We start from the raw sequence: 56,386 nt of genomic DNA on the forward strand, positions 1-56,386 counted from the left end.
CACGAAGGGCCAACGATACCGAAATTGTCCCGCCCCTGAACGTATTTCAATTGATCGAGCGCCGGTGTTGCGTGTTTGGCGTTTGCCACATGCCCGGCCAGATTCGCCAGCGTCTTGCCGCGCGCGTAGGTCGTCTGCTGCTCGTCGCCCCGCTGGAGCAGACGATCCATGAACTCCTCGCTCAGGCTGTAGGGCGAGTCGATCAGAACCAGCGTATCGGCGGGACGATCGGCCGGGCCCGGGCTACAGCCGCCGGGATCCAATCCCCCGACGAGGTAAGCCTGGGCAAGCAGCGATATCAGCGTACCCTGGCTGTGGGCGATGATGTTGACCGTCCCGTCCGGATCGATCAACCGGATCTGCCGGACGAGTGCAGCGAGCCGCCGGGCTGCCAGCACCATGTAGTGTCGACTTTCCGTCTCGCGCAGCGGGTGCGTCGGGTCGTTCTGCTTCCAGTCGAGAAGTTTCGTCCCCAAGCCGCCCTTGAAATGCGAGTCGAACATGTCCGGAATATTGTTGGTCGCATTGGCGAAGAACCCCCCGTTGCGAGCCCGGTGCTCGTCGAGGCGGTTGCCGAACCTGTCGACGTACTGACCATTGATGGTCTGCTGATTCGGATCCTTGGGCAAATCTTCCTTCCCGACACGCAGCCCCCAATAGAACGGAATCAACGGGCTCTTGGTGTCCTCGCTTTCCTGTCGACGATAGATCACGTCGTCCATGCCCTTCATCATCTCGCCGACATTCACCTTGCGCGGTTCGTTCGCCATGCGGCCATGCGAATACTCCGCCCCCTTGAAATCGGTGCGACCGAGGCGATCGTTCAATCCTTCACAGAGGCCGCCTTCGACGGAACCGAAATCGGTACCCAGGTCGTTGACGCCATGGATCAGGATCGTCGTACAGGGAAAGCGATTCTGGACGTCGGTATTGACGAAGGCATCCTGCGGCCGATTGGAATTGAGAATCGCCTTGCGTTCACCGACGACACAGGAGGGTGAGGTTGAGGTACCGGACATGATCCTTGCCTTAGACGTCAAAAACCTGAATATGGGCGATGTGCATCGCGTCGCTGGATGCCAGCTCCGTCAGACCGTGTGCATCGGAGATGCCGTTGATGACCTGGCCGTTGCACAGCGTGATCTTGTACGGGCGATTCGGGACCGGATGCGAGCCGTCGTCGCCGTCGGTGCCCGGGTACCTCAAGCGGAACTTCTGATCGGCGCCAGCGCGATTGAAAGCTGGAGGGGCAACGTGATCGGTGTTCGGGCCGACGAAGTCATGTCCGGCCGTATGGGCAGTAAATGCCCCGTCGGAGCCAACCTCGATGCCGCCGCCGACCTTCACGTAGCTTCCGTCTTCGGCAACGAGTCGGATCGACTTGCCGGAGATCAGAACCTCGTCGCCAATCGACATGATCTGTATCCCCTTCTGGGCTGTCGCCGACAGCGTGTCCTGCTGCGCTTGCAATACCACCGGACCATCGCCGGCAATCGCATGAACGCCTTCCCCGCGACCGAACACGTGTACGCCCTGTCCGGCCGTCGCGATCATGCGCTGCCCGCTCACGAGTTGCAGGTGTTGCTGCGCGATCTGATCGACATTCTCGCCGGCGTATGTCACGTGGGTCTTCGGCGTGATGTTGACCGATCCGGCCTTCGCGCCAAATGCCATCAGGGCCTGGGAGTCGCTTGCGCCGGCATCCGGCGTGCCGCCACCCGGTGTCCACCCCTTGAAGGCAGTGGCGACAGCTTGCTGGCCCGTCGCGTCCGTCGCCTGTCCGCCGTGCTGCCCCGCGTAATCGCCCAATGCCTTGAATAGCTCGGTGCATTCACCAAGCAACTGGACGAGTTCGTCCCGATCGAGCTGGCCGCCGCTCGCCTGCGTGCGTGCATAAGTCGTCAGCAGGATGCCCTGGGCCGCGCGCAACGCCGCTGCCGCATCCGTGCGCAACTCGGCCCCTTCCCCGCGATTGGAGCCCTGCCCGTTGTCGCGCGGCTGCGTCAGGTAGCCGAGATTCAATTGGGTATGCGCATGCTCCGACGCGAGCTGCGCGCTGATTTGCTGCGGCGTGTCGTCAAGGCGAAGCTGGTTGTAGCGCTGCCCCTTGATTTCCTTCGTTTTGATCCCGGAAAGATAGCGGTTGCCCGGCAGACTTCCCGTATGGGTGAAGGTCGCCGGCATGTTCGCGCCGTTCGCGAGGACCCCGATTATGACCAGGCGATCCGGATCCCCACCGAGACTGCCCAGCAGAACTTCGGTGCCCACCCGCGGCAAGAACGTCTCGCCGAAATTCGGCCCCGCCAGACTCGACGCCACCCGGATCGGCGCACTATCGCTCCGGGTTTCGTTGGTTCCGACACCCTGCGCATGCGCGTGATCCGCCGGGTCCTGTCCCAGAATCTGCACAAAGACGCAGCCGTTCTCGTCACAGCTGACCTCCTCTCCCTCGTCCCCTACCACGCGCCCCGTGATCAACGGCGTCGGCGGGAAATCGATCTTCGGATCGTACAGCGGCGTGAGCGGCGTGCCGCGCGGCACGCATGAAAACTCGTTTTCGTAGCGCGTATCCTGACCGGACTGATCGCCGGCGATCAGCGCCGGCGGCTGGTGAAGCGTGTGACTGGCCGCGAAGAGCGCCTGCGCGCGCTCGTCCAGCCCTTTCGGCAAGTTGTTCCAGACGTTGTGATGCAGCGACGTGACCACGAATTGCCGTTGATCGGCCGGGAGCATGTCCCACTCGCCGTCGCCCGTGATCGTGATCCACGAGCCGACCGCCAGATCCCGAATGCCGCTCACTCCGTCGTAACGAACCGCCTGTGCTTCGTGAGCCAGAATGCGGTCTTCCGTCATCCGGTCGTGATCTGCCCACGAATCCGCCATGTGCGGGACATCGATCACGGTATCCGTCAGCAATTTCGCCAGGTCGTTTCCGGCATTGCCCTGGTCGATCCTTGTCGAACAATTCGCGTGGTCTACCCGGGCGTACCGGTAATCCCAAGACGGCCGGCCTGATTCGCCCGAAATCAGTTGCTGGCGCATCGTCAGTGCGGTAATGGTGTCGCGCTGTTCCGTTCCCGCATCCCGCGGATGGACGCGCACCGTGCCCGCCACGCCCTCGTTCAGCTTCTTCGGGTCGTCACAGAACACTAACGTGTGCACTGGCGGATCACCTTCCTTCGCCTCGCCGTTCGCGGACCCTGAACGGACGAACATCGTGATGCCGTCGCGACGCACGAGCCGGGAGATGAAGCGCGCATCCGGTTCGTTGACCTGGCGCACGTAAGATCGGCTCGGATAGCGCGACCTGTCGAGCTCGGACAGATCGAACTCGAACGCCTGCGCAAGCGCGGCACTGCGCTGTCGCCATTCGTTGAGGATGACGCCGAGCACGTCGATCACGTTGACGTTGCGGAAGATGCGGGAATTGGTGCGCTTGTGCAGCAGGTTCACGGCGTCGGTCACCGTAAACTGGTAGACGGTGAGCTCCCCGTCCGTTTGTCCGATCCGAACGGCGCTGACGATCGCGTTGATCGTGTGCAACTGGCCGCGATCCGTGACCATCCCGACCGAAACCGGCGCGCCGATGAAGAGCTTCGGAGAAAGCTGCCCCTGCTGCGAGATGCAGGTCAGATGCCCGGTGACGCCGGTCATCATGCTTTCGCGGATGCTCGCGTGCTGCAACGCGATTTTCGATTCCAGCGTCTGTTGGGCCTTGCCCCAATTCAGCACGACGGGCCGTCGACTCGTGTCGATCCCGGACACGAAGTTGCGGAACGATTCTCGGATATTCACGGCGGTCTCTCAGTTTGATTCGTTATGTCCAGCCGAGGATATGGGACATGCACAGCCGGAGATTCGTGCGATTTTATCAAACTGTCACACAAAAATAACAATGCTGGCCGCGAGCAATTAACAGTTTTTCAATTTATTCGAACGAAAGCACTAATATCGGCGCGAGCTATCTCGTTCGGCATTTTCCGGAAGACGCCAATTATTACGATTGCCTTTCGCGTTGGCCGTCACGATCGGATAAGCACACATTCGGCGGCCTGACGTTCACATTCGTATAAATGCTCGAAAGACGACGACTACCGCACGCCCTCGCCAGACGCTGAGTAGCGTATCGATTGTCCTGATTCGGGGATTTCAGACGCCCGGCCCCGGCTTCATGAAAGAGACAGACCGGTCCCAGCGCATCTGCGCTTACCGATCCAGCGCCTGTTTGAGATATTCCTCGAGAACCTTTGTCCGCTGCTCCGTCAATTCAGCAAGGCATTGCGAGTGATTGACCATCAGCCATTGCCGCGCACCGCCGCTCAGGCTGTTTCTAAAATCGCACTCTGCGTCTCGAAACGCGATCCAGGTTCGCTGAGCGGAGACAATCTGCGTCTTCGGAATCGTTCCGCTGTCGGAGTCGTCCTTGACCGCGTTCAGGAGTTTCTTGTAGACCTGGTTCAACCTGACATCCGCGGCATGCCGCTCTGTTTCGGCGCACTGATAGTTCGCCTTCGCGCTTGCGAAGTCCGTCCCTCCCGGTGGATTGTCGCAATCCACCGCAAACGCATCGGCCGCGAACACCAGCGACGCTACCGCACCAAAAAATACCAAAGGCTTCATCGCTTCCTCATTCGTGACGTGCCGTATTCTCCGGCACGAACGAATCATCGTCCAACAGAGATCGCCGAAGAGATACCGCGTCGAATTGTGCCGAGTAGCCATTGAGCATGGGTCCCGCCTGTCCTTCCGCCGAAACGCGCCACGGATCCTGTCCGCACTACGCCGCCACCGATCTCCGGCTCGCATCGCGCGCCCGCAGCCCGCTGCGCCAGTCCTCCCCACCCTCCATCGCCGGCGTCGACTCGAACAGTTCCGCGATCCAATCGGCGAACACGCGCACCTTCGCAGACAAATGCCGGTTGTGCGGATAGACGATCGAAATCGGCTTCGGCTTCGGGTTGAGGCCCGGCAGCACCTCCAGCAGCGAACCGTCGAGCAGATGCGGCAGCACCATGAACAGCGTCGGCTGGATCATCCCGAACCCTTCAAGGCCGCAAGTCACGTAGGCATCCGAATCATTGACCGTGACGGTCGACTTCATTCTGACCTCGACCGGCTTGCCGTCGATCACGAACACCCACGGTATCGGCCGCGCACCATGGCTCGAGCGGAAATTCACCGCGTAGTGTCCGGCGAGTTCCGCGATCTCGTGCGGATCGCCGTGACGCTTCAGGTAATCGGGGGAAGCGCAGGTCACGCGCTTGAGCATCCCGATCCGCCGCGCGACCATCGACGAATCCTCGAGCGGCCCGACCCGGATCATGCAGTCGATGCCCTCCTCGACCGGATCGACCGGCCGGTCGGAGAGCCCGAGATCGAGCGTGATGTCCGGATAGCGCTGGCGAAACACCGGCAACGCCGGGATCACGAGCCGCCGCCCGAGCGCATTCGGCATGTGGACGCGCAGCACGCCGCTCGGCTTGCGGTTGCCGGTCTGGAAGCTCGCGTCGGTTTCCGCGATCTCCGCCATGATCTTCACGCAATGCTCGTAGTACGCGGCGCCTTCCGGCGTCAGCGACAAGCGCCGCGTCGTCCGGTGCATCAGCCGCACGCCGAGCAGCGCCTCGAGATTCTGGATGACGGTCGTCACCGATGCGCGCGGCATCCCGAGCGTGTCCGCGGCGCGCGTGAAGCTGTTCGCGTCCACCACGCGGGTGAAAACTTCCATTGCCTGGATACGGTCCATGCTATCCCCCTTCGAATCGCCAACAGGACAGCATAGAGCGCGCGGAAGGGGCCGCACAAGCCCTGCCCCATTGTTCGATCCTACTGAACAGTCGAACACTTCGCAGTCGAAAACGACGCCGATTCGTCCAGCCGGCGAGCATCCGCTTTGCGACCGGCTTGCGCGGCGCCACGACGCGCACCGATTTGATGCAGGCGCAGTGCTGCACGACCGGATTCGATGCTCGCGTCGCAGGCAACCGGGCTCGCCGCAGCACCGCACCGTAGCAGATCGCCCACGTCACACGGCGCGCCCCTCAGCCCGCAAACCGCTCCCGGTACGCCTGCGGCGTTACGCCCAGCACCCGCACGAAACTGCGCCGCAGCGTCTCCTCGGAACCGAACCCGCAACGGGCGGCGATCCGCTTGAGCGGCCACGACGTCTCGCCGAGCAGGCGCTGCGCGGATTCGATGCGGATCTGCTCGACGGCGCGCGCGGGCGTGCGCCCTGTTTCGGCGCGATAGTGGCGCACGAAGCTGCGCTCGCTCATCCGCACGCGCTCGGCGAGCGCCAGCACCGACAGATCCGCGTCCGGATGCTCGGCGATCCACGCATGCAGTTCGCCGAAGCGGTCGTCCGTGCACTGCATCGACAGCGCCGCGCTGAATTGCGCCTGGCCGCCCGGACGCTTCAGGAACACGACGAGTTCGCGCGCGGCGTCGAGCGCGACCGCACGCCCGAGATCCTCCTCGACGAGCGCAAGTGCGAGGTCGATGCCCGCCGTCACGCCGGCCGACGTCCACAGCGCCCCCTCGCGGATGAAGATCGGATCGGCCTCCACGCGGACATTCGGATAGCGCGACGCGAGTTCGTCGCAGCGCGTCCAGTGCGTGACCGCGCGGCGGCCGTCGAGCAGGCCGGCTTCGGCCAGCAGGAACGCGCCGGTGCAGACCGACGCGACACGCCGCGCCCGTTCGGCCTGCAGCCTGACCCAGCGGATCAGCCGCGGATCCCTCGACGCTGCATGCACGCCCTTGCCGCCGGCGACGATCACCGTATCGGGATGCCGCCCGGCCGAGCGCAGCGAACCGGCCATCACGACGAGTCCCGACGACGTCGCGACCGGGCCCGCGTCGGCAGCGACGACACGCGGCGCATACGGCGCAGCCCGCCCGCGCTCGCGCGCGAGTTCGTTGACGGACGCGAACACCTGCAGCGGCCCGGATACGTCGAGCAGTTGCGCGCCGGGAAACGCCAGCACCAGGATCGAACGCGGTTCGTCGGACATGTCGATTGGCTGAAAACGTGGGTGATATGGCAATTTCGCCAAACACTACCTGCCTAGAATCGATCTGTCCATCGTGCGCCGGCGACGGCGCGTCACCATCGTTTCGGGGATTTCACATGACTTTGCATATCGGCTTTCTCGTGTTTCCGGGCGTCCAGCAACTCGACCTGACGGGCCCCCACGACGTGCTCGCGTCGCTGCCGGACGCGGCCGTGCACCTGGTCTGGAAGACGCGCGAGCCGGTCGCGTCGAGCAGCGGGCTCCTGCTGACGCCGACCAGCACGTACGCCGATTGCCCGCCGCTCGACGTCATCTGCATTCCGGGCGGCAGCGGGATCACGGACCTGCTGCTCGATCCGGACACGATCGCGTTCGTGCGGGAGCGCTCGGCCGCCGCCCGCTACGTGACGTCGGTCTGCACCGGCGCGCTGCTGCTCGGCGCGGCGGGCCTGCTGCGCGGCCGACGCGCAACGACCCACTGGGCGTTCCATGCGCTGCTCGAGCCGCTCGGCGCCGTGCCCGTTCACGCGCGCGTGGTGCGCGACGGCAACCTGATCACCGGCGGCGGCGTGACGGCCGGCATCGACTTCGCGCTGACGATCGCCGCCGAGCTGGCCGGAGACGACGAAGCCCAGGCGATCCAGCTCGGGCTCGAATACGCGCCCGCGCCGCCGTTCGATTCGGGCTCCCCCGACACCGCGCCGGAACAGATCGTGAAGCGGGTCACGGAACAATCGGCAGCCGGCTTCGCGAGACGCCGGCACGCGATCGAGCAGGTGGTCGCTGCCGCGAATTGGTAGGCGGCACGTCCGGTTCGTGAAGTGCGGCAGCGAATGCTTGCTGCCGCGAAACGGTCCGCAAAACGTCCCGATGCCTGCGCGGAACGACGCGGGCCATATTCCGGTTGCGGCCCGCGTCGGCGAACGCGCCGTGCACAACCGCTGCCGCAGTCAAATCCCTTTCATCGAAACCCGACCATGAAGATCATCCGCAGCACCGCGTTCACCGCGGATCGCGCGTGGGGCGCGCTGGACATCGCCAACCTGCACGGCATCACGGTCCGCCTGCACTGGACCGACCAGCCCTACCGATGGCACGTGAACGACGGCGACGAAGTGTTCGCCGTGCTCGACGGCTGTGTCGACATGCACTACCGCGAAGCGGGCGTCGAGCGATCGGTGCTGCTCGCTGCCGGCGACGTGTTCCATGCGCCGGCAGGCACCGAGCACGTCGCGCACCCGATCGGCGAAGCGCGCATTCTCGTCGTCGAAACCGAAGGCAGCGTCTAGCGCGCGGCAATGCCGGGGCGGCGGAGGCCACCACCGCTTCTTGCGCACGGCCGTGCCGCCACCTTGCGCCGAAGCAGCTGGCGCAGCCGGGCGCCAGGTGTCCGCCAAACACGGAACAACTTGGCGAATTCGGACAGTATCGCGTTCCCGCGGTCTTGCTAGACTGTCGCGCATCCGATCACACGGGACACACCCATGAATCTCACACGAAGGCAGGCAAGCCGCTCCAGGTTGGCGGCCAGATCGTATTCAGCACGTCCGGCCAGGTCGTGGGGCGCATCAGCGGACGCAAGGTCTTCGGCCGCGATGGCCGGTACGTCGGCACCATCGACGGCGATCGCCTCGTCTATCGCTCGACCGACAGCGTGTCGGTCGGCTCGCCGTTCTCGGTCGCCAACCGCGCGGGCGTCGCGAAGCCGCATCGCGTCGCGTCCGTCGTATGGGGCAGCGAGCCCAGCATTCCGGCCTGACGCACGCGCGCGAGCGCATCGCCGTTCGGCGCAGCCCGCGCCGGATGCGCGGCGCACCGCGCACGTGCCGGCGACGCGCGCCGGCACACATTCACCCCGAGATGGTCCCCGTGCCCTGCGACGGGATGAGCTTCGGTAGCGGCGTGCACTGGCATTGACACAGGTCGTGCTCGAGTGCGACGACCTTGCCCATCACGGTCATCGTGCGCTCGCCGCCATCGGAAACGATCACGCCCTGCGTCTTGCATGCGGCGCAGAATACGGGCGCGCCGAGATAGGCGAGCTCCCGTCCGTCGAACGACGAATTGGCGATGCCTTCGAGCACGATGCCGCCATGATCGGTGGTGTCGCCTTTCAGAATGAATTTGCGGCTCATGATGTCGGTTCTTCCCTCGGAGGCGCCCGTCCGCGGCTGCAAAGGCCGCCGTCGGGCGTTCGGTGTCGGCTCGTCGGTCGCGAGCGTCCCGCGAGGATATCACCGCCACGCCGGCCCGGGCACGCAAAGCTGTCGTGGCGCTGACGCCGGTCGCGCTTCAACGCGATGCGTGCGAGCGCCGCGCGACGGTCGCTGCGCAGCCGCGCACCGGCACGATGCACGCCGCGTGACACACGCCGCTCACGTGACGAGCGCAACGCACAGCGCGGCGCCGCACAGGTACGTGCCGAGCGCGCCGACGAAGCGCGCGGGGTTCGGATTGGCCATCGTCGGCCACGCGAGCAGGCCGATCACGAGCAGGCACCGGCAGACGGTCGCGGCGATGATCAGCGACACAATCGCGCTCGACGGCTCGTGCGCGCCATGGTAGAGAAACAGCAGCGCGAGGAACGGCGCGTATTCGGCCGTGTTGCCGTGCGCGCGCACGATCTTGTGCAGCAGGTTCGTCGGATCCGTCGCGCAGCCGGACCCGGTGGTTTCACGAAAACGCGTGACCGAGACGGCAAGCCCGAGCCCGAACAGCAGCAGCCCGAGAATCGCGGCGCAAACGAGTGCGATGTGGTTCATGTGCATGGGACACCGGGCAAGAGTGAAAGGCGCTGCAACAATTAGCGATCCGATCCTACTCGCGGCCGCTCCGTTGCGCCAGCCACGCGGCACCGCGATCGTGCGGCGTTCGCCGCGTTTCTTTCGCATGACGATTCGCGATACCCGGCGCGGGCGTCCACGATGACCGAAGCGTTGCGCCCTTCGGCGTCCTTGCGCGTCGCGCCGGCTCGTCCGGATCGCCGCCACCGCCTGCCGGTGCGCTGCATCCGATCCGGCACGATTTGCCGGACCACCTCGACAAACGACGGGAACGCAGCCGACCCAACCGATTCGGCCCCATCCGCCGCCATGCATATCGCACATGCAAGCGGCCCGACACGCGCATCGCGGGTACGGAATGTGCGGTGCATGCGCCACGCCGGTGCGCGCTTGCCGCACGCGCTTGCGAACCGGGCGCGACACGGGCAAACGCGCGTTGCGTAGGCGCATCTTCGTGTCGAAGCGGCCTTGGCAGCACGCGGTTGAGGACTACACTAATCCTTAATGGGGTGCGGCCGGAGCCCGCCCCCTGCAGGGAGACGCCGCCATGAATCGGCCGCTGAATCGAAATCTGCAGCGTGTAACCGGTCCCGCATCGGTCTGGACGTGGATCAAATGGTCGCTGGTCGCCGCGTTGCTGATCGCGCTCGCGATCTTCGCGCGGCTCGTGCAGGTCGAAATCGAGACCTCGCGGCTGCAGGCCCGCTATTTGTCGGAGCTGACCCGCGATATCGGCTATGCGGTCGACGCCGGCGCGAGCGACCACATCCGCTTTCCCGCCGACGGCCCGTACGACGCACGGCTCGGCTACGCGATGATTCCGGCGTTCCAGCAGCGGCTGCTCGCGCGCGGCTTCGTCGTCAGCAAGCAGGCGCGCGATTCCGAGCGGATGCTGTCGCTCGCCGATCGCGGGCTGTTCCTGCCTTACGAAGAGAAAGACCAGGCGGGCCTGATGCTGTTCGATTCGACGGGTGCGCCGCTCTTTGCCACCACGTTCCCGCAGCGCGTCTACCGCGACTTCGACGCGATTCCGCCCGTCGTCGTGGATTCCCTGCTGTTCATCGAGGACCGCTACCTGCTCGACGCGAACCAGCCGAACCGCAACCCGGCGATCGACTGGGGCCGCTTCAGCCGTGCGATCGCCGACCAGGGCCTGCACGTGATCAACCGCCACCAGGCGCGGCCCGGCGGCAGTACGCTCGCGACGCAGATCGAGAAATTCCGCCACTCTCCCGACGGCCGCACGGCGACGCCGCCCGAGAAGCTGCGGCAGATCGCGTCGGCATCCGTGCGCGCGTACCTGAACGGCCCGCAGACGATGCCCGCGCGCCGCGAGATCGTCGTCCACTACCTGAACTCGGTGCCGCTCGCGGCACGGCCGCACATCGGCGAAATCACCGGCATCGGCGACGGGCTCGCCGCATGGTACGGCCGCGACTTCAACGACGTGAATCGCATCCTCTCCGCGCCGCCGACGGCCGAGAACATCGACGAACAGGGCGTTGCGTTCCGCGAGGTGCTGTCGCTGACGATCGCGCAGCGCGCGCCGTCGTATTTCCTGAACAGCGGCTACCCTGCGCTGCAGCGGCTGACCGACAGCTACCTGCGGCTGCTCGCGACCGGCGGCGTGATCTCGCCCGCGCTGCGCGATGCGTCGCTTGCCGCGCACATCGACCGCGCGAAACCGCCCGAAGTCACGCACGTGCAGTCGTTCGTCTCGCGCAAGGCCGTGTCGTCCGCGCGCGCATCGCTGCTCGCCGCGCTCGGCATCACCGATCTGTACCAGCTCGACCAGTTCGACCTGCAGGCGACGAGCACGCTCGACAACGGCGTGCAGCAGGCGGTCGCCGAACGGCTTGCCGAGGCGTCGACGCGTGCCGGCGCGCAGGCCGCGGGCCTGTACGGCTTCGAGATGCTCGCGCCGAAGGACGACCCGTCGCACCTGACCTACAGCTTCACGCTGTACGAACGGCGCAACGGCGCGAACGTGCTGCGCGTGCAGACCGACAGCGTGAACGAGCCGTTCGACATCAACCGCGGCGGGCGCATCAACCTCGGTTCGACCGCGAAGCTGCGCACGCTCGTCACGTACCTGCAGATCGTGTCCGACCTGCATGCGCGCTACGGCGGGCTGTCGAAGGCCGAGCTCGCACGCGTGAAGCCCGACCCGATGGACGGGCTGTCGCTGTGGGCGCTCGACTACCTGTCGCATACGCAGGACCGCTCGCTGCAGGCGATGCTCGACGCGGCCGTCGAGCGCAAGTATTCGGCGAGCCCCGACGTGTTCTACACGGGTGGCGGCGCGCAGGTGTTCAGCAACTTCGAGAAGTCTGACAACCACCGCATCCTGACGCTGCACCAGGCGTTCGCGCACTCGGTCAACCTCGTGTTCGTGCGGCTGATGCGCGACATCGTCCACTACGAGATGATCGAGACGTCCGGCCCGTCGACGTCGTGGCTCGACGATCCCGAGCAGCGCAGCCATTACCTGCAGCAATTCGTCGACGGCGAAAGCAAGGTCTACGTGAAGCGCTTCTACACGCGCTACGCCGGCAAGCCCGCGGATGACGCGCTCGCGCTGATGCTGAAGGACGTGCGAAAGTCGCCGCCGAAGATCGCGACCGTGCTGCGCAGCGTCGCGCCGCACGAATCGCTCGCGTGGTTCGACGCGCAGATGCGCGTGCAACTGAAGGGCACGCCGGCCGCGACGCTGTCCGACGACGATCTCGCGGCTCTCTATGCGAAGTACGCAATCGACCGCTTCAACCTGAACGATCGCGGCTACATCGCGAGCGTACATCCGCTGGCGCTGTGGACGCTCAACTACCTGCGCGCGCATCCGGACGCGCCGCTCGACGAGGTTGAACGGGCCAGCCACGACGCGCGCTTCTACACGTACTCGTGGCTGTACAAGACGCGCTATCACGGCACGCAGGACCGGCGGATCCGCCGCATGGTCGAACTGCGCGCGTATGCGGCGATCAGCAAGTCGTGGCGTGCGCTCGGCTATCCGTTCGCGGAAGTCACGCCGTCGTATGCAGCCGCGATCGGCGCATCGGGCGACCAGCCCGACGCGCTCGCGAAGCTGATCGGCCTGATCGCGAACGGCGGCGACAAGGCGCCGACCGAGACGATCACGCGGCTCGACTTCGCGAAGGGCACGCCGTACGAGACGCGCTTCGTGCGCGCGCCCGCGCAGCCGCAGCCGACGCTGTCGCCGGAGGTCGTCAGCGTCGCGCACCGGCTGCTGCGCGACGTCGTGCTGACCGGCACCGGCAAGCGGCTCGCCGACGGGATGACGCTGCCCGACGGCAAGACGCTCGAGGTGTACGGCAAGACCGGCACCGGCGACCAGCGCTTCAACGTGTATGCGCGCGGCGCGCGGCTGATCGAGTCGCGCAAGGTGAACCGCAGCGGCACGTTCGTGTTCGTGCTCGGCGACCGCTTCTTCGGCGTCCTGACGGCCACCGCACACGAGCCGTATGCGGCGCGCTACGACTTCACGAGCGCGATGGCCGTGCAGCTGCTGAAATCGATGGCACCAGCGCTCGCGCCGCTGATCGAGCGGCCGGCCGCGATCGGCCCGCATGCCGAGGCGGCCGCGCCGGCCGCCGGCGAGTCCCATCCGTCGTGATCCGGGCGGCACGCCCGCAAGCGTGCCGCGTTGCATGCGGGGCGCTTGCGTGTCTTCACCCCTTCGCGCCGCCGCGCGCTGCCTGCCGGCGTTCGGCGGTCAGTGCGAACGCCCGTCGTAATGCGTGACCGGCAACGCGTCGATATCGACATCCTCGAGGCACCGCACGTTGATCGCGGCCATCCTGTTGCCCTTCGGATCGGTGCCCTCGCCGAACGTATGGATCCCGCAGCGCTTGCAGAAGCGATGCTGGATCACGTGCTTGTTGAACGTGTAGGTCGCGAGATTGTCTTCGGGCGTCATCAGGTACAGGTTCGCGCGCGGCACGAACCACATCAGCGCGCCCTTGCGCTGGCAAATCGAGCAATTGCACGCCATCACGCCGGTCAGTTCGCCGTCCACCTCGAACTGCACGTCACCGCAATGACAGCTTCCTCGGTAAAGCATGGTCGTCTCCTGGTCTGGCCCGCTCGCTGCGGCACCGCATCGACGGGCGTGCGCGTAGCGGTTACGATGCTGCGCTTACAGTAGCGTGCCGACGGCGCGCCCGCAACGTCCGCCCCGATACCCACAATCAAGGAGACTGCAATGCTCGAACTTCGCCCCGGCTGCGAATGCTGCGACAAGGACCTGCCGCCCGACTCCGCCGACGCGCGAATTTGCACATTCGAGTGCACGTTTTGCGCGGCCTGCGCGGACGACGTGCTGAAAGGCCAGTGCCCGAACTGCGGCGGCGAACTCGTCACGCGCCCGCGCCGGCCGGCAAAGCTGCTCGCGAAGTACCCGGCGTCGACCCGGCGCGTCGTCAAGCCGGGCGGCTGCGCGACCGCATGATCGTCGTGGCGGGCGTCCTGCCCGGCGCCCTTCCTGACATCCGCTCAGACCACGCGCTCGCGCCGCGCCTTCGATGCGCTGCGCCGGGTTGCCCCGTCAGCCCGACTCGATCCGCGCGCGCGTGACGGCAAGCAGCGCCGCCATCGCGCGGCGCGCGCCGTCCGCGTCGCGCACGCGGATCGCATCGCACACGGCCAGATGCTCGGCCAGCGACGCGTTGAACACGTCCGCGCGCCGCGCATTCAGATGCAGCTGCGCCTCGAGCGTGCGATCGATCAGCGCGCCGAGCGGCACCAGCAGCTCGTTGCCGCCCGCCTCCAGCACGCTCAGGTGGAACCGCAGGTCGGCACGCACCCATTCCTCGACGTTGCGCGCGCCGGCCATCGCGCGCGCGGCCGCGTCGATCCCGTCGAACGTCTGCGGCGTATGCGCGTGGGCGGCGAGCGCCGCCGCGTGCGGCTCGACCATCTCGCGCATCTCCTGCAGCTTCAGCGCGAACGCGAGCGGCGGCGCGACGCGTGCGTACCAGTCGAGCAGGTCCGCGTCGAGCAGGTTCCACGCGCGCCGCGGCCGCACCCGCGTGCCGACCTTCGGCCGCGATTCGACGAGCCCCTTCGACGTCAGCGTGCGCAGCGCCTCGCGCAGCACCGTGCGGCTCACGCCGAACATCTCCATCAGATCGGGCTCCCTCGGCAGCAGCGATTCGGGCGGATAGTCGCCACGCAGGATCGCCGTCGCGAGCCGGAACGCCGTTTGTCCATGCAGGTCGTGTTGAATGGTGGTTCTCCCGGAACGCGGGCCGCCCGGGCCCCGCATCGAGGCCCGACTGCCCACTATCTGCACAATAGTGCTATTAATACTATTTTTTGATCGCATCCGCTAGGATAGCCGCAAAGCCTTTCCCTGGAGACACGCGTCATGAAGATCACCCGCCTCGAAACCTTCGTCGTCCCGCCGCGCTGGCTGTTCCTCAAGATCGAGACCGACGAGGGCATCGTCGGCTGGGGCGAGCCGGTCGTCGAGGGCCGTGCGCACACGGTCGAGGCCGCCGTGCACGAGCTCGCCGACTACCTCGTCGGCAAGGATCCGCTGCTGATCGAGGACCACTGGCAGGTGATGTACCGCGCGGGCTTCTATCGCGGCGGCCCGATCACGATGAGCGCGATCGCGGGCGTCGACCAGGCACTGTGGGACATCAAGGGCAAGCATCACGGCGTGCCCGTCCATGCGCTGCTCGGCGGCCAGGTGCGCGATCGCATCAAGGTGTATTCGTGGATCGGCGGCGACCGGCCGAGCGACGTCGCGAACAACGCGCGCGCGGTCGTCGAGCGCGGCTTCAAGGCCGTCAAGATGAACGGCTCCGAGGAGCTGCAGATCGTCGATACCTACGACAAGGTCGAGCAGGTGATCGCGAACGTCGCGGCGGTGCGCGACGCGGTCGGGCCGCACGTCGGCATCGGCGTCGATTTCCACGGCCGCGTGCACAAGCCGATGGCGAAGGTGCTCGCGAAGGAGCTCGACCCGTACAAGCTGATGTTCATCGAGGAGCCCGTGCTGTCGGAAAACGCCGAGGCGCTGCGCGACATCGTCAACCAGACCAATACGCCGATCGCGCTCGGCGAGCGGCTCTACTCGCGCTGGGACTTCAAGCACATCCTCGCGGGCGGCTACGTCGACATCATCCAGCCGGACGCGTCGCACGCGGGCGGCATCACCGAATGCCGGAAGATCGCGACGCTCGCGGAGAGCTACGACGTCGCGCTCGCGCTGCACTGCCCGCTCGGGCCGATCGCGCTCGCCGCATGCCTGCAGCTCGACGCGGTCAGCTACAACGCGTTCATCCAGGAACAGAGCCTCGGGATCCACTACAACCAGGGCAACGACCTGCTCGACTACCTGCGCAACCCCGAGGTGTTCCGCTACGAGGACGGATTCGTGGCGATCCCGCAAGGCCCGGGCCTCGGCATCGACGTCAACGAGGAGAAGGTGCGCGAGATGGCGAAGACCGGCCACCGCTGGCGCAACCCGGTGTGGCGTCACTCGGACGGCAGCGTCGCCGAGTGGTGATGGCCGGACGCGTCGTGCGCGGCATTCGCCCGCGCGACGCGCTCATGTGCGACGCCCGGGCAAGCCGGCAGCAACGCGACGTCGGGCATCGCACGCCAGGCGCCATCGCCGGCATTGCCCCCGATGGAAAAACACCCGGCCGGCGTCAGGAACTCGCCTCCCGATGCTTCACATCTGACCGAGCGCGACGAAGCCCGGTACGCTGAACGACAGCACCGCCGCCGCGACGAACACGCCGATCATCGTCAGCGCTTCGAGATGCAGGATGTTGCGGAACGTGTGCGCATCCTCGGTCGACGCGGTGCGGCGCAGACGCGGCAGCGCGGAGAACCGGTTGAGCCCGCCGAGCACCAGCGCGAGCGCGACGAGCATCAGCTTCAGCAGCAACACGCGGCCCCAGGTGCTGCCGTCGAGCGGCGCGAGCGCGCCGCCGAGCCCGCGCACCGCGTTGAGCGCGCCGGTCGCGAGCACGAACACGACCGCGACGATCGACAGCTGCGACAGCCGTTGCCCGACGCGGATCAGCGCGCCGCGCGCGACCGACGAGCCGAGCGCCGGCAGCACCGCGAGCCCGCCCGCCAGCACGAGGCCGCCCCACACGGCGGTGACGAGCACGTGCACCGTCTGCACGCCGACTGCCGCCGACAGCGGCCCCGTGTCGGCCGCGTGCCCGAGTGACGCCTTGCCGGCCGCGACGACGATCACCGCGAGCCACAGCAGCGCATAGGCGAGCGGGCCGTCCGGCCGCAGCAGCGCGACGATCGCGAGCAGCACCGCGCCGCCGAACGCGACGCACCATGCGAACCCGACGTGAGTCTGCGCCAGCACGGTCGGGATCGCGCCGAATGCGCCCCCGAGCCCCGCGCCGCTCATCGTCGCGGCCTCGTAGACGAGCCAGCCGAGATCCGCGAGCACGAGCGCCGCGGCCGCCGTCGCGAGCGAATGTTGCGCGCGCAGCCATGCCGGATGCGACGGTGCGATCACCGGCCGCGCGCCGTCCTTCGCAAGCCAGCCCTTGAGCAGCGCCGAGCCGACCGCCATCGCGAACGCGGCATCCATCAACGCGGCGAGCGCCACCTGCCCGATCCACAAGCTGTCGATCCTCATCGCGCGCCCCCTCCGCAACGGCCGCCGCGAGACGGCAGGCCGGCGGCACGGCGGTGGATCGGACAGGAAGAATCGGGCAACGGCACGGTAAAAAACGTCATCGATGAATCCGGAAACAGGAGAAATGACACGATCTGCGGCGGAGGCGGCGCCGCGCGACCCGCGAGTGTACGGTCTTCGATGGGCAAAGCGCACGTGGGTTCACGGCGGCCTTGTCCGGCGCGCGTCAAATTGTCGCAAGTCGGATACAGGCATGAACCTATGTCCATTTGTCAAATAGCCGTCATTACCCATCGATGATAGAATGCCGCGTCGCAGCAGCCCGGCTGTCCTGCCGTCATGCCGAGCCGATCGTAGCCCGGACAGGTCCCCGACGAATAAACATGGAGTCTCGTGTGTCTTCAAGACGCCTCTTCCGTCCGTTGCTCGCCGTTCTGATGATCGGTGGCGCGGGCCTCATGAGCACTGCCCAAGCGCAGACCAAGCCCACGGAGCAAGCCCAGGCCCAACAGGCGCCGCTCAAGGCACCCGATACCATGGCCGAGCGCGTGCGCGGCTGTACGGCCTGCCATGGCGTCCACGGCCAGGGCACGGACAACGATTACTTCCCGCGTCTCGCAGGCAAGCCGGCCGAGTACCTGTACAACCAGCTCGTCAACTTCCGTGACGGCCGGCGCAAGTACCCGCCGATGAACTATCTGCTGACGTACCTGAACGACGACTACCTGCACGAGATCGCCGAGCACTTCTCGGCCGAGCGTCCGCCGTACCCGACGCCGGCCAAGCCGTCGCTGCCGGCCGCAACGCTCGCGCGCGGCAAGCAGCTCGTCACGCAGGGCGATCCGTCGCGCAAGCTGCCGGCCTGCGTGGCCTGCCACGGCGCGACGCTGACCGGCATGCAGCCGGCGATCCCGGGTCTCGTCGGCCTGCACGCCGACTACCTGAGCGCGCAGCTCGGCGCATGGCGCTCCGGCAACCGCCACGCGAAGGCGCCGGACTGCATGCACGACATCGCCGCGAAGCTTTCCGACGAAGACGTGACCGCCGTGACGGCATGGCTCGCCGCCCAACCGGCGCCCGCCAACCCCGTGCCGGCTCCGGCCCGCTCGATGAAGACTCCGCTCGCCTGCGGCAGCGAACCGCAATAAGGCAAGGGAGACACACGACATGAAACGCAAGTCCCTGTTTGCACTCTCGGCTGTCGCGATCGTCGCGGCAGCGGCTCTCGTGCCGGTCCTGTGGCCGGGCAACGACACGCTGCACGGCAACGCCGCCGTCGCGGCCACGCCGGCCGACCAGGCCGCGCTGATCAAGAAGGGCGAATACCTCGCGCGCGTCGGCGACTGTATCGCGTGCCACACCGTGCGCGGCGGCAAGCCGTTCGCGGGCGGCCTGCCGATGGCGACGCCGTTCGGCACGATGTACACGCCGAACATCACGCCGGACGACCAGGCCGGCATCGGCAAGTGGACGTCGGACGACTTCTATCGCGCGATGCACACGGGTCGCTCGAAGGACGGCAGCCTGCTCTACCCGGGCTTCCCGTTCGCGAGCTACACGAAGGTCACGCGCTCGGATTCGGACGCGATCTACGCGTACCTGCGCTCGGTTGCGCCGGTATCGGTGCCGAGCCGTCCGCACGAGCTGAAGTTCCCGTTCAACAACCGCAACCTGCTGATCGGCTGGCGCACGCTGTTCTTCAAGGAAGGCGAGTACAAGCCGGATCCGACCAAGTCGGTCGAGTGGAACCGCGGCGCGTATCTGGTCGAAGGTCTCGGCCACTGCTCGATGTGCCACACGTCGATCAACATGATGGGCGGCCCGGTGAGCTCGTCGGCGTTCGCAGGCGGCCTGATCCCGCTGCAGAACTGGTATGCGCCGTCGCTGACGAACGACAAGGAACTCGGCCTCGGCGACTGGCACGTGCAGGAACTGTCCGACCTGCTGCAGGCCGGCGTGTCGCACAAGGGCGCGGTGTTCGGCCCGATGGCGGACGTGGTGCACAACAGCCTTCAGTACATGTCCGACGAGGATACGCGCGCGATGTCGACGTACCTGAAGTCGATCCCGCAGAAGGCTGAAGCGCCGAAGAACATGCAGTACGAGCCGTCGAAGCAGTTCGGCAACGCGCTGCTCGACCAGGGCAAGAAGATCTACGCGGACAACTGCGCGACCTGCCACGCCGCCAACGGCGAAGGCAAGCCGCCGGCGTATCCGCCGCTCGCGCAGAACCGTTCGATCATGATGGAATCGGCCGTGAACCCGATCCGCATGGTGCTGAACGGCGGCTATCCGCCGAGCACGTTCAAGAATCCGCGTCCGTACGGGATGCCGCCGTTCGCGCAGTCGCTGTCGAACCAGGAAGTCGCGGCGGTCGTCACGTACATCCGCGCGTCGTGGGGTAACAACGGTTCGCCGATCTCGCCGCAACAGGTGAGCGACCTGCGTTCCGCACCGCTTGACTAAATAGCGCGTGACGCAAACGGGGCGCGGCTGCGGGAAACCGCGGCCGCGCCCTTTTGTCTTTTTGCGATGCCATCCCCGCGCGGGCCGCGCGAGGCGTCGCCGATCATAAAACTCTAGAGTGGTATCTATGTCTTTCGAATCTCTCGGCCTGGCCGAACCGCTCGTCAAGGCGGTCAACGAGCTTGGCTACACGTCGCCCACCCCGATCCAGCAACAGGCGATTCCCGCCGTGCTCGGCGGCGGCGACCTGCTCGCCGGCGCACAGACCGGCACCGGCAAGACCGCCGGCTTTACGCTGCCGATCCTGCAGCGCCTGCATACGTTCTACGCGGAGCACCACAACGCGAAGCGCGCGGTGCGTGCGCTGATCCTGACGCCGACGCGCGAACTCGCCGCCCAGGTCGAGGAAAGCGTGCGCGCGTACAGCAAGTACCTGAAGCTGCGCTCGACCGTGATGTTCGGCGGCGTCAGCATCAATCCGCAGATCGATGCGCTCAAGCGCGGCGTCGACATCGTCGTCGCGACGCCCGGCCGCCTGCTCGATCACATGCAGCAGAAGACGATCGACCTGTCGCAACTCGACATCCTCGTGCTCGACGAAGCCGACCGGATGCTCGACATGGGCTTCATCCACGACATCAAGCGCGTGCTTGCGAAGCTGCCGCCGCGCCGCCAGAACCTGCTGTTCTCGGCGACCTTCTCCGACGAGATCAAGGCGCTCGCCGACAACCTGCTCGACTCGCCCGCGCTGATCGAGGTCGCGCGCCGCAACACGACCGCCGAGACCGTCGCGCAGAAGATCCATCCGGTCGACCGCGACCGCAAGCGCGAGCTGCTCACGCACCTGGTCCGCGAGCACAACTGGTTCCAGGTGCTCGTGTTCACGCGCACGAAGCACGGCGCGAACCGGCTCGCCGAGCAGCTGACGAAGGACGGCATCAGCGCGATGGCGATCCATGGCAACAAGAGCCAGTCGGCACGCACGCGCGCGCTGTCGGAGTTCAAGAACAACACGCTGCAGGTGCTCGTCGCGACCGACATCGCCGCGCGCGGCATCGACATCGACCAGCTGCCGCACGTCGTCAACTTCGACCTGCCGAACGTGCCGGAAGACTACGTGCACCGGATCGGCCGCACGGGCCGTGCGGGTGCGACGGGCGAAGCGGTGTCGCTCGTGTGCGTGGACGAAAAGCAGTTGCTGCGCGACATCGAGCGGCTGATCAAGCGCGAGATTCCGCAGGAAGTGATTCCGGGCTTCGAGCCCGATCCGAATGCAAAGCCGGAGCCGATCCAGCAGCGCCGCGGCCAGCAGCCGCGCGGCGGTGGCGGCGGTGGCGGCGGTGGCGGCGGTGGCGGCGGCAATCGCGCACCGCGCGCCGGTGGCTCAGGCCAGCCGGCCGCGAAGCGCGACGGTGGCGCGCCGAAAGCGGCCCAGCCCAAGGCGGCCCAGCCGAAGGCCGCGAAACCCGCGAAGCCGCGCACCCCGGGCGCGGGTGGCGGCAACGCGGCACGTCCGGCCAGCGGCAACGCCGCACACGCGAACCGCAACCGCTCGTCGCGCAGCGGCCAGCGCGGTCACTGAAGCCGCGCGGCTGCGTGCCGCAGGTGCTCGACCTGGCGCTGCCAGCGTGCGAGCACTGCGGCGCGCGCCGCTTCCCCTTCTCCATCCAGCGCGAACGTGACGCCCGTCGCCAGTCGCGCATAGCCGACGCGCTGCGCATCGCCGTGCGCGATCGTCGCCGCGAATCCTGCCAGCCCGCCGAAGTCGCCTTCGAGCGGCTCGATCTCCAGTTGAGCCTGATGGAACGCACCGTCGGCGACGAGCGTCAGCGCGGCTGCGCGCCGCTGCGCGAGCGCGCGCGCCGCGCGCGATTGCGGCCACAACGCGAGCAGCAGTACGCGAGCATCGCGCGCGTAGATTTCACCGACGCTCAACAGCGTCGTGCGCAGTTGGCCGTCATCGGTCGCGACGATCAGCGACACCGCGACATCGGCCTTGCGGTCGAGCGCGGTGCCGTCGAACAGCGATACGACGGCAGGCGGCCACGCGTCGAACGTCCATTGCTCGAGTGCGTGGCGATGCGAATCGGTCATGATGGTGCGGCCTCGTGGAACGGCGGATGATGCGCAGCCTGCTGGCGACGGGCCGCGGTGCGGCGGCGCGATCAGAGGACGAGCTCAGCGGCGGAACATCAGCGCAAGAACACGTGCTGCGTGATCTTCACGAGCGGATAGTGGACGCCCGGCTGGATCTTCGCAGGCAGGTCGAGCGGCTTCAGCAGCATCTTCACGCACATGTCCGCGGACAGGTTGTGCCGCACGAGCGCGTTGATGCGCGCGGCGCGCGCGCGATTGTATTCGGTGTCGCCGATGCGGCCCGGGTAGCGCATCGCGAACACGTGGCGCAGCGCGATTTCCGAATCCTCGTTCTTGATCTCCATCACGCGGCGCATCAGCGCGCCGAGCACCGCGAGCCGGCCGTTGCCTTCGAGCTGGTTGTACTTCTTGAAATATTTGAAGAAGTGCTTGTAGTGGCGCACTTCGTCCGTGCGGATGTTGTCGGTGATTTCCTTCAGCACGGGCTCGTCCGAGCACTCGTTGATCGCACGATAGAGCGTGGCCGTGCCCGTCTCGACGACGCAGCGCGCGACCATCTCGAGCGCGCGGGTCTTCTCGAACGCATCGACCGAGCAGGTCTTCGAATATTCGTCGAAGAAGTTCGCGAACGCGGTGTCCCAATCGAACTCGGGCCACACGTGTCCGATGTAGGCCTTCAGCGCGCGGCCGTGCTGCAACTCTTCGTGCTCCCATGCATTGTTGAGCCACGCCGACACTTCCGGGTCGTCGTTGAAGAACTCGCTCAGGTTGCTCGTGTAGAGGTCCGAACCGCTTTCGATGAACGACGCCGCGCACAGCAGCAGCAGCAAATCCTCGTTCGCGGCGGCGCGCTGACGATCGATCCGGGTCAGGTCGATGTCCTCGATTCGCCACGGCATGACATGCGTCGTTTCAGTCTGCATGGTGTTGCGCTCCCAGGCGCCCCATCCGGCAACCGCCCCACGCAAGCGGCGTGGGCAGCGGCCGTCTCGAATGCGGCTTGTTGCTTGACGTTGTAAGAATCGGTCCGGCCGAACCATTCTGGCATCTTAGCCGGACTTTGGTGTTCGTGCTTCAGAGCACTGACCATCCCCGACAGGCGCAGTTCCGCGACGCATATTGCCGTTCGTTAGACGAGTCGTTCGAACGCGGACGGCACAGACAAAACGGGCGGCCGTGCGGCCGCCCGTCGGGCATCCGGCTGGAAGCGATCCGTCAGAAACCGGCTGCCAGACCGTCGCGGCGGCTGTCGCTCGCGGCCACGTAGCCGCGCTCGGGATCGTTGCGATCGAGCCGCCACACGAACTGGCCGGAGCCGAAATCCATGTAAGGATCGTCGATCGACTTGATCGTATGGCCGCGCGCCGCGAGCGCATCGACCGTCGCGCGGCTCATGCTCGATTCGACGTCGAGCGTGAAGTCGCGGTTGACCTTCCAGCGCGGCGCATCGCACGCGGCCTGCGGCTGCTGGCCATGACCGAGCATCCGCACGATGGTCTGCAGATGGCCTTGCGGCTGCATGTCGCCGCCCATCACGCCGAAGCTCATCACGGCATCGGTGCGGCCGTCGACCTCCTCGGTGACGAACGCCGGAATGATCGTGTGGAACGGCCGCTTGCCGCCCGCGACGACGTTCGGCGACGCCGGGTCCATCGAGAAGCCGTGCCCGCGGTTCTGCAGCGCGATCCCCGCGCCCGGCACGACGAGGCCGGAGCCGAAGCCCATGTAGTTCGACTGGATGAAGCTCACCATCATCCCGCGCTCGTCGGCCGCCGACAGATAGATCGTGCCGCCCGAATGCGGCCGGCCGGCGGCGAAGTGCGTCGCGCGCGCGGGGTCGATCAGCTTCGCGCGCGCGGCGAGGTAGCCGTCGTCGAGCATCTGCGCGGGCGTCACGTCCATCGCGCGCGGGTCGGCGACGTAACGGTAGACGTCCGCGAACGCGAGCTTCATCGCCTCGATCTGCAGGTGCTGCGATTCCGGCGAATCGACCGGCCATTCGGCTGCACCCGCGTGCTCGGCGATCCCGAGCGCGATCAGCGCGGCGATGCCCTGCCCGTTCGGCGGGATCTCGTGGATCGTGCGGCCGCGAAAGCGTTTGCCGATCGGCTCGACCCATTCCGGCCGGTACGCGCGCAGGTCCGCTTCGGTCAGCGCGCCGCCGCCGTCGCGCGCGAACGCGGCGATCCGCTCGGCGAGCGCACCCTCGTAGAATGCGCGCGCGCCGTCCTTCGCGAGCGTGCGCAGCGTCTGCGCATGGCCGGGCAGGCACACGCGCTCGCCGACCGCCGGCGCGCGGCCGCGCGGCATGAACGTGTCCGCGAAGCCCGGCAGTCCTTGCAGCGCGGGGACCGCGGCCGCCCACTTGTGCGCGACGATCGGCGGCACCGCATAGCCGCGCTCGGCGATCTCGATCGCGGGCTCGAGCAGGTCGGCGAACGGCAGCGAGCCGAACTTCGCGTGCAGCGCCTCCCAGCCTGCGACGACGCCCGGCACGGTGACGGTGTCCCAGCCGCGCGTCGGCTTGCGCGCGAAGCCCTGCGCATCCTCGCCGTGACGCTTGCGGAAGTAGTCGACGTTCCACGCGGCCGGCGCGACGCCCGACGCGTTCAGCCCGTGCAGCGTCGCGCCGTCCCAGACGAGCGCGAATGCATCGCCGCCGAGCCCGCACGACACGGGCTCGACAACGGTGATCGCGGCCGCGGCGGCCAGTGCCGCGTCGACCGCGTTGCCGCCTTTCCACAGCATCCGCAAGCCTGCCTGCGCGGCCAGCGGATGCGACGTCGACACGACATTGCGCGCGAACACCGGGATGCGCGTCGTCGGATACGGGTTGTGCCAGTTGAAGCCGGTCATCGATTGCACCTCGTCGGAAACGGGTTGAGTGCGGGGTTGAGCGCGGGGTTGAGCGCTGGGTTGAGCGCACTAATGCGGACAATCCGCCATTGCAGCGCGATCGGCGCGATCACGCAAATTCATTTGTCACATGAATCCATGCGCAAGCCGCATGAATTCCGCGACTGCCACGACCGCCCACGTCCCCGCCACGCCGGGCGCGCCGGCCGAACGCCCTTACAATACCCGCTCCGTCTTCACGACTTCGCCGCCGACATGACCCGAGACCCCCGCCTCACCCTCAACGCGCGCCAGCAGGAACTGCTCGAATGGGTGCAGCGCGACGGCTTCGTGACCGTCGACGATCTCGCCGCGCACTTCGCAGTGACGCCGCAGACGATCCGCCGCGACGTCAACTGGCTCGCCGACCTGAACCTGCTGCGGCGCTATCACGGCGGCGCGAGCCTGCCGACGAGTTCGGAGAACGTGTCGTACACCGCGCGGCAGCGGATGTTCCACGACGAGAAGCGGCGCATCGGGGCGCTCGCCGCGTCGCATATCCCCGACCAGGCGTCGCTCTTCATCAACCTCGGAACGACGACAGAGGAGGTCGCGCGCGCGCTGAACCGTCATCACGGGCTGCATGTGATCACGAACAACCTGAACGTCGCGTCGATGATGAGCGGCTACCCGGACTGCGAGGTGCTGATCACGGGCGGCATCGTGCGTCCGTGGGACAAGGGGATCGTCGGCGAGCTCGCGATCGACTTCATCCGCCAGTTCAAGGTCGACTACGCGATCATCGGCACGTCGGCGATCGAGACCGACGGCACGCTGCGCGACTTCGACACGCGCGAGGTGCGGGTGGCCGAGGCGATCATGCAGCACGCGCGCACCGTCTACCTCGTGGCCGACCACTCGAAGGTCGGCCGGCCCGCGCTCGTGCGCCAGGGCCACCTGAGCCAGGTGCACGCGCTCTTCACCGACAAGCCGCTGCCGCCCGAAATGGCGGAAACGGTTGCCGCCGCAGGCACCCAGGTGTACGTCGCCGAATGAAGGGTCTGTTTGCGCGATGCTGCGCCGCACCCAAAACTTCAAGTGAAATCAAGAAGTTGGCAGCACAACCGGACCGCTTGCCGCGGACCGGCCTGTCAAACGGAAAATTAATGGGGCACGATTTGGCGTTGTCCCACGCGCTCGACTAGACTCCAGTTCCCCGGCCCGTATGCCCGTCCCGCTTGTGCCAGCGCGTGGACGTGACCAGGACCGGCGAATACAGCTTTTCCCCCCAAGCCATACCCCGCGGGGTATCACGCACCGGCCGCTCTGCCGGACGCGTGGGCAGTCCGCTTGCCATGGAGAGAACGATGCTGAGTCCGCATGAATTCGCCACGCTACTGCTTGTGAAGGATGCTCCCGATCAGGCCGACATGGAACGCGATGAACTCGACGCGCTGCTCGAACAGCAGCTCGTCCGCCTGGAAGGGCTCGGATCGGGGCGCAAATACTGCGTGACCGAGACGGGCGACGCGGCGTTGCGCTCCATCAAATACCGCTTTTCCTGACCTGACCGCGCCGGCCGTCTCCCGGCCGCGCGCTGTTCCCCGCCTCGTTCGGTAGTCGACGCTCAGCCGCCGCGCAGCGTCGGGTCGACGGCTGCGCGCCAGCTGACCGCTTTCGCGCGCGCGTCGTTGAAATACGCGACCCAGCCGGCCCGCGCCGGCGCGTCCGGCGCCGCATAGCGCGCCGAAAGTTCGTTTACGAACGCGCAGTAGTTCGGCTCCGACAGCCCACGGTATCGTTTCGCGACATACGCGTCGTACATCGCCGAATAGACCGGCTGCGCATCCGCGCCCCAGTCGCGCGCCGTGCCGCCGCACGACGCCTGCAGATCCGAGAGCGACGGCCTGCCCCCGAGCGGCGGCATGCCGACGCACCCCGCCAGCATGACGGCCAGCGCGCCGGCCCATATCCCAATACGCATCATTCACCTCGCGAAACGGTCGATGCGACAAGTATCGTCCGGGATCGCGCGGCGCGCCACCCGCCCCTCTATTTCGAACTTTACTTTTTCGAATCTGTTCGCTAAATTTCGAATTCGAACATTTTGTGTTCGCTCTTTTCCATCAGACGATAAGGACAGCAGTGACCCAACCGAATCGCTACGATCTGCTCGTCGTCGGCGGCGGCATCAACGGCGCGGGCATCGCGCGCGATGCGGCCGGCCGCGGCCTGTCGGTCCTCCTGTGCGAGCAGGACGACCTCGCGTCGCACACGTCGTCGGCCAGCACGAAGCTGATTCACGGCGGCCTGCGCTATCTCGAGTACAACGAATTCGGGCTCGTGCGCAAGGCGCTGCAGGAGCGCGAGACGCTGCTGCGCGCGGCGCCGCACATCATGTGGCCGCTGCGCTTCGTGATGCCGCACATGCCGAACCTGCGGCCGGCGTGGCTGATCCGCATCGGCCTGTTCCTTTACGATCACCTCGCGAAGCGCGAGCTGCTGCCCGGCTCGCGCGGCATCGACATGCGCCGCCACGCGGCCGGCGCGCCGCTGATCGACTCGATCAAGCGCGGCTTCGTGTATTCCGACGGCTGGGTCGACGACGCGCGCCTCGTCGTGCTGAACGCGCTCGACGCGAAGGAGCGCGGCGCGGACATCCTGACGCGCACGAAGCTCGTGTCCGCCGAGCGGACCGGCAACGAATGGGAAGCACGGCTGCAGCAGGCCGACGGCTCGATTCGCGTCGTGCATGCCCGTGCAATCGCGAACGCGGCCGGCCCGTGGGTCGGCGACGTGCTGCACGGCGCGCTCGGCCGCGGCGCGCATCATAGCGTACGGCTCGTGAAAGGCAGCCACATCATCACGCGCCGCCTGTTCGATCACGACCACGCGTACATCTTCCAGAACCCGGACAAGCGGATCATCTTCGCGATTCCGTACGAGCGCGACTTCACGCTGATCGGCACGACCGACGTCGAATACACGAACGATCCGGCCAAGGTCGCGATCGACCGCGACGAGACGCAATACCTGTGCGACTCGATCAACCGTTACTTCAAGCGCAAGATCGCGCCGGCCGACGTCCACTGGACGTATTCGGGCGTGCGCCCGCTGCTCGAGGACGAGAACGCGTCGAGCGCGTCGGCCGTCACGCGCGACTACCGTCTCGAGATGGACGACGGCGCCGGCGCGCCGCTGCTGTCGGTGTTCGGCGGCAAGATCACGACGTTCCGCAAGCTCGCCGAGGAAGCCGGCGACATGCTGTGCCGCGCGCTCGGCCGAGACGCGGCGCCGTGGACCGCCGGCACGTCGCTGCCCGGCGGTGACATCGCCAACGCAAAATTCGACGCGTTCGCCGACCAGTTCGCGAAGCGTCATCCGTGGCTGCCTGCCGCGCTCGCGCGCCGCTATGCGCGCGCGTACGGCACGCGCGCCGAACGCGTGGTCGGCGATGCGAAGTCGCTCGCCGATCTCGGCGCGGCGGTCGCGCCGGGCATCCACGAAGCCGAACTGCGCTACCTGCGGGACGTCGAATGGGCGACCTGCGCGCAGGACGTGCTGTGGCGCCGCTCGAAGCTCGGCCTGCACGTCGCGCCGGGCACGCTCGACGCGGTGACGGCCGCGCTCGATTCATGGTTCGCCGCCACGCACGCGCATCACGCCTGACCGATTCACGACTCACCCAAACGCGCCGCCTTCGTACGGCGCGCATCACAACTAAGCCAATCACGGATGGAGATGAGAGACATGCAGGATCAGTACATCCTCGCGCTCGACCAGGGCACGACGAGCTCCCGCGCGATGCTGTTCGATCGCCAGGGCAACATCGTGTCGATCGCGCAGAAAGAATTCGAGCAGATCTACCCGCAACCGGGCTGGGTCGAACACGACCCGCAGGAAATCTGGTCGACGCAGGCCGGCGTCGCCGCCGAAGCCGTCACCCGCACGGGCCTGAACGGCACGTCGATCGCTGCGATCGGCATCACGAACCAGCGCGAGACGACGATCGTCTGGGATCGCGAGACGGGCCAGCCCGTCTACAACGCGATCGTCTGGCAGGACCGCCGCACCGCCGATTTCTGCGACTCGCTGAAGGCGCAGGGCCTCGAGGCGAAGGTGCGCGCGAAGACGGGCCTGCCGATCGACGCGTACTTCTCCGCGACCAAGATCCGCTGGATCCTCGACAACGTGCCCGGCGCACGCGACAAGGCGCGCCAGGGCAAGCTCGCGTTCGGCACCGTCGACAGCTGGCTCGTGTGGAACTTCACGAAGCATGAGCTGCACGTGACCGACGTGACGAACGCGTCGCGCACGTTGCTGTTCAACATCCATACGCGCCAGTGGGACGACGAGCTGCTCGAGCTGTTCGACATCCCGCGCAGCATGCTGCCGGAAGTAAAGGCGTCGTCCGAAATCTACGGCTACACGAAGACGACCGTGTTCGCATCGAAGATCCCGCTCGCGGGCATCGCGGGCGACCAGCAGGCCGCGCTCTTCGGCCAGATGTGCACGACGTCGGGGATGGTGAAGAACACCTACGGCACCGGCTGCTTCCTGATGATGAACACCGGCGCCAAGCCGATCGAGTCGAAGAACAACCTCGTGACGACGATCGCGTGGCAGATCGGCGACGACGTGCAGTACGCGCTCGAAGGCAGCATCTTCATCGCGGGCGCGGTCGTGCAGTGGCTGCGCGACGGCATGGGCATCATCAAGAGCGCGGCGGAAATCGAGGCGCTCGCGGAAAGCGTGCCGCACACCGACGGCGTCTATCTCGTTCCCGCGTTCGCCGGCCTCGGCGCGCCGCACTGGAACGCCCGTGCGCGCGGCTCGCTGTTCGGCGTCACGCGCGGCACGACGTCCGCGCACCTCGCGCGCGCGGCGCTCGACGCGATCGCATACCAGTCGCTCGACGTGCTCGCGGCGATGGAGGCCGATTCCGGCATCAGCATCGGCGAGCTGCGCGTCGACGGCGGCGCAAGCGCGAACAACCTGCTGATGCAGTTCCAGGCGGACCTGCTCGGTGTCGACGCGGTGCGTCCGCAGATCACCGAGACGACCGCGCTCGGCGCGGCGTACCTCGCGGGTCTCGCGATCGGCTACTGGAAGAACCTCGACGAACTGCGCAGCCAGTGGCAGCTCGATCGCCGCTTCTCGCCGCAGATGCCGAAGGAGCAGGTCGAACGCTGCATGTCCGGCTGGCAGCGCGCGGTGCGCGCCGCGAAGGCGTGGGCCGACGACACCCAGTAACCGTTCGTCATCGGGAACGAATACAACAACACCGGCGGACCGCGCGACGCGCGAGTCCGCCGCGACATACGAGAGACAACCATGTCACCTTATTTCGCAGAATTCATCGGCACCGCGATCCTCGTGCTGCTCGGCAACGGCGCGGTCGCGAACGTGCTGCTCGCCAAGACCAAGGGCAAGGGCGCGGACCTGATCGTGATCGTGTGGGGCTGGGCGATGGCCGTATTCGTCGCCGTCTACGTGACCGCGTCGTTCAGCGGCGCGCACCTGAACCCGATCGTGACGATCAGCCTCGCACTCGCGGGCAAGTTCGCGTGGTCGAAAGTCGGCGGCTACATCCTCGCGCAGATGCTCGGCGGGATGGCGGGCGCGCTGCTCGTGTGGCTCGCGTATCGCCAGCACTTCGCGAAGGAAGCCGATCCGGACCTGAAGCTCGCGGTGTTCTGCACGGCGCCCGCGATCCGCAGCGTCCGGCACAACGTGCTGACCGAGGCGATCTGCACGTTCGTGCTGATCCTTGGCGTGCTGTATCTGGCGTCGCCGCAGGTCGGCCTCGGTGCGCTCGACGCGCTGCCCGTCGGCCTGCTCGTGCTCGGCATCGGCATCTCGCTCGGCGGTCCGACCGGCTACGCGATGAGCCCCGCGCGCGACCTCGCGCCGCGCCTCATGCACGCGCTGCTGCCGATTCCCGGCAAGCGCGACAGCGACTGGCGCTATGCGTGGATTCCGGTGGTCGGCCCGCTGATCGGCGGCTCGCTCGCGGCCGTGCTGTATCTGCAGCTGCACGTGCCGCACTGACGCGGCCCGTCGCACCGACGACGCAACACAGCCCGCGTGCCGGAAGGCCGCGGGCTGTTTTTCATCGTGCGTTGCGCCTACCCGCCGGCCGACAAAAGCGACTTCAGTTTCACGTTCGCGTCCGCGACCGCCACAGGCGCCACCGTGGCGCCGCGTTCGACCAGCATCCTCGCGAGCTTCATCTCCTTGACGAATCCGGACGCGCGGCCGAAGCCGCTCGCCGCGACGAGCCGTCCGCCGCCATCGAAATGGAAATGGATCTCTGCGTCGCCATCGAGCCTGCGCGCGACCGCCAGCTCGCCGAGCGCCGGCTCCCCGGCAACCTGCAACTGGCCGTCGTACTGATCGGACCAGAACCACGGCAGCTCGCAATACGGCTCGCCCGCGCCGAGCATGTTGCGCGCGGCGGCGCGCGCCTGCGTCTCGGCGCCGTGCCAGGTTTCCTGGCGGATCGGCCGCCCCGACAGGCCGCTCGGGAACACCGCGACGTCGCCGGCCGCATAGACGCCCGGCGCCGACGTCTCGAGCCGCGCATTCACGACGATCCCTCGATCGACCGCGAGGCCCGCGTCACGTGCGAGTTCGTCGGCAGGTTCGATGCCGATACCGGCCACGACCGTATCGGCGACGAGCGTGTCGCCATCGTCGAGCGTGACGGCCAGTGCGCCATCGGCCGTTCGCTCGATCGCGACTGGCTTCCGGTTCAAGCGGATCCGCACGCCGTGATCCACATGCAGCGCGTGCACGCGCGCCGCGATCGACGCCGGCACCGCGCGGCCGAGCAGCCGCGGCGCCGCGTCGAGCACGGTCACGCGGCACCCGCGCATCCGCGCCGAGGCCGCGACTTCGAGGCCGATGAAGCCGCCGCCGACCAGCACGATCCGCGCGCCGGGCGCGAGGCGCGCCGCGAGCGCCGCCGCATCGTCGAGCGTGCGCAGCGCAAGCACGCCATCGAGATCCGCGCCGGGTATTGCGAGGCGGCGCGCGCGCCCGCCGGTCGCGAGCAGCAGCGCTTCGTAGCCGATGGTCCGGCCATCGGACAGCCGGACTTCGCGTGCGCGCGGATCGATGTGCGCAACGGTCGCGACGACGTGCGCGATCCCGTCCGCCTGCCACGCGTCGGCCGCGCGCAGCCGGCATTGCTCCGCACTGCGTTCGCCGGTCAGCAGGCCTTTCGACAACGGCGGCCGCTCGTACGGCAGATGCGGCTCCGCGCCGATCAGCGCGATCCCGCCGCGCCACCCCGCTTCGCGCAGCGTCTGTGCCGCGCGGCCGCCGACGTGCCCTGCGCCGACGATCGCCATCACGCGCTCGTTCGCCATGCGTTCAGACCTCGATCAGGATGCGCCCGCCCTCGACCCTCGCCGGGTACGTGCGCAGCTTCTCGCAGACCGGCGCGGACAGCGGCCGGCCATCGCGGATGTCGAAGCGCCCGTTGTGCTTCGGGCACTCGATCACATGGTCCATCACGAGCCCGTCGGCGAGATGCACGTGCTCGTGCGTGCACATTCCGTCGCTCGCATAGACGTTGCCGTCGACCCGGTAAATCGCATACGTGTGCCCCGCGTGATCGAAGCGCACCACGTCTTCGTCGTCGATGTCGTCGAGTGCACCGGTATCGATCCATTGCGTCATGATTCGTGTCTCCTTGTTGAGCGGTATTCGATGCGGTCAGGCCTGCACGGCGCCCGGCACGGGCCGCACGATCTGGTAGGACGGATCGCGCGTCTGCCGGATCAGCGCCGGCACAATCTCCGCATACGCGGCCAGCGTGCTGCGGTACGGCGCCGGCATGTCGGCCTTGACGGTCTCGTGCAGCTGCGGCAATGCATGGAACGGCACCATCGGGAACATGTGGTGCTCGACGTGGTAGTTCATGTTCCAGTAGAGAAAGCGGGACACGGGATTCATCATCACGGTCCGGCAGTTGCGCCGGTGATCGAGCACGTTCTCGGGCATGCCCGCGTGCTGCGTCAGGCCGAAGTACTGGTACAGCCACGCGCCGTACAGGCTCGGCAGCCCGATGTAGAGCAGCGGCAGGATCGTGTGCCCGTACAGCGCCGCGCCGATCACCGCGGCATAGATCGCGAGATGGATGCGCGCCTCGCGCACGACCTTCGGCCATTCGGACTCCGGCACGAAGGTTCGCTCGTCATCGTCGAGACGGCCGACGCACGCGAGCACGATCAGCTTGCGCAGTTCGCCGGCGACGTGCTTCAGCGCGACGACGTTCAACGCGAGCCCGAGCCAGTCGGTCGGCTTCGGCGCGGCGATTTCCGGATCGCGCCCGACCACCAGCGTATCGGTGTGATGGCGCGCATGGCTCCAGCGCCACACCGTCGCGCGGCGGAAGGTCTGGAACGACGCGACCTGGTACAGCACGTCGTTCATCCAGCGCGTGCGGAACGCCGTCCCGTGCCCGCACTCGTGCCAGCGCGAATCGGCCGGGCTGCAGTACAGGGTGCCGTACACGAAGAACGCGGGCACGGCCCACGCCGAATGCGCGCGCCACGCAAGCCATGCGACGAGGCCGCTGATCACGATCGCCGCGTACCAGATCAGCGTGTCGCGGATCGCGCGCGCATCGTCGCGCTGCATCAGCTGCTTCATCACCGGCCGCGGCACCGGGCACTTGTACCACTCGGCGTTGACGAGCCCTGCAGCGCGGGCGCGCTCGCCGGCGCCGCCGATCAATCGGTATTCCTGACGGCGCGCGGATGCCGTGTGATCGCGCGCCGGGTCGTTCGTATGGGCCACCCGTGTCTCCTTGGTTCCTTGTGCGTCGGAAGCGCCCGCTGCGAGCGCGCCGGTGTGGAAGCAAAATTAGGCGACGGACCCGGCCCGCTCAACGGAAACGTTGACGAAATTTCGCCATCGCTTTAGCGTGCCGGAGGACAGCGCCACGCACACGATGGCGGCAACGACACTGGAGACGACCCGATGGCAGCCGATACCGGACCCCGCTGGCGCAAGCGCACCGCGCGCTTCACGGAGATCGCGGCGCTTGCGGGCGTCAGCACGACCACCGTCGACCGGGTGCTGAACGAGCGCGGCAGCGTGTCCGCGCAGGCGCGCGAGCGCGTCGTCGCCGCGGCCCGGCAGCTCGGCGTGCCGCGCCAACTGCCCGATACGCGGCACGGGCTGATCCACATCGACGTGCTGCTGCCCGACACCGACACGCCGTTCTTCAAGCGGCTGCAGCAGGCGCTCGAGCGTTCGCTGCAAATGCTCGACCGCCGCGTGGTCGTGCACCGGACGATCCTCCCGGCCGGCGACGACAACCGGATTGCCGCGCTGATCGATCGGCCCGCATACCGGCGCGCGGCGCTGATCGTCACGGCCCGCGACACGCCCCGCGTGCGCGATGCGCTGGCGAACGCGATCGCGCGCGGCGAGGCCGTCGTCACGCTGGTCACCGACATCGGCGGAATCGCGCGCGTGCATTTCTCGGGCATCGACAACTATCGCGGGGGCCGCACCGCCGGCTACTACATCGGCCGCCTCGCAGCGCGGCCCGGCCGGGTGCTGCTGCTGGGCGGGCGAATGGGCTACCGCGCGCATGCGGACCGGATCGCCGGCTGCCTGGACCAGCTCACGCAGGCGTTCGCCGACCTGACCTGCGACGGCGAGCCGGTCGAGACGCTCGACCAGGACGACCGCTGCTACCGCGCGGTGACGAAGGCGCTGCAGGCGCACGACGACGTGGTCGGGATCTACAACAGCGGCGGCGGCTCGGCCGGCATCGAGGCGGCATTGCGCCGGTTCGGCGCGGCCGGCCGCGTCGTCTGGATCGGCCACGAGATGCTCGACCTGCATCGCACGTACATCGAGGCCGGCACGATGGACATCGCGATCGACCAGGATCCGGACGGACAGGCGATCTCCGCGCTGCAGCACGTGCTGCATGCGTGCGGCGTCGTCGAGCAGCCGCCGCCGGACGATCCGGTCGAGTTTCGCGTGTTCTGCTCGGCGAACGTGAGAACGAGCGCCTACCTGCAGACCTGAGTTTCGCGGCGCGCGCGACCTGCCGCGGCATGCCACCGTTCGCGCCGGCCGCGCCCGGCCGGCCCCCTGCCGCGCGGCATCGCCCGGGTCCGCACCGCCACTGCGCGCCGAACGGACGTCGCAAAAAAATCGACCGCCGCATTGGCGATTTTTCGTCACTGTTTGTCATGCAGTCCGCGAGGCGCGTCCGTACATTTGGCAGCCATCCAGGACAAAAACGGACAGGAGACGATGGCTGAACCGCTACTCATCGGCGTGAACCTCGACGGCGTGCTCGAACACGACGGCTTGCCGCCGCCGGCACCCGCCGAGCGCTTCCGGATGATCGCCGGCGCCGGCGTATTCGACTACGTCGAGAAGAACCCGACGCGGGACGAAGACCTGACGCCCTATTTCGCGCTGGTCGAACGCCACGCGCTGCCGATCCGCGTGATCGGCGGCATCTGGCGCGCGGGCCGCGACGAAGCGCATGTCGCGGAGATCGTCGCCGCGGGCGCGCGCTTCGGCAGCACCGTGCTCAACTGCCAGCTTTACGCGCACCACGCGGACGGCCATCCGCTGTCGGACGGCGAGGTCGCCGATTTCTACCTGCGCGCATATGAACGGGGCGAACCGGTCGGCTGCCTGCCGAGCCTTGAAGTCCATGTCGACATGTGGAGCGAGGACTTCACCCGCATCGCGCGCGTCGCGCAGCGGGTCGAAGCGGCCGGCGTCGAATTCCGGATCACGCTCGATCATTCGCATCTGCTGTTCAAGATCGGCAATCGCACCGAGCTCGACGTGTCGGGCATTCGCGAACCGGTCGAAAGCGGACGGCTCGTGCTCGACCCTGCGTCACCGGCGGCCGTGTATGCCGGCTGGATCGAACGCGGCTGGGTCCGCCATGCGCACGCGCGCAGCGTGATCCCGAACAATCCCGAGAACCGCTGGATGCGCCGCCAGGACGGACGGCCCGGCCGCGGCATCCAGTATCCGTTCGTCGCGCCCGCGCCGGGCGCGTATCACGGCGAATGGCGCGCCGCGCCGCTCGACACATGGAAAGACGCGCTGCGCGGGCTGCTGCAGTGGCGCGCGCATGCGCGGCCGACGCTGCTCGAGCAGATCAGCTGCGAATTCATTCCGTTTCCCGACTACGGCGGCGGCGCGCGCTACTCGATCTTCGACAACAACGTCGCGTGCGCGCAATGGCTGCGCGATACGTGGCACGCGCTCGCCGCGACGGCGACGGCGACGGCAACCGCCACGCCGGCCGACGATCGCGCGCCCGCCGGCACCTGATTCGGACTACGCCCCCCACCAGAGGACAGAAAGATGACGCAAGCACTCCACTTTTCGCTGAACCGGATGAGCGCGCCGCGCATGCCGCTCGACCAGTATGTCGCGCTGTGCCGGCGCCTCGGCGTCGACACGATCGAGATCCGCAACGACCTCGACGGCGTCGAGATCACCGACGGCACGCCGGCCGCCGCGGTGCGCGCGCAAGCCGACGCGGGCGGCCTGACGATCCTGACGATCAACGCGCTGCAGCGCTTCGAGCAATGGAACGGCGAGCGCGCCGACGAGGCGACCGTGCTGGCCGACTACGCGGCCCAATGCGGCGCACGCGCGCTGGTGCTGTGCCCGACCAACAGCCGCAGCGACACCCGCAGCGCGGACGCACGCCACGCGGATCTGGTAAAGGCGCTGAAGGCGCTCAAGCCGATCCTCGACACGCGCGGCCTGCTCGGCTTCATCGAGCCGCTCGGCTTCGAGGAATGCGCGCTGCGCCGCAAGTCGGACGCGGTGAAGGGCATCTACGACGCGGCCGGCGAACAGGTGTTCCGGCTCGTGCACGACACGTTCCACCACCACCTGTCGGGCGAGGACATCTTCTTCCCGAACCTGACGGGCCTCGTGCACATCTCCGGCGTCGAGGAAAGCGACCTGCCGGTCGACCGGATGCGTGACGGCCATCGCGTGCTGGTCGGCGGCGCCGACCGGCTCGGCAACATCCGGCAGCTGCGCGAACTGCTCGCGCGTGGCTATTGCGGCGCGTTCTCGTTCGAACCGTTCGCAAGCGAAATCGCGGAAGCCGCGGACATCGAAGACCGGCTGCGCACGAGCATGGACTTCGTGCGAGCCGAACTGACGGCCCGCTGACCCGCTATCCCGCCGCACGGCCGGCAGACGTCGCCGGCCGGCGATCGGGAGCGCCTCCGGTGGCACACGCCGCCGCGGCAACTGCCCCGCAACACGACGCGCACCAGGACGTGCGTGCTGAGCGGCAGGCCTCTTCATAAAAAACGACGACAGGTCTGGAGACGACATGAAACGAATCGCGACGGCTGGACTCAGCCTATTAGGAATCCTCAGTTGCACAGGTGCCAGCGCGCAAAGCTCGGTGATACTGTACGGCGTCGCCGATGCGGGGCTCGACTACCTGAGCCAGGTGCAGACCGGCAACGGCACGACCGCGTCGCGCCTGCGCGCGCAAAGCAGCGACTGGGGCGCAAGCCGGTTCGGGCTGCTCGGACACGAGGATCTCGGCGCCGGCTACCGGGTGATCTTCAACCTCGAATCGGGCACCAACCTGATGTCGGGTACGGCCGGCGAAAGCAATGGCCGGCTGTTCAGCCGCAAGGCGCTGGTCGGCGTGCGGAACGACCGCTACGGCACGCTGACGCTCGGCCGCAACCTGTTCATCGCGAACGACCAGTGGGACATGGACCCGCTCCTCCAGCAGGCGTATTCGTCGACCGCGCTGGTCCGCAGCCGCAACGTGCCGATCACCAGCAACAACATCGAGTACCGGTCGCCGTCGTGGAACGGCTTCAGCCTGCATGCGCAATACACGCTCGGCAACCAGGCCGGCGGGTTCAATCTCGGCGCGGTCAACGAGGCGGGCCGCAGCGACGGCATCCAGGTCACGTACAAGAACGACCTGCTGATGCTGCGCGCGATGTACGACGAACTGCGCGACGCGAACGGGCGCATGAGCAACGTGTTCACCAGTTCGCGCGAGTTCTTCGCGGGCGCGAACCTCTATCTGCACGCGCTCACGCTTCAGGCCGCCTATACGCACCTGAACGCGCCCGACACGCCGGCCGACCTCGCGCGCAACGCGGACCACTACTGGGCCGGCGCGCAATACCGGGTGACGCCCGCGCTCACGCTCGGCGGCGCCGCCTATTACGTGCACGTCGGCTCGGGCGCGGGCGACGCGACACACGATCCGTCCGGCCACGCGACGATGTTCGCACTCGGCGCCGCGTACAGCCTGTCGAAGCGCACGCTGCTCTATGCGACCGTCGCGCACGTGCGCAACGCGAGCGGATCGAATTTCTCGGTCGCGAACAACAACCCGGGATCGGACAACGACAACCTCGCGAATCCGCTGCCGGGCCGTTCGCAGACCGGCGTGAATATCGGCATCAACCATTCGTTCTGACGGTCGGATGCGATCAGGTGCCGCGGCGAATCTGCAAAGCATCGCGTGCCGCGGTGAAATCGGGAAGAAACGGAATCAACAGGAGAACAGGATGATCGAGTTTGCGATGTTCGGCGCGGGACGAATCGGCAAGATTCACGCGGCGAACCTGGCGCGCCTGCCCGGCGCGCGGCTCAAGTACGTGGTCGACATGCACGCGCCGTCGGCGCAGGCGCTTGCGCACGCGCATGGCGCCGAGGCCGTCGGCGTCGAGCGGGCGCTCGGGGATCCCGCCGTGCGGGCGGTCGTGATCGCGTCCAGCACGAATACGCATGCGGACCTGATCGTCGCAGCCGCGAATGCCGGCAAGGCCGTGTTCTGCGAAAAGCCGATCGACCTGACCATCGCGCGATCACGCGAATGCGCGGACGCGGTCCGGCGCAACGGCATCACGTGCATGATCGGCTTCCAGCGCCGCTTCGATCCGACCTTCGCGGCGCTGAAGGCGCGCGTCGAACGCGGCGAGATCGGCGCGCCCGAGATGCTGGTCATCACGAGCCGCGATCCGGGGGCGCCGCCCGTCGACTACATCAAGAGCTCGGGCGGCATCTTCAAGGACATGCTGATCCACGATTTCGACGTGTTCCGCTGGATCCTCGGCGACGAAGCGCAGACGCTGCACGCAACGGGCAGCTGCCTGACCGACCCGGTCGTGCACGAAGCGGGCGACATCGATTCGACGGCCGTCACGATCCGCACGAGGCGCGGGCTGCTGTGCCAGATCAATACGTCGCGGCGCGCCGCGTACGGCTATGACCAGCGCTTCGAACTGCTTGGCAGCAAGGGCATGCTGCAGGCCGGCAACGTCCGGCCGACCGAGGTGACCGCGTGGTCGGCCGGCGGCATTGCGGCCGACGTGCCGGAGCCGTTCTTCCTCGAACGCTACCGGCAGGCGTACGCGGCCGAGATCGCGCACTTCGTCGACGCGGTGCGCGACGGCTCGCCGGTCAGGACGACGATCGACGACGGGCTCGCCGCGCTCGAACTGGCCGAAGCGGCGATGACGTCGTGGCAGACGGGGCGCGTGGTCGAGATCTGACGGCGGCAACGGCGGCGGGCCGCGCGACCGGCCCGCCGTTGGCGGCGCGGGCGTGAAAGCACGTATCATGGCGGCAGTCCGGCGTCGCCGACGCCCCGCTTCTTCATCATCATGCTCGATCACCTCATCTGCGACTGCGACGGCGTGCTCGTCGACAGCGAAGTCATCGCCGACCGCGTGCTGCTCGACACGCTGTCCGCCACGTTCCCGCACATCGATTTCGAAGCCGCCGCGAAGACCGCGTTCGGCCAGCAGACGTCGCGCTTCCTCGCGGGGCTCGAAACGCGCTACGGGATCACGATGCCCGACAACTTCATCGAGACGATCGAACACAACATCGAAGTCGGTCTCGCGCAATCGCTTGCGCCCATCACCGGCGTGCGCGATGCGCTGCTGAAGGTGACCCTGCCCGCGGCGGTCGTGTCAAACAGCCGCCTCGCGCGCGTGCGCAGCTCGCTGAAGCGCGCGGCGCTCACCGAAATCTTCGGCGACCGCGTGTTCAGCTCCGAGCAGGTCGCACGGCCGAAGCCCTACCCGGACGTCTACCTGCACGCGGCGAGCACGCTCGGCGTCGAGCCCGGGCGCTGCGTCGTCGTCGAGGACAGCATTTCGGGCCTGAACGCCGCGCGCGCGGCCGGGATGAAGACGATCGCGTTCGTCGGCGCGAGCCACATCCCCGACAACTACGCGGATGCACTGCGCGCGATGGGCATCACTCGGATCATGCGGAAGATGGACGAGCTGCCGTCGCTCGTCGCCGCCGGTGTGCGCGGCGAGTTCGGCGACGTGCAGTCCTAGCGGGCGCTCAGGCCGGTTCGCAGCTCCGCTCCCGCGCGGCCGCCAGCGCCTCGCGGAATTCGACCAGCTCCGCGATCGTCAGCATCGGCAGGCCGTGCCGTTGCGCGAAACGCGCGACGTCGTCGCCGCGCGTCATCGTGCCGTCCGGATTCATCAGCTCGCACAGCACGCCAGCCGGCTTCAGCCCCGCGAGGATCGTCAGGTCGACGGTCCCTTCGGTGTGGCCGCGGCGCGCGAGCACGCCGCCCGGCTGCGCACGCAGCGGAAACACGTGCCCGGGGCGGACGATGTCGTGCGGCGTCGCGTCGTCGGCGATCGCCGCGCGGATCGTCGTCACGCGGTCGGCCGCCGACACGCCCGTATGCACGCCTTCGCGCGCCTCGATCGACACGGTGAACGCGGTGCCGTTGCGGCTCTCGTTGGTCTGCACCATCGGCGGCAGCGCAAGCGCGCGCACCTTGTCGTCGGTCAGGCACAGGCACACGATCCCGCTGCATTCGCGGATCAGCAGCGCCATCGTTTCCGGCGTGATCCGCTCGGCGGCGACGATCAGGTCGGCCTCGTTCTCGCGGTCGTGATCGTCCTGCAGCACGACTGCGCGGCCCGCGCGCAATGCGTCGAGCGCGGCGGCGATGCGCGGCGGCACCGGTTCGGAATCGAGCAACGGGAGATCGGCAAAGGCGTCGGCGGGCGCCGACGAACGGGACGTGAAAGACGGATAAGACGTAAAGGACATGTGAAACGCTCCTCGCAAAACGATATGGGCGAAAAACGTTTCAGGGCATTGCAAACAGACAGAACGACAACCCGCTTCGCACGCACGGCGAAGCGGCCCTGACGGACATGACTATCTGCACATCTTCTCTCATCCGGACTGTGACCGTCGGCTCTGGCATTCGACCAGATCTGCTGACCCCGCGCTGACTGCGCGGGCGCTCGCGGGCTCGCCGGCTTACGCCAGCCTACCGCCGGTGGGGAATTCCGCCCCGCCCTGAAGACGCACTGATTACCGGAAAATCCGGCCGGCAAAGCATACAACAGCTGCGCGCGCGGCGCAGCGAACGACATGCATAACCCTACTGACGAAGCCGTCTAACGAAATCGTCCGAACGGACTGGTCGCGGCGGGCCGGCGCATGCATGCACCGGGAATCGGCCGTCGCTGGCGGCGGCTGACCGGCCAGTTCCCGGGCCGACTCAATCACCGATTCGCGCGCCGCGCGGACCGCACCGGGCCGCCGCACTTCGCCCACGGGATCACGCCCCAATAACGGACCCTAGCCCGCGACGCGCGCCGCCTCCGGCACGAGCCAGCGCGGCGGCACCTCGGGGCTCACCGTCACGCGGAACGCGCGCGCTTCGCTGTCGCCGGGATTGCGCAGGCTGTACGGCTGGTCGGCGTCGAACACGATCGCGTCGCCGGTCGCGAGCAACTGGCGGCGGTCGTGCACGCTCACCTCGAGCGTGCCTTCGCTGACGACGAGATTGACCGTCGTGCCCGGCGCGCGGCGTACCCCAGGCTCCGTGTGCAGCGGCGCGATCCGCAGCTCGTGAAACTCGGCGGCGGCCGGCTCGGCTTCCGGATAAAGCGCGCGCGCCGAGAAGCGTCCGCCCGAGCTGACGACGCGCGCCGAGCGGTCGGCCGCGAGATGCTCGAAGCCGTTCACCGCATGGCGGCGCAGGAACGCGGCGACCGACACTTTCAGCGCGGCGGCGATCTTGCACAGCACCTTGATCGACGGCACGCTGCGCGCGGATTCGATCTGCGCGAGCATCGCGCGCGACACGCCGGACAGCCGCGCGAGCGCATCGAGCGACAGCTGCCGCTCGGCGCGCAGCCGCGCGAGATTGACGCCGACGACCTGCTCGAGGACATCGAACGACGCTTGCGTCCGGACGTCGGCCGCGTCGCCGGACTCGAAGGAAGACACATCGCGCACGAGCGCCAGGGGTGAAGACATTGCATTGCCTCCGGGCCGCGACGCGGCCCTGCGAATGGGTTGGTGCCGGATGGGAATCGGGTTGCGCATCGATCGAGCGCGTGTCGAGACCGTATCACCGGGCTCCATGCGGGCAAACGAAGTTATCTTCACACCGTTATCAGCATCGCGGAGGAATGCGCTTCTCCGGGGTCCGAACCCACACCGCAGGCGCCGCACCGCCATCCTGCCGCAACCGGCCAGCCGTCCGGGGCGGCACGAAAAGCTATAATGGAAAGCTTTCCGACGGCTTGTTTCTTCGCGTGCACCGGGTGCATGCACCGGCCCGCTGCGCGGCCCGGACGACGGCCGTCCCGATTCACCCTTGACGACGCCCCCAGGTCAACCACTGCGAACGGCGAATCCCCATGACCAAGAAAGTTTACGTAAAGACCTTCGGCTGCCAGATGAACGAGTACGACTCGGACAAGATGGTGGACGTGCTCAATGCCGCCGAAGGCCTCGAGAAGACCGACTCCCCCGAGGACGCGGACATCATCCTGTTCAACACCTGCTCGGTGCGCGAGAAGGCGCAGGAGAAGGTGTTCTCCGATCTTGGCCGCGTGCGCGAGCTGAAGGAAGCGAAGCCGGACCTGCTGATCGGCGTCGGCGGCTGCGTCGCGAGCCAGGAAGGCGCGTCGATCGTGTCCCGTGCGCCGTACGTCGACCTCGTGTTCGGCCCGCAGACGCTGCACCGCCTGCCGCAGATGATCGACCAGCGCCGCTCGAGCGGCCGCGCGCAGGTCGACATCACGTTCCCCGAAATCGAGAAGTTCGACCACCTGCCGCCCGCGCGCGTCGAGGGCCCGAGCGCGTTCGTGTCGATCATGGAAGGCTGCTCGAAGTACTGCAGCTACTGTGTGGTGCCGTACACGCGCGGCGATGAGGTGTCGCGCCCGCTCGATGACGTGCTGACCGAAGTCGCGGGCCTCGCCGACCAGGGCGTGCGCGAAGTCACGCTGCTCGGCCAGAACGTGAACGCCTACCGGGGTGCGCTGACGGCCGGCTCGACCGAGATCGCCGATTTCGCGACGCTGATCGAATACGTGGCCGACATCCCCGGCATCGAGCGGATCCGCTACACGACGTCGCACCCGAAGGAATTCACGCAGCGCCTGATCGACATGTACGCGAAGGTGCCGAAGCTCGTGAACCACCTGCACCTGCCGGTCCAGCACGGCTCCGACCGGATCCTGATGGCGATGAAGCGCGGCTACACGGTGCTCGAGTACAAGTCGGTGATCCGCAAGCTGCGCGCGATCCGCCCGGACCTGTCGCTGTCTACCGACCTGATCGTCGGCTTCCCCGGCGAGACCGAGGCCGACTTCGACAAGATGATGGCGCTCGTGCACGAGATGAGCTACGACACGAGCTTCTCGTTCATCTACAGCCCGCGCCCCGGCACGCCGGCCGCGAACCTGCACGACGATACGCCGCGCGAGGTCAAGCTCAAACGCCTGCAACATGTGCAGGCGACGATCGAGGAGAACGTCGCACGCATCAGCCAGTCGATGGTCGGCAAGGTCGAGCGCATCCTCGTCGAGGGGCCGTCTCGCAAGGACCCGAACGAACTCGCGGGCCGCACCGAGAACAACCGGGTCGTGAATTTCCCGGCGCCGCTCGCGTCGCACCCGCGCCTGATCGGCCAGATGATCGACGTGAAGATCAACCACGCGTATCCGCACTCGCTGCGCGGCGAGCTCGTGCTCGCGCACGACGACGCAAGCACGGCCACGCACTGACCTCCCAGAGGAGCCCGACGCCACTTTGAAGCCCACCCAACTACTGGAATTCACCGCGCCGCGCGACGACAATGCACGCCTCGCGAATCTCTGCGGCCCGCTCGACGAGAACCTGCGGCAGATCGAACAGGCGCTCGACGTCACGCTGCAGCGGCGCGGCCACCGGATCTCGATCCGCGGGCGCGGCGCCAAGCTCGCGCTCACCGCGCTCGAAAACTTCTACAACCGTGCGCGCGATCCGCTGTCGGTCGACGACATCCAGCTCGCGCTCGTCGAGGTGCGTCACACGGGCGGCAACGGCCGCGTCGAGGACACGCTCGACGTGCGGTTCCGCGGCGACCCCGACCATCCGTTCGACGAGCCCGTCATGCGCGTCGACGACGAAGAGCTCGACGAACCCGCACCGAAGCTCTACACGCGCCGCGCGGACCTGCGCGGCCGCACGCCCGCGCAGCGCGAGTACCTGAAGCAGATCCTGTCGCACGACGTCACGTTCGGCATCGGCCCGGCCGGCACCGGCAAGACCTACCTCGCGGTCGCATGCGCGGTCGACGCGCTCGAGCGCGACCAGGTCAAGCGCATCGTGCTGACGCGCCCGGCCGTCGAGGCCGGCGAGCGGCTCGGCTTCCTGCCGGGCGACCTCGCGCAGAAGGTCGATCCGTACCTGCGGCCGCTGTACGACGCGCTGTACGACCTGCTCGGCTTCGACAAGACCGCGAAGATGTTCGAGCGCCAGATGATCGAGATCGCGCCGCTCGCGTACATGCGCGGCCGCACGCTGAACCACGCGTTCATCATCCTCGACGAGGCGCAGAACACGACACCCGAGCAGATGAAGATGTTCCTCACCCGGATCGGCTTCGGCTCGAAGGCGGTCGTCACCGGCGACACGAGCCAGGTCGACCTGCCGCGCGCGCAGAAGAGCGGCCTGATCGAGGCGCAGCAGGTGCTCGGCGGCGTGCGCGGGATCGCGCTCACGCGCTTCACGAGCGTCGACGTGGTCCGCCATCCGCTCGTCGCGCGGATCGTCGAGGCGTACGACGAGTTCCACGCGCAGCACCAGGATGCGTGACGCGCCCCCGAGCCCCCACGTCACCCCGGCCCGGCCCGCCCGACAGCGCGCCGGGCTTTTTTTCGGCCGATCCCGCCCGAATTCCGCCGGCATCGTGCGACACCGCCGAATTCGGGTGGGATCGGCCGTTTGGTGTATCCTCATCGCGTTCCAATTGCCTGCCGCGTCATGAAATCGTCCCGCTCCCGCAAGTCCGCCCGCGCCGACAAGGCCACGTCCGAAACGCTCCGTCTTTCGCTGTTCGACGCGAAGGGCAAGGTCAAGTCAGTCGATGCGCAGGGGCTGCGGATCGATTTTCCCGACGGCCGCAGCCTGATGTTCGACCTGTCGGGCAGCTCCGGTGAAGCCGCCGTCGCGATCGTCGCGCAGCACGCCGATCCGTCGATGCGCGCAAAGCTCGCGCTGCAGCCCGAGCACTACGACAGCGTGACGCTGCACGTCGGCGCCGAGCCCGCGCCGCGCGACGTCGGCCTCGACGGCGAAGCGATCCGCGAACCCGAGCTCGACCTCGCCGTCCAGTACGGCGACGAGATCACCGGCAACGTGCGCAAGGCGTGCCCCAAGCGCAAGCTGATCGCCGAATGGATCGCGCCCGCGCTGTTCGTCGACGCGCAGCTGACCGTGCGCTTCGTCGGCGAAGAGGAAGGCCGCAAGCTGAACGACAGCTACCGCCACAAGGACTATCCGACCAACGTGCTGACCTTCGCGTACGACGACGCGCCGGACGGCACCGTGATCGGCGACCTCGTGCTGTGCTGCCCGGTCGTCGAGAAGGAAGCGCGCGAGCAGGGCAAGCCGCTCGACGCGCACTACGCGCACCTGCTCGTGCACGGCGCGCTGCACGCGCAAGGCTACGACCACGAGACGAGCGACGAGGACGCCGCCGAAATGGAAGCGCTCGAAGTCGACATCCTCGCGAAACTCGGCTTTCCGAACCCGTACCGGTAAGCGGCCCCATCCCCGATGCGCATCGCCGCCACGCTCCCGTCCGCGTACCCGCCGTCGCTCGGCGAAGGGCGGCTGCTGACGGAAGACGAGCTCGCGGCGTCGCTCGCGCACACGATGCGCGACTGGGACGGACAGCAGGATCTGTGGCTGTTCGGCTATGGGTCGCTGATCTGGAACCCGGGCCTGCCGACCGTCGACGCGGTGCGCGGCAAGGTGCACGGCTATCACCGCGGCCTCTATCTGTGGTCGCGCGTGAACCGCGGCACGCCGGAGCAGCCGGGCCTCGTGCTGGCGCTCGATCGCGGCGGGTCGTGCAGCGGCATCGCGTTCCGGCTGGCCGGCCCGACCGCGCAGCCGCACCTCGAGACATTGTGGAAGCGCGAGATGCCGATGGGCTCGTACCGGCCCGCATGGCTGCCGTGCTCGCTCGAGAACGGCGAACGCGTGAAGGCGCTCGCGTTCGTGATGCGCCGCGACGTGCCGACCTACACGGGCAAGCTGCCCGATCGCGTCGTGAAGGAAGTGTTCGGCTGCGCATGCGGGCGCTACGGCACGACGCTCGACTACGTGAGCCGCACGGTCGACGCGCTGCGCGCAAGCGGCATCCCGGATCGCGGGCTGGAAGCGCTGCTCGCGCGCTGCCGGTGACGCCCGCGCCGAGATTTCCGATCCTATCGGCGGACCTGCGGCGCTGCATGCAGACGAACGCAACCCAACCCAAACCCCGGCATTCCGATCTCCGAAGGACGCCACACATGAAGCTGCCCGGTTGGCTGCGCCGCAGGACCGCCTTGTTGACCCTCGTCCTCGTCACGGGCATCTCGCTGTCCGGCTGCGGCGTGTTCGGCTGCGGCGGCGCCGCGTCGAACGGGATCGCCGCCGGCGGCTGCTCGGCCGGCATGCGGTTCTGAGCGCAGCCGCGTCTGCCGCGCGTCGCGGCGAATCGTCGCGGCGCGCACCCCGTCGTCCGACCGGCCGACCGGCCAGCCCCGGATTTTGTCTGCCGCTGCCCCGCGGCGCCTTTCTGAGATAGGATGGAAACGGAAGGACGGCGCGGCGCCCTCGCCCGCCCGTCCCGAAGCGGGGCCTGCACGGCCGCCGCCCTGGCCGTCCGGCCGGGGTGACACGGTCGCGCCATGCCCTTGGTGTATCCTTGCCAACTCCGTGACAGCGCGCTCCGATGTGAACCGGGCGCACCACCATGAACGATTCGTATCCCAGTCGAAAGCCAAACGACAAACCGCATGAAAAGCGCTCGCTGCTCGAGCGCCTGACCGACTTCATTTCGCCCGAGCCCGAATCTCGCGGCGAATTGCTGGAAATCCTGCAGGACGCGCACGAGCGCAACCTGATCGACGCCGATTCGCTGTCGATGATCGAGGGTGTGTTCCAGGTCTCCGACCTGTGCGCGCGCGACATCATGGTGCCGCGCGCGCAAATGGACGCGATCAACATCGCCGACAAGCCCGAAGACTTCATCCCGTTCGTTCTCGAGAAGGCGCACTCGCGCTACCCCGTCTACGAGGACAACCGCGACAACGTGATCGGCGTGCTGCTCGCGAAGGACCTGCTGCGCTTCTATGCGGAAGACGAGTTCGACGTGCGCGGGATGCTGCGTCCGGCCGTGTTCATCCCGGAATCGAAGCGCCTGAACGTGCTGCTGCACGACTTCCGGGTCAACCGCAACCACTTGGCGATCGTCGTCGACGAATACGGCGGCGTCGCGGGCCTGATCACGATCGAGGACGTGCTCGAGCAGATCGTCGGCGACATCGAGGACGAATACGATTTCGACGAGGAAGCCGGCAACATCATCGCGGCGCCGGACGGCCGCTACCGCGTGCGCGCGCTGACGGAAATCGAACAGTTCAACGAGACGTTCGGCACCGATTTCTCCGACGACGAGGTCGACACGATCGGCGGCCTGATCACGCACCATTTCGGTCGCGTCCCGCACCGCGGCGAGAAGCTGCAGCTTGGCAACCTCATGTTCGAGATCCAGCGCGGCGACGCACGCCAGGTCCATGTGCTGCTCGTGCGCCGCAACCCGCTCGCGAGCCGCCGGGCCGAGACGTCGCACGAGGACTGACCGCCACGCAGCCGGGCGGCGTCCCCCACGCTGCCCGGCTGCGTCCCATTCAACCCCTTCAACCGCCTCGCCCACTCCCGCTTCACATGGACGATCCGATCCCGTCCCGCCCGGCAGGCGGCCTGTTCGCGCCGGCGCCCGGCCTCTCGCTGCCGCGCTGGCACTACCCGGCCGCGCTGCTCGCCGGCGCAGCCAACACGCTCACCTTCGCGCCGACGCCGCACGGCGGCTGGCTGCAACTCGTCGTATTCGTCTGGTTTTTCGCGCAGCTCACGCGCACCGCGAGCTGGAAGAGCGCCGCGCTGACGGGCGGCGCGTTCGGTTTCGGCAACTTCATCTCCGGCATCTGGTGGCTGTACATCAGCATGCACGTGTACGGCGAGATGGCCGCGCCGCTCGCCGGCGGCGCGCTGGTGCTGTTCTCGCTGTACCTGTCGCTGTACCCGGCGTTCTCGGCCGGGCTGTGGTCGTTCTGCGCAGGCCATGCGTGGCACCGGCGCACGCCCGACCCGCGGCCGTTCTCGCCGACCTGGCACGGCGCGTTCGCGTTCGCGAGCGCGTGGGCGCTCGGCGAATGGCTGCGCGGCACCGTCTTCACCGGCTTTCCGTGGCTCGCGAGCGGCTATCCGCAGGTCGACGGCCCGTTCGCGGGGTTTGCGGCGATCGTGGGCGTGTACGGGATCGGCTGGGTGCTCGCGCTGTTCGCCGCGCTCGTCGTGCAGGCGCTGGCCGCCGCGCGGCCGTCGCCCGCGCGCGCGGGCGGTGCCGGCGGTGCCGGCATTTCGGGCGGCAATCCCCGCGTGCGCATCGCGGCGCCGGCCGGCGTCGCCGTCGCGCTGGTCGCGACCGGCCTCGCGCTGTCGCAGGCCACGTGGACCGTGCCGGCAAATGCGCCGCTCACGGTCCGGCTGCTGCAGGGCAACGTGAAGCAGGACATCAAGTTCGAGGAGGCCGGCATCGACGCGGCGATCAAGATGTACCAGCAGATGATCACCGAGAAGCCCGCCGACCTGATCGTCACGCCGGAAACGGCGATCGCGGTGATGATCCAGGAGCTGCCCGAGCCGTTTGCCGTCGCGATCCGCAAGTTCAGCGACACGACGGGCTCGGCCGTGCTGTTCGGCGCGGTCGGCGCGTCGGTGACCGAGGACGGGCGCTACGTCGACTATACGAACAGCCTGTATGGCGTAACGCCGAACTCGCGCGACATCTACCACTACGACAAGCACCACCTCGTGCCTTTCGGCGAATTCATCCCGTGGGGCTTCCGCTGGTTCGTCGACCTGATGAAGATGCCGCTCGGCGACTTCGCGCGCGGCGCGCTGGTGCAGAAGCCGTTCCTCGTGCGCAACCAGCCGGTGATGGCCGACATCTGCTACGAGGACATCTTCGGCGAGGAGATCGCGGCCACGATCCGCGACAATCCGCAGCCGCCCGGCGTGCTCGTGAACGTGACGAACCTCGCGTGGTTCGGCGACACGATCGCCCTCGACCAGCACCTGCAGATCGCGCGGATGCGCGCGCTCGAGACGGGCCGGCCGATGCTGCGTTCGACCAACACGGGGATGACGGCCGCGATCGACGCGCACGGCCGCGTGCTTGGCCAGCTCAAGCCGTTCACGATCGGCTCGCTCGACGTGCGCATCGAAGGCACGAGCGGCTTTACGCCCTACGTGACGAGCGGCAACGCCGCTGTGCTCGCGGTGTCGTTCATCCTGCTCGCGTTCGGCTTCACGTTCGGGCCGGGGCTGCGGCGGCGCGACGGCAAGTCGGCGCGCGCGAAATAGTACAGTGAGTGGACGCATGACATTCGTCATGCGTTCGCAAGCGTGGCGGAAAATAATATCGAGAAAAATGATTAATCAATTAACCATCTTGATTTTATCAAATCATTGCGCCGCACCATCAATGGCGGTAAGGTTTTCGACAGCAAAACAATCAGGCGCCTTATCCCGGATGCGTATCGGACGCGATGCCCATCCAACTTGATTCAAGGGTAAGCAAATGACGATGCAAGTACTGTCGGAAAACGAAATTCGTAAAGTGTCGGGAGGATTGGGGCCGGTCGGCATGATTCCTGGAGCACTTGGCGGATTAGCAATGTATGCCGGCAGCCAATATTTCTTCAATAAGCCAATGACATGACAAGGGGCAGCTTGGGCAGCAGGCACAGGTGCAGCGGTCGGCGCAACGGGCGGTGCGTTGATGGTGGCATCCGGCGGCGGACTTGCCGCGAACCTCGCATGGCGCCCCGGCATGGTGGGTGTCAATTTCGGCCTTGGTCAGTATTCCGGATTTAAAGGCTGGTAATCAGGCGGGTAATTTTTTACATCGCGTCGCCTCGTGCGGCGCGATGAACATCCCAGAGAAACTACATGCTGGAGCTCCTGTTCAGCTTCGCCGCCGGTGCGATGGAAGCCTATTTTGAACAGCAACGCACGAAGCCGCTACGTGCGTTCCTGCTTACCTTTCTTTTATTCACGCTCATTTCTGCCATCGGCCTGCCATTGGCTGCACCCTCCGATGCGCCGCAGCGAAGCTGGATATTCGTCGTCATGCTGTCGGCGGGACTGGGAGCGCTCATGGGACTCCTGATGCTCACCCTGCAGCACATCCGCCAGCGCAAATCGAAAGCCATCTGCGCCGATCAATGACCGCCGACACGTCAAACTCGGCCTTGGCCTACTCTCGAACGTCATGGACTAGTAACTGCGCGCGCCGCCTCGCCTGATATCGGAGCGGCACACGCAACGAGAAACGACGTCCTCGAATTTCTGGTCAGCTTCGTTGCCGGTGAGACGGCCGAGAATTTTCAACAAAAGCGAAGGGAAAGGACTGGCAATCGGAATCGCGACGTCAACCCGCTGCGCACCACCAGAAACCCTCCACCGCTCCATTTCTGGAGACGTGGCACCCCGCCCAAAGCGCCGCCCCTGTCACGCCGCGGGCCTGCTGCCCGCCAGACGTCGCAAATCCGGCGCCACGTCGTCCATCACCGGCCCCCACTCCCCGAACACCGGCTGCCGGTAAAGTGTCGCGCTCGGATACCACGGGCTGTCGCGCCGCTCGAGCAGCCACGGCCAATGCGGATTCACGTCGAGCAGCACCCACGTCCGGGCGCCGAGCGCGCCGGCCAGATGCGCGACCGACGTGCATACCGTGATGACGAGATCCAGCGCGCCGATGAACGCGGCCGTGTCGTCGAAGCTCTTCAGTTCGGCGGTGTGATCCACGATCGGGAAACCGGCCGCACGCCCCGCAGCGACGTCGGCATCCGCCCCCGGCTGCAGCGAATAGAACGCAACGCCGCCGATCCCCCGGAACGCAGCCGCATAGCGCTCGAGCCCGACGCGCCGGAACGGATTGCGCTGGTGCCCCGCGCTGCCCGTCCACACGAGCCCGACCTTGAGCCGCGGCTCGTCCGCCAGGCGCGCACGCCAGGCATCGCGTGCGCGCGGATCGGCCCGCAGGTACGGCACCGATGACGCGAACGTCGCGTCGCCCGTGCCGAGCATCAGCGGCAGCCCGATCAGCGGCACCTCGTAGTCGAACGGCGGCAGCGCGTCGACGCCGCCGCCGGCGCTGAAGCGATCCGCGCACGCGCCGAGGCTGCGCTGCATCAGCGCGCCCACTTGCGGAAAGGTATTCCACGCGAGCCGTCCGCCTTCGCGGTGCACGCGCTCGGCGAGCGGTGCGACGAAGCGGCTGAACTGCAGCACGTCGCCCATCCCCTGCTCGCCCCACACGAGCAGCGTCTTGCCGGCGAGCGGCTCGCCGCGCCAACTCGGGCCCGGCAGCGCGGGCCGACGGCCGCGCAGTTCGCCGGAGCCGTCCCAGCGCGCCTCGTGCTCGCGCCAGCCCAGGTCATAGCGGCCGCGCACGAGGTGGACGATCGCGAGGTTGAAGCGGAACGACGCATCGCCGGGCGCGAGCTCGCACGCGCGCGCCGCGTAGCGTTCGGCGTCGTCCCAGCGCTGCGCCTCCTTCATCGCCATCGACACGTTGTTCATCGCGAGCGCGTTGTCCGGCGCGATCGACGCAAGCCGCTCCGCACACGCGAGCGCACCCGTCAGGTCGTGCTGCGCCAACCGTGCGACGACCAGGTTGATCCAGGCCTGCACGTCGCGCGGGTCGACGGTCACGGCTTCTTCGAGTAGCGCGACTTCTTCCGCGCGGTCGCCGCCCGACAGCCGCAGCGCGATCGCCAGGTTGTTGCGCAGCGACGGCAGGTCGGGTTCGCTCGCGAGCGCGGCGCGATACGGCGCGACCGCCTCCGCGTGACGGCCGGCCATCTGCAGCGCATAGCCGAGGTTGAAGCGGGCGGCCGCGTTCGGATGCAGGCGCTCGCCGAGCTCGGCGAGCGCGACCGCGTCGGCCGTGCGTCCGCGCCCGGCGAGCGCGGACGTGAGCTGCGCGAGCGCGTCCGCATCGATGGCGTGCAGGTGCGCGGCGGCCGCAAGCCAGAGATCGCGCGCGGCGTGCTCGCCGCGCGCCTGCGCGTCGGCGGCCTCCGCGAGCAGCGCCTGCAGCGGCGGGAGGAGCGGAACGAGGATGTCGGTCGAATCGGCCATGCGGTCTGGAACGGCGGTTGGATGGGCGGCGCATGCCACGCGCGCGACGATACGCGCATCTTAGCGCCGGCAACACACGACGTTCCGCGCGCCTGACAATGCATGACGAATGACACCGCCGAAAGGCCTCGCCAGAGCCCCCGCGGAAAGGCCGGACGGGGCCGCGGCGGCGACGCGCGAGACCGGCCGGCGACGGGTCGACACCCCCGTCGCCCCCGTTCCGGCCGCATCCCCGCGCCGATCCGGTAAAATTGCATGTTTCAGCACACTAACAAGCCGCGCCGCCGCGCGAGCCGCCGTCCCGGTCACCGCCCGGGATGCCGCCCGCAACGGAGCGCCCGCGCCACGAAGGCTATTCATGCTTACGTTTCAGCAAATCATCCTGACGCTGCAGTCCTACTGGGACAAGCAGGGTTGCGCTCTGCTCCAGCCCATCGACATGGAAGTCGGCGCAGGCACGTCGCACGTCCACACGTTCCTGCGCGCGGTCGGCCCCGAGCCGTGGCGCGCCGCTTACGTGCAACCGTCGCGCCGCCCGAAGGACGGCCGCTACGGCGAGAACCCGAACCGCCTGCAGCACTACTACCAGTATCAGGTCGTGCTCAAGCCGGCGCCGGAGAACATCCTCGATCTCTACCTCGGCTCGCTGGAAGCGCTCGGCTTCGACCTGAAGCAGAACGACGTGCGCTTCGTCGAGGACGACTGGGAGAACCCGACGCTCGGCGCGTGGGGCCTCGGCTGGGAAGTGTGGCTGAACGGGATGGAAGTGACGCAGTTCACCTACTTCCAGCAGGTCGGCGGCCTCGACTGCAAGCCGGTGCTCGGCGAAATCACCTACGGCCTCGAGCGTCTCGCGATGTACCTGCAGAAGGTCGAGAACGTGTACGACCTGATCTGGACGGAATGGGAAGAACAGGGCCCGGACGGCCCCGAGCTGCGCCGCCTGACCTACGGCGACGTGTACCACCAGAACGAAGTCGAGCAGTCCACGTACAACTTCGAGCACGCGAACGTCGACCTGCTGTTCACGTTCTTCAACAGCTACGAAGCGGAAGCGAAGCGGATGATCGACGCGCAGCTCGCGCTGCCCGCGTACGAACTCGTGCTGAAGGCCGGCCACACGTTCAACCTGCTCGACGCGCGCGGCGCGATCTCGGTGACCGAGCGCGCGGCGTACATCGGCCGCATCCGCGCACTGTCGCGCCTCGTCGCGCAGGCGTACTACGAATCGCGCGAGAAGCTCGGCTTCCCGATGCTCGGCAACCCGCCGGGCGTGCCGGGCCTCACCACCGATGCCCAGGAAGCCGCGCAGCCGGCCTGGGTGCCGCCGCTGAAGGTCGAACGCAAGATCGATCAGGACTGACGAGACGAGATTTCCTCACATCATGACGCACAATCATCCCGCCCCCCTGCTCGTCGAACTGCTGACCGAAGAGCTGCCGCCGAAGGCCCTCGCGCGCCTCGGCGACGCGTTCGCCGAAGGCCTCGCGCAACGCCTCGCGGCGCGCGACCTGATCGAAGGCGAGCTCGTCTTCGAACGCTATGCAACGCCGCGCCGCCTCGCGGTCGTCGTGCAGAACGTGCGCGCCGTCGCACCGGAAAAGCAGGTCCGTGAAAAGGTGCTGCCGGTGTCGGTCGCACTCGACGCCGAAGGCAAGCCCACCGCCCCGCTCGCGAAGAAGCTCGCGGCGCTCGGCCACCCGAACCTGTCGATCGCCGATCTCGAGCGCGCGCAGGACGGCAAGGCCGAAGCGTTTTTCATCAACTACGCAGCCGCCGGCTCGACGCTCGCCGACGGCCTGCAGGCCGCGCTCGACGAGACGCTCGCGAAGCTGCCGATCCCGAAGGTGATGACTTACCAGCGCCCGGACGGCAGCGACGTGCAGTTCGTGCGGCCCGTGCATCGCCTGACCGCGCTGCACGACGCGACCATCGTGCCCGTCACCGCGTTCGGCATCGACGCCGGCGACACGACGCTCGGCCACCGCTTCCTGTCCGACGGCCTCGTCGCGATCTCGCACGCGGGCGCCTATGCGGACACGCTGCGCGACAAGGGCCGCGTGATCGCGCACTTCGGCGATCGCAAGGACACGATCCGCACGCAGCTGAACGAACACGCGAACGGCGACACGGTCGTGATGCCCGAATCGCTGCTCGACGAAGTGACGTCGCTCGTCGAATGGCCGGTCGTCTATCCGTGCCGTTTCGAGGACGAATTCCTGCAGGTGCCGCAGGAATGCCTGATCCTGACGATGCAGACCAACCAGAAGTATTTCGCGCTGACCGACGTCACCGGCAAGCTGCGCTCGCGCTTCCTGATCGTGTCGAACATCGAGACGAAGACGCCGGGCGAGATCATCGAAGGCAACGAGCGCGTCGTGCGCCCGCGCCTGGCCGACGCGAAGTTCTTCTTCGAGCAGGACAAGAAGAAGCCGCTCGCCGACCGCGTGCCGCTGCTCGCGAACGTCGTCTATCACAACAAGCTCGGCTCGGCGCTCGCGCGCGTCGAGCGCCTCGAAGCGCTGGCCGGCGAAATCGCGCCCGCGATCGGCGCCGACGTGGCGCACGCGAAGCGCGCCGCGCGCCTCGCGAAGGCCGACCTGCTGACTGACATGGTCGGCGAGTTCCCCGAGCTGCAGGGCACGATGGGCACGTACTACGCGCGCCACGACGGCGAGCCGGACGACGTCGCGATCGCGTGCACCGAGCACTACCAGCCGCGCTTCTCCGGCGACACGCTGCCGACGACGCCCGTGTCGACCGCGGTCGCGCTCGCCGACAAGCTCGAGACGATCGTCGGCATCTGGGGCATCGGCCTCGCGCCGACCGGCGAGAAGGATCCGTTCGCGCTGCGCCGCCATGCGCTCGGCGTGCTGCGCGTGCTGCTCGAGAAGCAGCTGCCGCTCGATCTCGTGTCGCTGCTGCGCGTCGCTCACGCGCGCTTCGCGAACGTGCCGGAAGTCGCCGAATCGACCGACGCGATCTTCGCGTTCTTCATGGACCGCCTGCGCGGCCTGTTGCGCGAACGCGGCTACACGGCGGGCGAAGTCGACGCGGTGCTGAGCCTGAATCCGGCGCGCCTCGACGACATCGTCGCGCGCCTCGACGCGGTGCGCGAATTCACGCACCTCGCGGAAGCCGAAGCGCTCGCGGCCGCGAACAAGCGGATTTCGAACATCCTGAAGAAGTCGGAAAGCAGCGCGAACGGCGCGGTGCAGCCGACGCTGTTCGTCGAAGCGGCCGAGAAGGCGCTGCACGAACAGCTCGCGGCCGTGACGCCGCGCGTGCAGTCGCAGCTCGAGGCGCGTGCGTACACGGGCGCGCTGTCGGCGCTCGCCGCGCTGCGTGCGCCGGTCGATGCGTTCTTCGACGACGTGATGGTCAACGCCGAGGATCCCGCGCTGCGCGCGAACCGCCTCGCGCTGCTCGCCGCGCTGCACCAGCAGATGAACTGCGTCGCGGACATCTCGAAGCTCGCCGCATAAGGGCCGCACGATGCCGACCAGTCCCAACAGGAAGCTCGTCGTCCTCGACCGGGACGGCGTGATCAACGTCGATTCGGACGCGTTCATCAAGACGCCCGACGAGTGGATCCCGCTGCCCGGCAGCCTCGAGGCGATTGCCCGGCTCAACCACGCGGGGTATCGCGTGGTCGTCGCGACCAACCAGTCCGGCATCGGCCGCGGCCTGTTCGACATGGCCACGCTGAACGAGATGCATCTGAAGATGCATCGCGCGGCGGCGGCGGTCGGCGCGCGCATCGACGCGGTGTTCTTCTGCCCGCACACGGC

At 67.6% G+C, this 56,386-nt stretch carries 52 protein-coding genes and 1 riboswitch (2 of these 53 only partly in view); of the genes, 32 read left to right on the forward strand and 20 right to left on the reverse strand.

Going from position 1 to position 56,386, the window contains the following annotated elements:
- From ACV229_RS19415 to ACV229_RS19435, 5 genes are all read right to left on the reverse strand, one after another.
- Positions 1-1,019 carry the start of a T6SS effector phospholipase Tle3 domain-containing protein gene (locus ACV229_RS19415; RefSeq protein ID WP_448084722.1) on the reverse strand. The gene continues 1,171 nt to the left of window position 1, outside the view, so 1,019 of the gene's 2,190 nt are visible here — the first part of the coding sequence; it begins with the start codon at positions 1,017-1,019; its stop codon lies beyond the left edge, outside the window.
- Between the two features lie 10 nt (positions 1,020-1,029).
- Positions 1,030-3,795, reverse strand: coding sequence for a type VI secretion system Vgr family protein (locus ACV229_RS19420; RefSeq protein WP_448084723.1), 2,766 nt, complete (start codon positions 3,793-3,795; stop codon positions 1,030-1,032).
- A gap of 411 nt (positions 3,796-4,206) precedes the next feature.
- Positions 4,207-4,620 carry a lysozyme inhibitor LprI family protein gene (locus tag ACV229_RS19425; protein WP_448084724.1) on the reverse strand — a complete coding sequence of 138 codons (414 nt, stop codon included), beginning with the start codon at positions 4,618-4,620 and terminating at the stop codon, positions 4,207-4,209.
- 157 nt (positions 4,621-4,777) lie between these two features.
- Positions 4,778-5,746, reverse strand: coding sequence for a LysR family transcriptional regulator (locus ACV229_RS19430; RefSeq protein ID WP_448084725.1), 969 nt, complete (start codon positions 5,744-5,746; stop codon positions 4,778-4,780).
- Positions 5,747-6,041: 295 nt separating this feature from the next.
- Positions 6,042-7,013 carry a GlxA family transcriptional regulator gene (locus ACV229_RS19435; protein WP_448084726.1) on the reverse strand — a complete coding sequence of 324 codons (972 nt, stop codon included), beginning with the start codon at positions 7,011-7,013 and terminating at the stop codon, positions 6,042-6,044.
- 116 nt (positions 7,014-7,129) lie between these two features.
- Here ACV229_RS19435 and ACV229_RS19440 point away from each other — a divergent pair, with 116 nt between their 5' ends.
- The 3 genes from ACV229_RS19440 to ACV229_RS19450 all read left to right on the forward strand — a co-directional run bounded on the left by ACV229_RS19440 (position 7,130) and on the right by ACV229_RS19450 (position 8,772).
- The gene (locus ACV229_RS19440; protein WP_448084727.1) at positions 7,130-7,813 is read left to right on the forward strand and encodes a DJ-1/PfpI family protein; all 684 of its coding nucleotides are present in this window, start codon (positions 7,130-7,132) and stop codon (positions 7,811-7,813) included.
- A gap of 177 nt (positions 7,814-7,990) precedes the next feature.
- Positions 7,991-8,302 carry a cupin domain-containing protein gene (locus tag ACV229_RS19445; RefSeq protein WP_448084728.1) on the forward strand — a complete coding sequence of 104 codons (312 nt, stop codon included), beginning with the start codon at positions 7,991-7,993 and terminating at the stop codon, positions 8,300-8,302.
- A 155-nt stretch (positions 8,303-8,457) separates the two neighbouring features.
- Positions 8,458-8,772, forward strand: a complete 315-nt coding sequence (locus tag ACV229_RS19450; RefSeq protein WP_448084729.1) for a hypothetical protein — start codon at positions 8,458-8,460, stop codon at positions 8,770-8,772.
- Between the two features lie 91 nt (positions 8,773-8,863).
- On the opposite strand, the gene ACV229_RS19455 is transcribed toward ACV229_RS19450, so the two are convergent.
- Both ACV229_RS19455 and ACV229_RS19460 read right to left on the reverse strand, forming a co-directional pair.
- Positions 8,864-9,148 carry a PAAR domain-containing protein gene (locus ACV229_RS19455; protein WP_448084730.1) on the reverse strand — a complete coding sequence of 95 codons (285 nt, stop codon included), beginning with the start codon at positions 9,146-9,148 and terminating at the stop codon, positions 8,864-8,866.
- Between the two features lie 240 nt (positions 9,149-9,388).
- The gene (locus tag ACV229_RS19460) at positions 9,389-9,775 is read right to left on the reverse strand and encodes an MAPEG family protein (protein ID WP_448084731.1); all 387 of its coding nucleotides are present in this window, start codon (positions 9,773-9,775) and stop codon (positions 9,389-9,391) included.
- A 568-nt stretch (positions 9,776-10,343) separates the two neighbouring features.
- Here ACV229_RS19460 and ACV229_RS19465 point away from each other — a divergent pair.
- The gene (locus ACV229_RS19465; RefSeq protein ID WP_448084732.1) at positions 10,344-13,430 is read left to right on the forward strand and encodes a transglycosylase domain-containing protein; all 3,087 of its coding nucleotides are present in this window, start codon (positions 10,344-10,346) and stop codon (positions 13,428-13,430) included.
- A gap of 99 nt (positions 13,431-13,529) precedes the next feature.
- Here ACV229_RS19465 and ACV229_RS19470 read toward each other — a convergent pair whose 3' ends face one another.
- Positions 13,530-13,877, reverse strand: coding sequence for a GFA family protein (locus ACV229_RS19470; protein WP_448084733.1), 348 nt, complete (start codon positions 13,875-13,877; stop codon positions 13,530-13,532).
- A 141-nt stretch (positions 13,878-14,018) separates the two neighbouring features.
- Between ACV229_RS19470 and ACV229_RS19475 the strand changes: the two genes are divergently transcribed.
- On the forward strand, positions 14,019-14,264 hold the full coding sequence (locus ACV229_RS19475) for a DUF1272 domain-containing protein (RefSeq protein ID WP_448084734.1): 246 nt from the start codon (positions 14,019-14,021) through the stop codon (positions 14,262-14,264).
- Between the two features lie 96 nt (positions 14,265-14,360).
- On the opposite strand, the gene ACV229_RS19480 is transcribed toward ACV229_RS19475, so the two are convergent.
- A complete protein-coding gene (locus tag ACV229_RS19480; protein ID WP_448084735.1) occupies positions 14,361-15,080 on the reverse strand; it encodes a FadR/GntR family transcriptional regulator in 720 nt (239 codons plus the stop codon).
- 102 nt (positions 15,081-15,182) lie between these two features.
- On the opposite strand from ACV229_RS19480, the gene dgoD reads away from it, so the two are divergent.
- On the forward strand, positions 15,183-16,331 hold the full coding sequence (gene dgoD / locus ACV229_RS19485) for a galactonate dehydratase (RefSeq protein WP_448084736.1): 1,149 nt from the start codon (positions 15,183-15,185) through the stop codon (positions 16,329-16,331).
- Positions 16,332-16,499: 168 nt separating this feature from the next.
- On the opposite strand, the gene ACV229_RS19490 is transcribed toward dgoD, so the two are convergent.
- On the reverse strand, positions 16,500-17,438 hold the full coding sequence (locus ACV229_RS19490; RefSeq protein WP_448084737.1) for a copper resistance D family protein: 939 nt from the start codon (positions 17,436-17,438) through the stop codon (positions 16,500-16,502).
- 383 nt (positions 17,439-17,821) lie between these two features.
- Here ACV229_RS19490 and ACV229_RS19495 point away from each other — a divergent pair, with 383 nt between their 5' ends.
- The 3 genes from ACV229_RS19495 to ACV229_RS19505 all read left to right on the forward strand — a co-directional run bounded on the left by ACV229_RS19495 (position 17,822) and on the right by ACV229_RS19505 (position 21,486).
- Positions 17,822-18,586 carry a c-type cytochrome gene (locus tag ACV229_RS19495; RefSeq protein WP_448084738.1) on the forward strand — a complete coding sequence of 255 codons (765 nt, stop codon included), beginning with the start codon at positions 17,822-17,824 and terminating at the stop codon, positions 18,584-18,586.
- Positions 18,587-18,605: 19 nt separating this feature from the next.
- Positions 18,606-19,904, forward strand: coding sequence for a c-type cytochrome (locus tag ACV229_RS19500; RefSeq protein WP_448084739.1), 1,299 nt, complete (start codon positions 18,606-18,608; stop codon positions 19,902-19,904).
- A gap of 127 nt (positions 19,905-20,031) precedes the next feature.
- Complete coding sequence (locus tag ACV229_RS19505; protein WP_448084740.1) at positions 20,032-21,486, forward strand: DEAD/DEAH box helicase; 1,455 nt, start codon at positions 20,032-20,034, stop codon at positions 21,484-21,486.
- On the opposite strand, the gene ACV229_RS19510 is transcribed toward ACV229_RS19505, so the two are convergent.
- The 3 genes from ACV229_RS19510 to ACV229_RS19520 all read right to left on the reverse strand — a co-directional run bounded on the left by ACV229_RS19510 (position 21,480) and on the right by ACV229_RS19520 (position 24,857).
- Positions 21,480-21,998: a hypothetical protein gene (locus ACV229_RS19510; RefSeq protein WP_448084741.1), complete on the reverse strand. Its 519-nt coding sequence runs from the start codon at positions 21,996-21,998 to the stop codon at positions 21,480-21,482. The two genes, ACV229_RS19505 and ACV229_RS19510, sit on opposite strands and share 7 nt — an antisense overlap.
- Positions 21,999-22,096: 98 nt before the next feature.
- Positions 22,097-22,924 carry a ferritin-like domain-containing protein gene (locus ACV229_RS19515; RefSeq protein WP_448084742.1) on the reverse strand — a complete coding sequence of 276 codons (828 nt, stop codon included), beginning with the start codon at positions 22,922-22,924 and terminating at the stop codon, positions 22,097-22,099.
- Positions 22,925-23,216: 292 nt separating this feature from the next.
- Positions 23,217-24,857, reverse strand: a complete 1,641-nt coding sequence (locus ACV229_RS19520) for a gamma-glutamyltransferase family protein (RefSeq protein ID WP_448084743.1) — start codon at positions 24,855-24,857, stop codon at positions 23,217-23,219.
- A 255-nt stretch (positions 24,858-25,112) separates the two neighbouring features.
- Between ACV229_RS19520 and ACV229_RS19525 the strand changes: the two genes are divergently transcribed.
- The gene (locus ACV229_RS19525) at positions 25,113-25,892 is read left to right on the forward strand and encodes a DeoR/GlpR family DNA-binding transcription regulator (RefSeq protein ID WP_448084744.1); all 780 of its coding nucleotides are present in this window, start codon (positions 25,113-25,115) and stop codon (positions 25,890-25,892) included.
- A gap of 311 nt (positions 25,893-26,203) precedes the next feature.
- A complete protein-coding gene (locus ACV229_RS19530; protein ID WP_448077227.1) occupies positions 26,204-26,401 on the forward strand; it encodes a hypothetical protein in 198 nt (65 codons plus the stop codon).
- A 62-nt stretch (positions 26,402-26,463) separates the two neighbouring features.
- On the opposite strand, the gene ACV229_RS19535 is transcribed toward ACV229_RS19530, so the two are convergent.
- Positions 26,464-26,820 (reverse strand): hypothetical protein, encoded by a 357-nt coding sequence (locus ACV229_RS19535; RefSeq protein ID WP_448084781.1) that lies wholly within the window; start codon positions 26,818-26,820, stop codon positions 26,464-26,466.
- Between the two features lie 161 nt (positions 26,821-26,981).
- On the opposite strand from ACV229_RS19535, the gene glpD reads away from it, so the two are divergent.
- The 3 genes from glpD (at position 26,982) to ACV229_RS19550 (ending at position 30,887) form a co-directional block, all read left to right on the forward strand.
- Positions 26,982-28,505, forward strand: a complete 1,524-nt coding sequence (glpD, locus tag ACV229_RS19540; RefSeq protein ID WP_448084745.1) for a glycerol-3-phosphate dehydrogenase — start codon at positions 26,982-26,984, stop codon at positions 28,503-28,505.
- Positions 28,506-28,586: 81 nt separating this feature from the next.
- The gene (gene glpK, locus ACV229_RS19545; protein ID WP_448084746.1) at positions 28,587-30,089 is read left to right on the forward strand and encodes a glycerol kinase GlpK; all 1,503 of its coding nucleotides are present in this window, start codon (positions 28,587-28,589) and stop codon (positions 30,087-30,089) included.
- A gap of 81 nt (positions 30,090-30,170) precedes the next feature.
- The gene (locus tag ACV229_RS19550; RefSeq protein ID WP_448084747.1) at positions 30,171-30,887 is read left to right on the forward strand and encodes an MIP/aquaporin family protein; all 717 of its coding nucleotides are present in this window, start codon (positions 30,171-30,173) and stop codon (positions 30,885-30,887) included.
- Positions 30,888-30,964: 77 nt separating this feature from the next.
- Here ACV229_RS19550 and ACV229_RS19555 read toward each other — a convergent pair whose 3' ends face one another.
- From ACV229_RS19555 to ACV229_RS19565, 3 genes are read right to left on the reverse strand one after another with little or no spacing between them, the layout of a single operon-like run.
- Positions 30,965-32,209 (reverse strand): NAD(P)/FAD-dependent oxidoreductase, encoded by a 1,245-nt coding sequence (locus tag ACV229_RS19555; RefSeq protein WP_448084748.1) that lies wholly within the window; start codon positions 32,207-32,209, stop codon positions 30,965-30,967.
- A gap of 4 nt (positions 32,210-32,213) precedes the next feature.
- On the reverse strand, positions 32,214-32,522 hold the full coding sequence (locus ACV229_RS19560; RefSeq protein WP_448084749.1) for a non-heme iron oxygenase ferredoxin subunit: 309 nt from the start codon (positions 32,520-32,522) through the stop codon (positions 32,214-32,216).
- A gap of 36 nt (positions 32,523-32,558) precedes the next feature.
- Positions 32,559-33,644: a fatty acid desaturase family protein gene (locus ACV229_RS19565; RefSeq protein ID WP_448084750.1), complete on the reverse strand. Its 1,086-nt coding sequence runs from the start codon at positions 33,642-33,644 to the stop codon at positions 32,559-32,561.
- Between the two features lie 183 nt (positions 33,645-33,827).
- Here ACV229_RS19565 and ACV229_RS19570 point away from each other — a divergent pair, with 183 nt between their 5' ends.
- From ACV229_RS19570 to ACV229_RS19595, 6 genes are all read left to right on the forward strand, one after another.
- Entirely contained in the window at positions 33,828-34,892 is a 1,065-nt protein-coding gene (locus tag ACV229_RS19570; RefSeq protein ID WP_448084751.1) for a LacI family DNA-binding transcriptional regulator, read from the forward strand.
- Between the two features lie 231 nt (positions 34,893-35,123).
- Complete coding sequence (locus ACV229_RS19575; RefSeq protein WP_448084752.1) at positions 35,124-36,170, forward strand: xylose isomerase; 1,047 nt, start codon at positions 35,124-35,126, stop codon at positions 36,168-36,170.
- A 33-nt stretch (positions 36,171-36,203) separates the two neighbouring features.
- Positions 36,204-37,031 (forward strand): TIM barrel protein, encoded by an 828-nt coding sequence (locus ACV229_RS19580; protein ID WP_448084753.1) that lies wholly within the window; start codon positions 36,204-36,206, stop codon positions 37,029-37,031.
- A gap of 166 nt (positions 37,032-37,197) precedes the next feature.
- Positions 37,198-38,319 (forward strand): porin, encoded by a 1,122-nt coding sequence (locus ACV229_RS19585; protein ID WP_448084754.1) that lies wholly within the window; start codon positions 37,198-37,200, stop codon positions 38,317-38,319.
- 91 nt (positions 38,320-38,410) lie between these two features.
- Complete coding sequence (gene iolG, locus ACV229_RS19590; protein ID WP_448084755.1) at positions 38,411-39,397, forward strand: inositol 2-dehydrogenase; 987 nt, start codon at positions 38,411-38,413, stop codon at positions 39,395-39,397.
- A 111-nt stretch (positions 39,398-39,508) separates the two neighbouring features.
- Positions 39,509-40,195, forward strand: a complete 687-nt coding sequence (locus ACV229_RS19595; protein WP_448084756.1) for an HAD family hydrolase — start codon at positions 39,509-39,511, stop codon at positions 40,193-40,195.
- 7 nt (positions 40,196-40,202) lie between these two features.
- On the opposite strand, the gene ribB is transcribed toward ACV229_RS19595, so the two are convergent.
- Complete coding sequence (gene ribB / locus ACV229_RS19600) at positions 40,203-40,931, reverse strand: 3,4-dihydroxy-2-butanone-4-phosphate synthase (protein WP_448084757.1); 729 nt, start codon at positions 40,929-40,931, stop codon at positions 40,203-40,205.
- Positions 40,932-41,048: 117 nt separating this feature from the next.
- Positions 41,049-41,198: riboswitch (FMN riboswitch) on the reverse strand.
- Positions 41,199-41,471: 273 nt separating this feature from the next.
- Complete coding sequence (locus tag ACV229_RS19605) at positions 41,472-42,155, reverse strand: helix-turn-helix domain-containing protein (protein ID WP_448084758.1); 684 nt, start codon at positions 42,153-42,155, stop codon at positions 41,472-41,474.
- 386 nt (positions 42,156-42,541) lie between these two features.
- Between ACV229_RS19605 and miaB the strand changes: the two genes are divergently transcribed.
- The 9 genes from miaB (at position 42,542) to ACV229_RS19650 (ending at position 50,678) form a co-directional block, all read left to right on the forward strand.
- Positions 42,542-43,915, forward strand: coding sequence for a tRNA (N6-isopentenyl adenosine(37)-C2)-methylthiotransferase MiaB (gene miaB, locus ACV229_RS19610; protein WP_448084759.1), 1,374 nt, complete (start codon positions 42,542-42,544; stop codon positions 43,913-43,915).
- Between the two features lie 25 nt (positions 43,916-43,940).
- Positions 43,941-44,987, forward strand: coding sequence for a PhoH family protein (locus tag ACV229_RS19615; RefSeq protein ID WP_448084760.1), 1,047 nt, complete (start codon positions 43,941-43,943; stop codon positions 44,985-44,987).
- 168 nt (positions 44,988-45,155) lie between these two features.
- The gene (ybeY, locus tag ACV229_RS19620) at positions 45,156-45,935 is read left to right on the forward strand and encodes an rRNA maturation RNase YbeY (protein WP_448084761.1); all 780 of its coding nucleotides are present in this window, start codon (positions 45,156-45,158) and stop codon (positions 45,933-45,935) included.
- A 15-nt stretch (positions 45,936-45,950) separates the two neighbouring features.
- Positions 45,951-46,583, forward strand: a complete 633-nt coding sequence (locus tag ACV229_RS19625) for a gamma-glutamylcyclotransferase (RefSeq protein ID WP_448084762.1) — start codon at positions 45,951-45,953, stop codon at positions 46,581-46,583.
- 107 nt (positions 46,584-46,690) lie between these two features.
- The gene (locus ACV229_RS19630) at positions 46,691-46,846 is read left to right on the forward strand and encodes a hypothetical protein (RefSeq protein WP_448084763.1); all 156 of its coding nucleotides are present in this window, start codon (positions 46,691-46,693) and stop codon (positions 46,844-46,846) included.
- A gap of 290 nt (positions 46,847-47,136) precedes the next feature.
- The gene (locus tag ACV229_RS19635; RefSeq protein WP_448084764.1) at positions 47,137-48,024 is read left to right on the forward strand and encodes an HlyC/CorC family transporter; all 888 of its coding nucleotides are present in this window, start codon (positions 47,137-47,139) and stop codon (positions 48,022-48,024) included.
- Positions 48,025-48,110: 86 nt separating this feature from the next.
- Positions 48,111-49,811 (forward strand): apolipoprotein N-acyltransferase, encoded by a 1,701-nt coding sequence (gene lnt / locus ACV229_RS19640; RefSeq protein ID WP_448084765.1) that lies wholly within the window; start codon positions 48,111-48,113, stop codon positions 49,809-49,811.
- 223 nt (positions 49,812-50,034) lie between these two features.
- Entirely contained in the window at positions 50,035-50,169 is a 135-nt protein-coding gene (locus tag ACV229_RS19645; protein WP_448084766.1) for a hypothetical protein, read from the forward strand.
- 230 nt (positions 50,170-50,399) lie between these two features.
- Positions 50,400-50,678 carry a hypothetical protein gene (locus tag ACV229_RS19650; RefSeq protein ID WP_448084767.1) on the forward strand — a complete coding sequence of 93 codons (279 nt, stop codon included), beginning with the start codon at positions 50,400-50,402 and terminating at the stop codon, positions 50,676-50,678.
- A 282-nt stretch (positions 50,679-50,960) separates the two neighbouring features.
- Here ACV229_RS19650 and ACV229_RS19655 read toward each other — a convergent pair whose 3' ends face one another.
- On the reverse strand, positions 50,961-52,595 hold the full coding sequence (locus ACV229_RS19655) for a hypothetical protein (RefSeq protein ID WP_448084768.1): 1,635 nt from the start codon (positions 52,593-52,595) through the stop codon (positions 50,961-50,963).
- A 358-nt stretch (positions 52,596-52,953) separates the two neighbouring features.
- Between ACV229_RS19655 and glyQ the strand changes: the two genes are divergently transcribed.
- The 3 genes in view from glyQ to gmhB are tightly spaced (at most 22 nt apart) and all read left to right on the forward strand, a layout consistent with a single transcriptional unit that may run on beyond the window.
- Positions 52,954-53,958 (forward strand): glycine--tRNA ligase subunit alpha, encoded by a 1,005-nt coding sequence (gene glyQ, locus ACV229_RS19660; RefSeq protein WP_010090741.1) that lies wholly within the window; start codon positions 52,954-52,956, stop codon positions 53,956-53,958.
- 22 nt (positions 53,959-53,980) lie between these two features.
- Complete coding sequence (gene glyS, locus ACV229_RS19665) at positions 53,981-56,080, forward strand: glycine--tRNA ligase subunit beta (protein ID WP_448084769.1); 2,100 nt, start codon at positions 53,981-53,983, stop codon at positions 56,078-56,080.
- A gap of 10 nt (positions 56,081-56,090) precedes the next feature.
- Positions 56,091-56,386: the 5' portion of a D-glycero-beta-D-manno-heptose 1,7-bisphosphate 7-phosphatase gene (gene gmhB, locus ACV229_RS19670; protein ID WP_448084770.1), read on the forward strand. Its footprint extends 268 nt past the window's final position; 296 of the gene's 564 nt are visible here — the first part of the coding sequence; it begins with the start codon at positions 56,091-56,093; the stop codon falls past the right edge of the window.

The organism is Burkholderia sp. MR1-5-21, from assembly GCF_053427715.1.

Coding starts and splice junctions, on each gene's coding strand:
- ACV229_RS19425 (WP_448084724.1), bottom strand. CDS start 4,620: ATGAAGCCTTTGGTATTTTTTGGTGCGGTAGCGTCGCTGGTGTTCGCG.
- ACV229_RS19430 (WP_448084725.1), bottom strand. CDS start 5,746: ATGGACCGTATCCAGGCAATGGAAGTTTTCACCCGCGTGGTGGACGCG.
- ACV229_RS19435 (WP_448084726.1), bottom strand. CDS start 7,013: ATGTCCGACGAACCGCGTTCGATCCTGGTGCTGGCGTTTCCCGGCGCG.
- ACV229_RS19440 (WP_448084727.1), top strand. CDS start 7,130: ATGACTTTGCATATCGGCTTTCTCGTGTTTCCGGGCGTCCAGCAACTC.
- ACV229_RS19445 (WP_448084728.1), top strand. CDS start 7,991: ATGAAGATCATCCGCAGCACCGCGTTCACCGCGGATCGCGCGTGGGGC.
- ACV229_RS19455 (WP_448084730.1), bottom strand. CDS start 9,148: ATGAGCCGCAAATTCATTCTGAAAGGCGACACCACCGATCATGGCGGC.
- ACV229_RS19460 (WP_448084731.1), bottom strand. CDS start 9,775: ATGAACCACATCGCACTCGTTTGCGCCGCGATTCTCGGGCTGCTGCTG.
- ACV229_RS19465 (WP_448084732.1), top strand. CDS start 10,344: ATGAATCGGCCGCTGAATCGAAATCTGCAGCGTGTAACCGGTCCCGCA.
- ACV229_RS19470 (WP_448084733.1), bottom strand. CDS start 13,877: ATGCTTTACCGAGGAAGCTGTCATTGCGGTGACGTGCAGTTCGAGGTG.
- ACV229_RS19475 (WP_448084734.1), top strand. CDS start 14,019: ATGCTCGAACTTCGCCCCGGCTGCGAATGCTGCGACAAGGACCTGCCG.
- ACV229_RS19480 (WP_448084735.1), bottom strand. CDS start 15,080: ATGCGGGGCCCGGGCGGCCCGCGTTCCGGGAGAACCACCATTCAACAC.
- dgoD (WP_448084736.1), top strand. CDS start 15,183: ATGAAGATCACCCGCCTCGAAACCTTCGTCGTCCCGCCGCGCTGGCTG.
- ACV229_RS19490 (WP_448084737.1), bottom strand. CDS start 17,438: ATGAGGATCGACAGCTTGTGGATCGGGCAGGTGGCGCTCGCCGCGTTG.
- ACV229_RS19495 (WP_448084738.1), top strand. CDS start 17,822: ATGGAGTCTCGTGTGTCTTCAAGACGCCTCTTCCGTCCGTTGCTCGCC.
- ACV229_RS19500 (WP_448084739.1), top strand. CDS start 18,606: ATGAAACGCAAGTCCCTGTTTGCACTCTCGGCTGTCGCGATCGTCGCG.
- ACV229_RS19505 (WP_448084740.1), top strand. CDS start 20,032: ATGTCTTTCGAATCTCTCGGCCTGGCCGAACCGCTCGTCAAGGCGGTC.
- ACV229_RS19510 (WP_448084741.1), bottom strand. CDS start 21,998: ATGACCGATTCGCATCGCCACGCACTCGAGCAATGGACGTTCGACGCG.
- ACV229_RS19515 (WP_448084742.1), bottom strand. CDS start 22,924: ATGCAGACTGAAACGACGCATGTCATGCCGTGGCGAATCGAGGACATC.
- ACV229_RS19520 (WP_448084743.1), bottom strand. CDS start 24,857: ATGACCGGCTTCAACTGGCACAACCCGTATCCGACGACGCGCATCCCG.
- ACV229_RS19525 (WP_448084744.1), top strand. CDS start 25,113: ATGACCCGAGACCCCCGCCTCACCCTCAACGCGCGCCAGCAGGAACTG.
- ACV229_RS19530 (WP_448077227.1), top strand. CDS start 26,204: ATGCTGAGTCCGCATGAATTCGCCACGCTACTGCTTGTGAAGGATGCT.
- ACV229_RS19535 (WP_448084781.1), bottom strand. CDS start 26,820: ATGCGTATTGGGATATGGGCCGGCGCGCTGGCCGTCATGCTGGCGGGG.
- glpK (WP_448084746.1), top strand. CDS start 28,587: ATGCAGGATCAGTACATCCTCGCGCTCGACCAGGGCACGACGAGCTCC.
- ACV229_RS19550 (WP_448084747.1), top strand. CDS start 30,171: ATGTCACCTTATTTCGCAGAATTCATCGGCACCGCGATCCTCGTGCTG.
- ACV229_RS19555 (WP_448084748.1), bottom strand. CDS start 32,209: ATGGCGAACGAGCGCGTGATGGCGATCGTCGGCGCAGGGCACGTCGGC.
- ACV229_RS19560 (WP_448084749.1), bottom strand. CDS start 32,522: ATGACGCAATGGATCGATACCGGTGCACTCGACGACATCGACGACGAA.
- ACV229_RS19570 (WP_448084751.1), top strand. CDS start 33,828: ATGGCAGCCGATACCGGACCCCGCTGGCGCAAGCGCACCGCGCGCTTC.
- ACV229_RS19575 (WP_448084752.1), top strand. CDS start 35,124: ATGGCTGAACCGCTACTCATCGGCGTGAACCTCGACGGCGTGCTCGAA.
- ACV229_RS19580 (WP_448084753.1), top strand. CDS start 36,204: ATGACGCAAGCACTCCACTTTTCGCTGAACCGGATGAGCGCGCCGCGC.
- ACV229_RS19585 (WP_448084754.1), top strand. CDS start 37,198: ATGAAACGAATCGCGACGGCTGGACTCAGCCTATTAGGAATCCTCAGT.
- iolG (WP_448084755.1), top strand. CDS start 38,411: ATGATCGAGTTTGCGATGTTCGGCGCGGGACGAATCGGCAAGATTCAC.
- ACV229_RS19595 (WP_448084756.1), top strand. CDS start 39,509: ATGCTCGATCACCTCATCTGCGACTGCGACGGCGTGCTCGTCGACAGC.
- ribB (WP_448084757.1), bottom strand. CDS start 40,931: ATGTCCTTTACGTCTTATCCGTCTTTCACGTCCCGTTCGTCGGCGCCC.
- ACV229_RS19605 (WP_448084758.1), bottom strand. CDS start 42,155: ATGTCTTCACCCCTGGCGCTCGTGCGCGATGTGTCTTCCTTCGAGTCC.
- miaB (WP_448084759.1), top strand. CDS start 42,542: ATGACCAAGAAAGTTTACGTAAAGACCTTCGGCTGCCAGATGAACGAG.
- ybeY (WP_448084761.1), top strand. CDS start 45,156: ATGAAATCGTCCCGCTCCCGCAAGTCCGCCCGCGCCGACAAGGCCACG.
- ACV229_RS19625 (WP_448084762.1), top strand. CDS start 45,951: ATGCGCATCGCCGCCACGCTCCCGTCCGCGTACCCGCCGTCGCTCGGC.
- ACV229_RS19630 (WP_448084763.1), top strand. CDS start 46,691: ATGAAGCTGCCCGGTTGGCTGCGCCGCAGGACCGCCTTGTTGACCCTC.
- ACV229_RS19635 (WP_448084764.1), top strand. CDS start 47,137: ATGAACGATTCGTATCCCAGTCGAAAGCCAAACGACAAACCGCATGAA.
- lnt (WP_448084765.1), top strand. CDS start 48,111: ATGGACGATCCGATCCCGTCCCGCCCGGCAGGCGGCCTGTTCGCGCCG.
- ACV229_RS19645 (WP_448084766.1), top strand. CDS start 50,035: ATGCAAGTACTGTCGGAAAACGAAATTCGTAAAGTGTCGGGAGGATTG.
- ACV229_RS19650 (WP_448084767.1), top strand. CDS start 50,400: ATGCTGGAGCTCCTGTTCAGCTTCGCCGCCGGTGCGATGGAAGCCTAT.
- ACV229_RS19655 (WP_448084768.1), bottom strand. CDS start 52,595: ATGGCCGATTCGACCGACATCCTCGTTCCGCTCCTCCCGCCGCTGCAG.
- glyQ (WP_010090741.1), top strand. CDS start 52,954: ATGCTTACGTTTCAGCAAATCATCCTGACGCTGCAGTCCTACTGGGAC.
- glyS (WP_448084769.1), top strand. CDS start 53,981: ATGACGCACAATCATCCCGCCCCCCTGCTCGTCGAACTGCTGACCGAA.